The sequence below is a fragment of the Mycolicibacterium gilvum genome (genome assembly GCF_900454025.1).
GTDB lineage: Bacteria > Actinomycetota > Actinomycetes > Mycobacteriales > Mycobacteriaceae > Mycobacterium > Mycobacterium gilvum.
The window spans coordinates 6,070,121-6,127,791 of sequence record NZ_UGQM01000001.1; the positions used below are offsets into that span (position 1 = coordinate 6,070,121).

Here is a 57,671-nt window from a genome sequence, read left to right on the forward strand (position 1 = left end):
CCGAACAGGGCGCCAACATCGTCGGAGTCGACATCTGCGAGGACCTCGACGTCGTGCCCTACAAGCTTGGCACCTACGACGATCTCGAGGAGACCGCTCGCCTGGTCGAGAAGACCGGGCAGGAAATGCTGTTCGAGAAGGCCGACGTCCGCGACATGGCCGCACTGCAGAAGGTCTTCGACGCTGGAGTGGAGCGGTTTGGCCACATCGATACCGTCATCGCCAACGCCGGTGTGGTGCTCACCAATGCAGACGAGCGCGACGCCTCCGAAGCGCTGCGACTGGGCCTCGACATCATGCTGATCGGGGTGTGGAACACCTTCCAGGTCGCCATCCCACACATCAAGGAGCGCGGCCAGGGCGGCAACCTGATTGCGACCAGTTCCATGATCGCGTTGCTTGATCTCACCGACGGACGCGGTGGCACCGACGCCTATCTCACGTCGAAGCTCGCGATCACCGGCCTGGTGCGCGCCTACGCACTCATGCTCGCCGCCGACCGCATTCGCGTCAACGCCGTGGCACCGACCAATTGCTCGACACCGATGATCACCGAGAATCCGGCACTCTTCAAGGTGATCGAGGAGAACCCGCACCTGGTCAACGCGATGTCGACCGCGCTGCCGGACTTCCCGATGATCGAACCACGCGATGTCAGCAACGCGATCCTGTTCTTGATCAGCGACGCGGGTCGCTCGTTCACCGGGAGCTTGTTGAAGGTAGACGCCGGGATGGACGTCAAGCGCTAGGCGACTGCACCCGATGCAGTACGGAATAGCGGACCGCTCGGCGCTGGTCGTCGGCGGCAGTAAGGGAATCGGCTTCGAGGTCGCCAAGCAGCTCGCCGACGAGGGTGCGCGGGTGGCGGTCCTCGCGCGGACCAAAACCGACGTCGACGGCGCGGTCGAGGCCATCCGGGATGGTGGCGGCACGGCGATCGGCGTCACCGGCGACGTCAGTGATCCCGAGCAGCTCACCGCCGCCGTCCGCGAGACCTCAGCCGCACACGGTCCGCCGCTGATAGTGGTCGGTCAGGCCAAGTATCAGCGCCCGGGAGACTTCGCCGACATCACCGACGTGAATCTCTACCGCGAGTCCTTCGAGATGCACACCATGAGCCAGATTCTGCTCCTTCATGCAGTGCTGCCGGCGATGAAGGAGGCCGGCTGGGGGCGATTCGTCCACGTCGGCTCGGCCACCGCGAAGGAACCGGCGGGCAACATTCATCATGCGGTCGCCAACACCAGTCGACCGTCGACCGTCGGCATGCTCAAGACGGTCTCCGACGAGTACGCCAGATACGGCATTACGGTCAACACCGTCGCACCGGGTTGGATCGAGACGCAGAACGCGCTCGACTACCTGCAGAACCACCTCGGGACCAGTTCCGATGAAGAGCGCCGGGAGTTCATGCTGAACCAGGCCCGCGTCCCTGCGGCCCGCATGGGACGGCCGAGCGAAATCGCTTCTCTCATCACATATTTGTGCTCCGAGCCGGCCGGATACATCACCGGCAGCTGGATCGAAGTCGACGGTGGCTTGCACCGCTCGGCGTTCTGACGACGAGGAGAACGAATGGAAACCCTGGGTGCCCCAGAGCTGGCCTTCGCCGGACTGCCTATGGCCGCCGACCGCAACGCCGGGTGGGCGGCTCTGCGCGATGCGGGCCGGGTCGTCTTCGTCGACGGCTGGTTCTATCTGACCCACCGCGACGACGTGCTGTCCGCACTGCGGGACCCCGGCTTGTTCTCCTCGAAGAAGGCATTCGACGTCCTCGGCAGCCCGCTGCCCCTGGTCCCCATCGCGTTCGACCCGCCGGAGCACACCCGATTCCGCAAGATGTTGCAACCGTTTTTCAGCCCGCACACGCTGTCGCAGATGTTGCCCTCGCTACAGAAGCAGGCGATCGACATCATCGACGCGGTCGCCGCCAAGAGCGAATGCGAAGTGGTGGCCGACATCGCCATCCCCTATCCCTCGCAGGTCTTCCTCACCCTCTTCGGGCTGCCGCTGGAGGATCGCGACCGACTTGTCGCGTGGAAGGACTCCGTCATCGCGCTGGCTGATGCACCGTCGCTCGAGGGCGCCGATCTCACACCAGCACTCGAACTGTTCGCCTATCTGACCGAGGCGATCAACGAGCGACGCGCCAACCCGGGTCCAGACATCTTGTCGCAGTTGCTCACTGGTGACGACGCCCTCGACGATGCCGAGGCGATCGGCTTGAGCTACCTGTTCGTGCTGGCCGGACTGGATACCGTCACCGCGGCCATGACCGCCGCACTTCTCGAACTCGCTCGCAATCCGGAGTTGCGTGCCACGCTGCGCGACGACCCCAGCCAGATGAGCGTGTTCGTCGAGGAGATCGTCCGACTCGAGCCGCCCGCGCCGATGGTGCCGCGGGTCACCACCGCCGAGGTCACCATCGGCGACATCACCTTGCCCCCAAACACCCAGGTTCGGCTGTGCATCGGTGCGATCAACCGCGACGACAGCGATTCGATCTCAACGAACGACGTAGTGATGGATGGAAAGGTGCACCGGCACTGGGGATTCGGCGGCGGGCCGCACCGGTGCCTCGGTTCGCATCTTGCCCGCATGGAAATGAACCTGATCATCGGCGAGTGGCTACATCGCATCCCGGAATTCTCGCTCGAGCCCGGCTTCACCCCTGAGATCGTGTTCCCGGCGAACACCTTCGGGTTGGCGCGGCTCCCGCTACGGCTGGGGTGACGGGTTACACCGTCGAGGAGTACTTGACGACGAGCTGCTGCTTGTAGAGCTTGCCGGCATCGGTGCGTGGCAACTGCGCCTCGAACGAGATCGAGCGCGGACACTTGTAGTGCGCCAATCGCTTCCGAAGCCAGTCGAGCAGCTCTGTCGCGAATGCGTCGGTGGCGTCGGCAGGATCGACCAGCTGAACCACCCCCTTGACCGACTGCCCCATCTCGTCGTCCGGGATGCCGAACACCGCGGCGTCGAGCACCTTGGGATGAGTGATCAGCAGATCCTCGGCTTCCTGCGGGTAGATGTTCACGCCGCCCGAGATGATCATGTGGTGTCTGCGGTCGGTGAGATATAGGTAGCCGTGGTCATCGAGATACCCAATGTCGCCCACCGTCGCCCAGCCGTGTGCATTGCGCGCAGCCGACGTTTTCGCCTCATCCTTGAGGTAAGTGAAGGAATAGCCACCCTCGTAATAGATTTCGCCCGCCTGTCCGGGCGGCAACTCGCGGCCGTCCTCGTCGAGGATGTGCGGCACTCCGACCAGCGGACGGCCCACCGAACCCGGATGGTTCAGCCAGTCCTCCGCGCGGATGAAGGACGCACCCACGGCTTCCGACGAGGCGTAGTACTCGTCGATGATCGGCCCCCACCACTGGATCATCTGCTTCTTGATGTCGATCGGGCAGGGGGCTGCGGCGTGGACTACCCGCTTCAGGCTCGAGATGTCATACGAATGTCGGACTCCTTCAGGCAGTTTGAGCATCCGAACGAGCATTGCCGGAACGAACTGGCCGTGCGTGACGCCGTATCGCTGAATACACTCCAGCGCGGCCTCGGGGTCGAACTTCTCCATGACCACGGTGGTGCCGCCCAATGACTGCACCGCCATCGACCAAAACGACGGTGCGGTATGGTACAACGGCGCCGGACTCAAGTACACAGAGTCACCGGTGATTCCAACGGCATCAAGCAGTGGCATCAATATGTTGTGCGCCTTCGCCGGCGGCAGATGCGGAAGCTCTCGGCGGATCCCCTTGGGTCGTCCGGTGGTACCCGAGGAGTACTGCAGAAGGTCGCCCTCGGTCTCGTCGGGGATCGGCGTCGACGGTTGGTCGGCAACACATTCCGGATAGCGCGTCCAGCCGGCGAGGTCGTAGTCGGCCATCAGCAACACGTCAGGCAGTCCGGCAGGAAGATGGGTTCCGAGGCCTTCGCACACCGCGCGCATGGCACACGAACCGACCACCGCCTTGGCGCCACTGTTCTCGACGATGTACGCCGCCTCGGCCGAGGTCAGGTGGGTGTTGATCAGCGCGTAATACAGACCACTGCGTCGAGCCGCCCACATCACCGCGTGAATGTGTTCGTTGTTCTCCATGACCACCGCTACGGTATCGCCCTCACGCAGGCCGGCGGCCCGCCAGAAATGAGCGAGCCGATTGGCCCGTTCCTCGAGTTCAGCGAAGCCGATCTCGGTGCCCGCTCGGGCCAGAATCAGGGCAGGTTTGTCCACGTCGACATGGTCACGGATCTGCATGCCGCTCTCCTTGCTCGTAAGCTTCTCGGGTACCAATCCCGTTCACGGGTAAGGTTTTACCGCGTCCCCCCAAGTCGTCTAGTCTAGTAGCATGCCCCGTACCATTTGGAACCCCGAAACCACCGCCGTCGTCTGCGTCGAATGCCAGAACGGCGTGCTGGGGCCGGAATCGGTCTTGCCGGCGTTGGCCGCCGACAGCGCCGACCTTGTGAGCAACGTGCGCCGCCTGCTCGAATCCGCGCGCGAGTTCGGTGCCCGAGTGGTGCATGCCACCTATGAGGGCAACTTTGGCGGCCAGCCGACAGGTACCGCCTGGCTGTGGCGCGCGCTCGGCCCGGCGACAGCGCATTGGAAGCCTGGCACAGCTGAAACCTCCGTCGTTCGAGAGTTGTTGGGCGAGCATGATCTCGTACTCCCCCGTCATCACGGCCTGTTTCCCACGGTGGACTCGGAACTACTGCCGGTACTGAAGGGCCTTGGCATCACCACGATCGTTCTGGTGGGCGTGTCGTTGAATCTGGCCATCACCCACACCGCCGGGCACGCCACCCAAGCCGGCTTCGAGCTCGTCGTACCCCGCGACGCCGTCGGAGGAACCCCGGTCGAGTACGCGGAGCAGGTGCTGAACAACACGATTGCCGTACTCGGTCGGCTGACCACCGTCGACAAGTTGATCGAGGAATGGACTCCAGCTCCATCGCCGGTGTAACGCCCACCCGGCCCTCGACAGATCAGACCGGATCGAATCCAGAGATCAGCCAACGGTTGTTAGCCTTGTCGAGACTAGGACAGCAGTGCGATGGTGGAATCCTTGGCCGCCTAGAGAGATTCGGCGGCCGCGGTCTGCGGGTCATGCACAGAGGAGTACTGCCACTTGAAGTAGCCCCCCCCCCCGCCATCGCCAGTATCAGCGCCAGACCGGGCAGTACGCCGTACACCAGTATCCGACGCCAGGCGGTGCGACGTGTCTCGGTGGCCGGCAGCTTCTGTTCCCCCTCGTCGACATCGGCTGTGCGATCAATTGCGGGAACGTCATCGCCCAGCGGCGCGACGGCATCGACGTCGACGGAGCTCTCCTGCGCAGGTGAGCCATCCGGTGGCGCGTCGGCGACGCCAACGCTCCCACGCCTCTTCAATGTGATCACTGCACGAACTCCACGTTCGAGACCTTCACGTCGTGTCCAATCTTTCTGCATGGTCAAACGCATCCGCCATGTTTCGCGGCTGCTGTTGCGATATGCCGCAGCGGCATTCGGCGTGATCACTTTTACCGCAACGATCGCCTTCGCCTCATCTCCGGTGACCGACTCCAGCCCGGACTCCGCCACCGAGCCAACCGCCTTCGACTGCGTCTGTTTGACGACGTCGACGAACGGCGGTGACCGCTGGGCGAAGACGTCGTAGAAGGTGCCGGTAGCGGAGTCCAGTATGCGTTGGATGTCAACGTCGGCTTCGTGGTAGTCGATGGTGGTGAGATTCACCGCGCCCTGCCGGGCGGCCTGCAGGTACAGCCCGTTGGCCTGCTTCGACTGCCTGGCCTCGTGGGCGTGCACGCCCAACCACCCGGCCAACGCGCCAAGGGCCGGCACCGTGACCAAACCTGCGACGAGCCCCCGCCGCAGGTGCGGTACCCAGCGGCCGGCTTCTTTCTCGGTCCGGCCCTCGGTGAGGTCATCATCGTCGTCGTCGCGCCGACTGCGTCGGCGTAGTCAAGAACGTCGGCGGTGGAAGATGTTTCGTCGTCCGACGTTTCGTTAGTGTCAGCGCGGAGGCGTTCAGCTGCCCGGAAATGCCACCATGGACTGCTACGTCTACTTCTTCGAGGCGCCCATGGCCAAATTGGCCTGGGTGTAGACCTTGCCGTCCGGGCCCATGTAGGTGCCGGTGGCCCGGTCGTACTCGGTGGTCACGAGGCGAACGCCGCGACAGTGGTGAAGGTTATTGCCGAACGGCGACATCTGCCGACACCCAACGACGAGTGCCGACTGCTGGCGGCCATCGGTATGCTGCTGGTCGAGCGCGTCCTTGATCGATGGGTGTCGGCACCGGGGCGCGCTCTCGACGATCTAATCTGCCAGGAGTTCGCGGCGCTGCCCGCGGTACTGAAGTAGAGGCTTCGCTACCGCCGACGAATCGTCGAAGCGCCTACCGTTGAGGCCACATGCCGGTCATGCTGGCTAGGTCCTGTCGTTCTCGTGCCGGATGGTGAATTCGGGTATGCGGTAACCACTCTCGCCGAGGTCCGCAATGCAGGCCTGCACTGGTTGGCCGATGCGGACGTCGGCCGGGTCGGCGTCGACAACAGCGTTGATACGCAGGCCTGGCTGTTCGTCGAGTTCGATGAGGCCGACGACGTAGGGCGGTATGCGGCCCGGCACCAGCGCCTGGCGTATCACGATGTAGCTGAAGATGGTGCCCCGACCGCTGACTTCTTCGAAGTGCACCGGGCCGCCGGTATATCGGCTGCGTTCCAACGGAGGATGAATCCACTTGCCAGTGTCGTCGCAGCGACACAGCATCAACTTGCCCTGCTTGAGACCCTCCCAATACGGTGCCGAGTCCGGGTCCGGAACCGGGATCGGTGGCATCAGTTGCGGATTGGTGGCCGATGGCGATGCCGCGGCTGTTGATGTCATGGCTTCTCCCTGCTGTAGACGTTGGCACCGCCGAAAGGACCGCCGCCGGCAGTGACGAGAGCGAGCTGCGCGTCGTCGACCTGGCGTACGCCGGCGGCGTGGCGCAGCTGCAAGGCGGCTTCGTAGTGGTGGTTGAGGCCGTGGATGTAGCCCTCGGATAACAAGCCGCCGTGTGGGTTCACCACCACGGCGCCGCCGTACGTCGCGCGGCCGGTGGAGAAGAACTTGCCCACCTCGCCCTTCTCGCAGAAACCGAAGCCTTCCATGGTGGCCATCACCGTGTAGGTGAAGCAGTCGTACATGCAGGCCAGATCCATGTCGGCCGGCGTCAGACCCGTCTTCTCCCAGATTCTAGGACCCGCCGTGCGCGAATACATCTCGGTTGGGTCATCCCACTCCGTCCACCCCGCCCCGCCCTGGGAGTTCGACGATCCGACCAGCCACATTGGATCCTGCTTGGCGTTGCGCGCGATGTCCTCGCCGGTGATCAGGATAGCCACCGCCCCGTCGACCTCGGACGTGCAGTCCAGCACCCTGAACGGCTCGTTGATCCAACGCGCGGCCAAGTAGTCGTCCATCGACAGCGGCTCACGACGCAGCGCATGCTCATTGGGGCCAGCATGCTTGCGCTGAGTGATCGCGATGTGACCGAGATCCTCACAGGTGGAGCCGTACTCGTGCTGATGGCGGCGGGCCCACATGGCGAACCACTGCGGCGGCACCATAAAACCGGATGCGGTGTCGAACTGGTCGTGATGCGGCACCTGCATCGGACCCTCGACATGACCGAACCGGTAACCGGACCGGCCGTTGAGCGAGCGATACACCAGTACCGCCTTGCACATCCCGGCTTCGATCACCGCTGCGGCAGTGGCGATCTGGTCGGCGACCAGGTTCCCACCGCCGTACATCGAGTTGGCCCATGCCAACTCGTCGATTCCGAGCGCCCACCCCACAAAGATCGGCTGCTCGGAGTCTCCTGCAGAGAACGTACAGATTCCGTCGATGTCGGCAGGTGTCAGCCCGGCGTCTTCGATGGCATCCCGGCAGGCGGCGACGGCCATGCCGCGGGTGGTGCGGCCGGACTTCTTCGAGTAGGTGGTGCGGCCGATTCCGATGACGGCACAGGTCATTTCATCTCTCCAGTCATCTTGGTTACGTAGTGGTCGGCGCGGGGGCTGGGTCCCTGGGCAGGCCCAGGATTCGTTCGGCGATCAGATTTCTGACAACCTCGGAGGTGCCGCCAGCGATGGTCAGGCAGCGACTGAACAGATAGTCGTGCACCACCGTTCCGGCGGCCTGCCGGCCCAGTGGATCGCCGTCGGCGGCCGGGTTGCCGTCTGGTCCGGTCAACAAGGCAGGCCCGGCAATGCGCAGTGCCAGTTCGGCGACGCGCTGGGCGTGCTCGGCGCCGAACAGCTTGGCGATGTTGCCTTCGATACCGGGTCCGGATTCGAACACCGCGCGGGCGGCTTGGCGCAGGTTCACCGTCGCCAGGGCGTACGACTCGATGAGCAGCGCGCCGACCTCGCCGGCCAGACGATGATCATCGCGGCGGTGACGAGCCAGCAGATCGAGCAGGTCCTCAGCGACCATGGTCACCGAACCGCCACCGATCGACACCCGCTCGTTGCCAAGCGCTGCCATCGCCACCCGCCAGCCGTTGTTGACCTCGCCGACCACGCGATCATCAGCGACGAACACCTCGTTGAAGAACACCTCGTTGAACAAGGCTTCCCCGGTGATCTCCCGCAACGGCCGGATCTCGACACCCGGTGCCGACATATCGATGATCATCGCCGTAATGCCTTTGTGCTTGGGCACATTCGTGTCGGTACGCACCGTGGCCAACCCGAGCTGGCAGTTCACCGCGTCGCTGGTCCACACTTTCTGACCGGTGAGGATCCAGCCGCCTTCGGTGGGGACGGCTCTCGTCGACACCGCAGCCGCGTCGGAGCCGGCACCCGGTTCACTGAACAGCTGGCACCATCGCACCTCGCCCTCCAAGCTGGGCCACATGAACCGGTCGATCTGTTCGGGGCTGCCGTGCTGAAGCACCGTCGGCACCATCCACTCGCCGAGTCCCAGGCTGGGGCGCTCCACGCCGTCGAGCTCCTGCTCGATGATCAGCTGCTCGACGGATCCGGCAGCGCGGCCGTACGGTTTCGGCCAGTGCGGCACGAGATAGCCGGTGCGAGCCCACAGCTTCTGCTGCTCGGCGGGCTCGGTATTGGCCAGCTCCGCCCGGAAGTCCTGGACCGCCTGCCGGTACTGTTCGGCTTCCGGTGGTAGGCCCAGCGATGTGCCTTGGCGTGCACCACCGATCTGCAGTGCTGCGACATCATCGCGGAGCGCGTCCTCCCCGCCGGCGAACGCCAGCAGCACCGTAGCGCGCCGGACATAGAGGTGGGCGTCGTGTTCCCAGGTGTACCCGATACCGCCGTGGATCTGGATGTTCTTCAATGCGACACGTTGGTACGCAGGCAACACGTGGCCCGCCGCCATCGTCACCGCCAACTCGGCCTCCGACGCCGGAGCTCGGGCCGCATCCCAGGTGGCGGACACGGCGAGCTCGGTGTCCACCAACATGTTGGCGCAATGATGCTTGATCGCCTGGAAGGACCCGATCGGTCGCCCGAACTGTTCACGGGTGGCCGCATAGATGCTGGCCATCTCGGTGCACGCGGCCAGCCCTCCGGTGGCTTCGGCGGCGGCCAGCAGGCGCATCGTCTGGACGGCCCCGCGGGCCGCTCCCGGGAAACGTTCCGCCACCGGCGCTTCGGCCAATGTGACGACGGTAATCGGACGCATCACCTGATCGACGGAGTCGCTGCGCGTCGTGCTCACCGCGTCGCCGGCCTCAATGAGCACCAGATCCCCCCCGACCGGGATGAGGAAGATGTCGGCGCGCCGCTCCCCTAGGGTCGCCACGGCGTCGGCAACGACCGCCGCTCCGCTCATCGTGGCATTACTCGTCGTGCCGATCGCGGCCACCATGTCGCCCGACACCAGCTTCGGGAGCCAGCGTTGCCGTTGGTCCTCGGTGCCCACCTCGGCGATGACTGCAGAGGCGGCCACGGTCGGCAGGAACGGCCCCGCGATCGCGGCGCGGCCGAGTTGTTCGAGCACGATGGTCAGCTCGGGAAGTCCATAGCCCTGGCCGTCGTAGCGTTCGTCGATGTGCAAACCCAGCCAACCGGTGGAAACGATCTCCTTCCACAAGGCGTCGTTCTGCCACCAGCGGCCGTCGTCGTCCGGGTCGAGCAGGATGCGGCGGGCCGCTGCGGTTCCCCCGCGACCGGTCACCAGTGATTTGGCGACGTCGGCGAGCTCACTGTGGTCTTCGGTTAACGCCAAGGGCATGATGCGGCCTCACTCATCGGGTCGAACGGGAAAGGTCATGGGCGTGGGTCCGAGCGATGCCGCCATCAAGCGTGTCGCGTTGCACGGGTCCCGGCCGTCACGTCGCCACCCGGCGTTCGCCGCGGGGGGTCCAGCCGGTCAACGACACGGTGCTCAGGTCCAAAGTCTCACCCAGCGTCAACGTTCCCGCCATGACCCGCTTGAGGAACTCTCCCATCACGGCCTCGGGCTCACGATCGAGTTCGTAGATCACCAGGTAGCGGTGCGTCGGTGGCGGCAGCTGTGCGGGGAGGTCCCCGTCGTCGGGCACCGTGATCTCGGACAGGTCGTAGCGCTGCGCCGCTACGACACCGGGAACCTCGAGCACCTCAGGCACGTGCGTGGAGTCGTACCACGAATTGAAGGCGTCGTCTTGACCTTCGATGGGGTTGCTCAACACGAGGAACAGGTTCTCCGCCACGGACACGCCTTTCGGGGAAAGGATTCGAGTGATGCGAGACTATGACAGACGACTGTCACAGTCAATGTCCTGCCAAGCACTGGCCTTTCGATCGGGCCTGCTCGAGGTGCATCTGCCATGTTGACCGGGAATTCACGGGGGCATGCCAATCGCGAATGGACATCTCGGACGCGGCTGGCGAGGCCGTGCGCGCACGCACCCCCAGCAATTGCTGCGATGATTAATCATATTGTTGTGCAATTATATTCGGTACCCGGCGCCACCACAGCGCGACAGCTCGCACCGCAGCGTGTCGGCAACAGCATGCCGCGACTTCCGAGTCCGAAATCCCACCGCACGGCAGGAGAATTCCAGCGCCGATGTCGGAAAGGGTAGGGCGCGAGGATGGCTACCGCGGGTCGAATCGTGTGACACCAGACTGTCATAGTGTCCGGGGAATGCGCCGCGGGTGACGGTCGTAGGGGAACGGCTCTCATGATCACACCGTCGAGGGACTTCATACGGCAAGTTCTGGTCCTGTCGCCAGCCTTGCGCTACCCCGGCTCCCCACATGTATGACAGGCAACTGTCACCACGTCCTATTGACCACACGATGGATGCCTGCCGTGGTCGATGTACAACAGTAGGGAGTTGGTCGCCATGACTGCACTGAACTGCTAATCGTTTATTAGCCGACAGCACAACGACTCCTACGACTAGTCCCAATCGCCGTCGTATCGTTCAGTGCAGTGCCTGACTGGTTCGGGGCGAAATCATCGAGTCGCGCTCTTGACTGTTGACACTCGGCTGCCATAGTGTCGGCATCCCACCGCGTGGGGCCGACGGCAGATGTCCATGAGTTGGTGGAGGTCCCCGGTGGCACGTCGGTGCCCGCCGCGGGTCTCACTCCCGGCGGGCGAGAGCGCGCAATACAACAGCGAAAAGGGTTGAGGGACATGGGAGTTTTGGACGGTCGGGTTGCCTTCATCACCGGCGCCGCGCGGGGGCAAGGACGCGCGCATGCGGTGCGGTTGGCCGCCGACGGCGCCGACATCATCGCCCTGGACATCTGCGCTGACATCGCGTCGATGGACTACCCCAACGCCACCCCTTCCGATTTGGACGAGACGGTCAAGCTGGTCGAGCATACGGGCCGACGCATCGTGGCACGCCAGGCCGATGTCCGCGACGGCGACGCCGTGGAGGCGGCATTGTCCGACGGCCTCGCCGAATTCGGGCGCCTGGACATCGTGATCGCCAACGCCGGCATCATCCGGCTCGGCAGCGGGGGTGACGACCGGCAGGTGTTCCGCGACATCGTCGACGTCAACCTGATCGGGGTGTGGAACACCGTGCACGCCGCGATCCCCACCCTGATCGACGGTGGACGTGGCGGATCGATCGTCATCACCAGCTCCAGTGCCGGACTCAAGGCCACCGGCACCGACCGGACCGGCGGTCAGGCCTACTCGGCTGCCAAGCGAGGACTCGTCGGCCTGATGCAGGTGTGGGCCAACGATCTGGGCAAGCATTCCATTCGCGTGAACACCATCCATCCCACCGGAGTGGCGACCGGCATGGTCATGAACGAAGCGATGGGCAAACTGCTGGAGTCCGGGGACGTCGCGATGGAGGCCATGCAGAACGTCCTGCCGATTCCGGTGCTGGCGCCCGAAGACGTGGCGAACGCGGTGGCCTTCCTGGTCTCGGATGAAGCCAAGTTCATCACCGGAACGGCGTGGCCCCTTGATGCCGGCTTTGCGGTTCGTTGATTGCTGCTGCGCGAATCACGGCGGGCCGTCATCGGGAGCGCCGTGTCAGCAACATGCATGCCGGGCCAGGTTGACCTGCACTTCATCCCGCCCCGACACCCGTGGCGGAACAGCTACGTCGAATCATTGAACTCCCGCATCCGCGACGAGTGCCCGCTGGGATGGCATCGGCGAGTGAGGGCCTCTCGAGGGCACGGGTCAAAAACGTCAACTCCGGACCGACGTGGCGACCCGACCAGGCTGCGAAAAATGCCTCTATCTCTTCACCGAGCACTGGATCCGACCGGGCGAGGTAGGGCACCGATGGGCCTCCACGCGTTCGCAATCACCAATAACGGCCCGATCACCCCGACCGGCAACTAACCAATGCCAAGGTCGGGTCCGCGGTTAATCAGATAGCCTCGAGGGCAGTCGTTCACCGTCAGGCAGTACATCTCCGGTTTTCACAGTGATGTGCTTCGACAGACGCCAGCGGCCGTCCTCTCGGCGCAGGTGATCGTGATATCGCCCCACAAACGACATCTCTGCCGGCCCGTCCTCCGGTATCAGTGACACAATCACGTCGCTCCACGCTCTAGCCTCGTTCTCGTAGATGTCGATTACCGGCGCGTAGACGAAATGTTTGATCCTGTGGGGAGTCGGGGGTTGCGTTGCAGGCAACCCTTCCACGATCGCTTTTCGCCCGCGAAACGTCTGTCCCGCCCATGGCAGCACACCGTCGTCACAGAACAACGCCGCAAGGTCGGCCCATCGACGTTCGTCGAGCAGCTGAGCGTGCAAAGCAATTACGCGCCTGATCTCTTCGTAATCGTCCACTGCTACCTCTCGTTCCAGGCGTTTGCTTGTCGCCTCAAGACGGAGTCAAGCAAAACCGCACGCTGTGAACCTTACCGCGGTGTAGGTCGAGTCCCGGGCGGTGTCGGAATGCCAGGGTGATCTGATGTCCGCGACGGGTGAAGTGGATGCGTCTTGGAGGCTGGCAGGTGGCGAATTGACTTGCGGTGCAACGGTCTTGCAGAACCATGCCCGGGTGTCGCTTGCCAGGGTGATGGGACCACCTGATTGCCAGGGGGATGGGACCACCGTGGCGCGTTATCGAGGATGCTCGTCGGGTCCCTCTGGGTCAAGCTGACCGGGTCGGGTGCGTTGGCGGTAGGACGGTCCTTCGATGACCAGGGTGTGGGCCGCAGCGGTGAGTCGGTCGATGGCTGATTGGGCGAGCAGGGTGTCGGCGGTCATGGTCAGCCATTCGGCGGGTTCCCGGTTTGATGTCACGATGGTGGTCTTGGTTTGGTGGCGTTCGACGACGATTTCGTAGAAGTCGCTGGTTTCGGTGGCGTCGAGGGGTCGCAGCGCGAAGTCGTCGATGATGAGGACGTCGACGGCCGCCAGTCGGCGGATCTCGGCGTCGACGGTGTGGTCGAGTCGGGCGGCGCGTAGCCGGGTGAACAGTTTGTCGGATCGGGCGAACAGGACGGTGTGGCGGCGACGAATGGCCAAGTGCCCCAGTGCTGTTGCCAGATGTGTTTTGCCTACGCCCACGGGCCCGAGGATGATTGCGGACTGTCCGGCGTCGAGGAATCGTAGCGAGGTCAGGTCGCCGAGCAGGGTACGGTCGTAGCGCAGGTCCTGTTGTGCGGTCCAGGAGTCGAAGCGCATCGTCGGGTCGAGTCCGGCTTTGGCCGCCCGCAGGGCGGCTGATCGGGATTCGCGTCGGGATACTTCGTCGGCAAGAAGTGTTTCGAGGAATCCGATGTGGCTGAGTTTGTGCTGGCGGGCCAGTGCGGCCCGTTCGGGCAGGGTGTCGGCCAGGGCGCCGAGCTTGAGCGCTTTGAGCAGTCGGAGCAGGTCGGCGCCGACCGGGTCTGCGGCCACGCGGTTGGTAGTGGTCATATCAGCAGGTCCCCTCGGAGTCGGCATTGGCGATGACGGTCAATGATGTTGAGGTGGTGCCGAATTCGGATGGATCGCGCGAGAACCGGGTAGCGGTTTGGCCGACGGCCAGCGGCAGTGCCGGGATCGTGTTCTCGGTGGCGCGCTCGAGCATCGAGGCGATCTTGTTGACCGAGACGACGTCGAGATCCAGTGCCACCGAACATGCCTGCTCGACACGCTGCGCGCCGTAACGGCGCACCAGGCCCTGGAGTCGGTAGACGGTGCGCATCCGCGTCCACGGCAGCGGATCGTCGAGGATGCGTTCGGCGTAGATCCCGACGTTCGGGCCATAGGCGGCGCAGGTGGCGATCAGCGTCGTTAAGTCCCGCAGCGCGTAACCGACTTTGTGTTCGGGTAGATCAGCGCGGTCGGTACTGCGGCCTCCCGCAGGCTGACGAGGATGGACTTTGACCAGCACACCGCGGTGATAGAACTTCACCAGCTCACCGTCAGCACGCACGTCGAGGGTGTGCCCGATCCACTGCTCAGGAAGCGAGTAGAGGGCTTTGGCGACCTCGGCGTGGAAGTCGCGGTGCACCTTGACCGCTTTGAACACCGGCACGTCGTAGGCCCCCGGCACCGCCAGCAGCAGCGGTTGCTCCTCGGTGGTGAACACCTCCACCGGCCGTGCGCAGGTGGTGCCGTGGATGCGGGTCCCGGCAGTACGAAGACACCACACGGTGACAGCCTGCTGCGCCTGCTCAATACTGGCGAATGTTTCACCGTCCCAGAAGTTTCGGCGCACGTACTGCACCGCACGCTCCACTCGCGGTTTGTCCTTTGGGGAGCGCACCCGAGCCGGGTCGGTGAGGAACCCGACATGACCGGCGTAGTCGAGCCACCCCTGGGTGAATCGGGGATTGACCGCATCAGCGGCGGCGATCACCGGCTTGAGGTTGTCCGGGATCAGCACCGCGAACACCCCTCCGAAGAACTCCCACGCCGCCTGACATCCGGCGATCACCGCCACCAGGGTCTGCGAGTAGGTCAGCCACACGAACATGTGCCGGGAGTAGACGGCGGTGAAGATCAGCGCGTGCACCTTGCGGCGCCGCCCACCATCGGCGTCGGTGAGCATCCCGAGGTAGCCGAAATCGATCTGGCATTCCACCCCGGGATCCCCGTCGGCGACCCGCACCGTGGTGTCCTTGCGGCCGAAACCGCAACGCTCACCGGCGAATCGGTTCAACGTGCGATACGGCACCACGCACCCCTGACGGGCCAGCAGGGTCTCGATCTTGGTGATCGTCAACGGACGCTGCTCACCCTCGCCGGCCACCCACGCGGTGATCTGGTCCTCGAACCCCAGCAGCTGTTCCCACGCTGCGCCGTGGCCATCCGGGCGTACCGGGCGCACCGCGTCGGCGACAGCCCCGATCAACCCGTCATCGACGGCCTCAACGCCGTCGCTGCGGTGCAGACCAGCCGCTTGCGCAGCCTCGACGTAGCGGCGCACAGTTTTGCGGTCCACGCCGCAATGCGCGGCGATCGTGCGGTAGCCCGGTGCCGGTAGCCCGGCGACCCCCAGCCACACCCGCAGCACTTCCCTGATCTCGTTCACACTGACCTCCCGAAAAGCCATGCCCGCCGCCTCCGTGACTTCGACCGTCACGGCGATCAAACGAACAGATGAAGGGACCACCGACGCGACGCGCCGGTGGTCCCATAACTGGCAATCCAGGTGGTCCCATCACCCTGGCAAAATCAGCTCACACTGGTCCCATCCTCCTGGCAGACGACATGCAGCATCAACGCGGCGCTGGTGCTCAAGGAGTTTTGTATACGCCGACTGGCCGACCTGTTGACGCTCCGGTTCCGTCAGGACCACATCCCACAGATACGACCGTCGCGACTCGTGGAACCAGGCACCATCGGGATACTGGACAGAGAAGACGCGTTCGCGTTCCAGCGCGTTGCGCGTCGCACCCCAGGCGACCGCGTCGACGCCTAGGTGTCGTGACCTGAGACGTTGTTGTCAGCCGGCGAGCCGGCTGATGGGTGGGTGTCCGCGCAGAGCGGAGTGGCCTCGTTGAGTGTTGTATCGGTGCAGGAATCGGTCAAGTCCTCGTGTGCGCAGGCTGTTTGACGTCCATGGTCGGGCGTAGGCCCATTCGTTGAGCAGCGTCCGGTTGAAGCGTTCGACTTTGCCGTTGGTCCAAGGGCAGCCCGGTTTGATGAACCGGCGCCGCAGGCCCCAGGCGGTGCACACCCAGCCCCAGTTGGTGCCGTGCCGGTAGACCAACGCGTTGTCGGTCAACAGCCGCCGTACGCGGATGCCGTGGCTGGCGAACCATGTCATCGCGCGGTGCAGAAATTCTGCGCAGGTCGGGTCTTTCTCATCGGAGAGGACTTCGCTGTAGGCCAGCCGGGTGTGGTTATCGATGGCGGTGTGGACGTAGTCGTAGCCGATCCGGGTCGTCTTGTGGCGGTTGGCCACTGAGACCGCTGCGTCGCGTCCGTGCAGACGCCACCCGCCGCCTTTGGGGATGCGTCCGAGCTTTTTGACATCGACGTGGACCAGCGAGCCCGGGGTGCGGTGCTCGTAGCGGTTGGGGCTGCGCCGCGACGAGCGCACCGGCTCGCCGGTGATCGGGTCGATCGCGGCCAGATGGGGCACCTGGTGGCGGGCCAGGATCCGCCCGACCGTAGACGGGTTCAGGCCGAGTTCGGCGGCCAGGACGACTGCGCCGCGCTTGCGGCGGCATCGGGCGGCGAGCACTTTCTGCTCGATCTTTTTACTGGTGCGTGCCGGCATCCGGATCGGTCGCGAGGACCGATCGGCCAGAGCTGCATCGCCGCCCTCCTCGTAGCGGCGTAGCCACTTGTAGACCGTGGCAAGGGAAATACCCAGCTGCTCTGCGACGTGAGCGGGTGGCCAGCCGGCCGCGACACGCTCAACGATGAGGCGACGAGCGAACAGATTGGTACGGGCGTTAGCGTGAGACACGAGGACCTCCTACGGGTGAATGCCAGACACATCCACTCCGTCAGGAGGTCCTCCCTTTTTCAACCAGGCGCGCCGTCAACAACCTGTCAGGTCACGACACCTAGGTAGCCAGGAATCTCAGCTTCGGGCAGCGGGTAGGCGAATGCGGACAGTCGTCGTGCGGCATGGTGAGCCTCTGTAGGTAATCGCATCAACGCGTCAGCCAGTACATCGTTGAAAAGCGTTGGTGCCGAGTAGTGGTCGACTCGACCGCCACTTCTGAGATGCGCGACCAAGCCCTCAACCAGAAGCGGATAGCCTGCGGTTAAGGCGTAAACGTCGTCCACATACTTATCCAACCCAGCTGATGCGAGCCAGCGCTCAACGTCATCGCGACCCAGGCCTGCGACCTGCACCTCGGGCACGCCCAACTTCCGTAGTCGGGTCAAGCCAGACGTGGAGTCGATTTCCGCGGACGACCAGGCGACGACTATCCGGACGCGGTGCGCGGGTTTCACCACCAATGAGCTCAGCACTCGCTGGTCGTCATCGCTGAGGCGGTTCCCCTCATCCAGCGTTATGACGATGTCGCGACCCACGACCGCCGCCACCTCGTCTCCCATTCGCACTAGCAGCCGGACGACGTTGATATCCGATTGCGCACGGAGCGTCCGCCGTAACTCCGGACCGCTGTCCTTGTTCAGCGTCGCCCAGAACTTCAGCAACCCCTTCCCCGCGTTCTGACCGAGTTTGGTCTTGGCGAACTCGATCACTTCTTCTACAACGGCATCGGCCAGTGCCCTACCGACTTCGAGTGCCGCTTCCTTCGTCGCGTGCCGCAGCCGCTTAGCCAGGTCACGCCATTTCCCTTGACCAGGACCAGCGGTCGCCAGCACCGTCGCCAAAGAGTCAATCAACGCAGTCTGCAGCGACCCGCTGTCGAAAGGACACACCGCCACCGGCGCCGCCACTACGGAGCTCGGATACTCCGCAACAGTCGCTTGCAGCACCGAAGACTTTCCGGTTCCGGTGTCACCCGTGACGAGCACAACCGGACCGCCACTTGTAACGACTTGCCACACCTCTGGACGCATGCGCTCAGCCTCGCAAGTCGATCCGACACGCTCGTCGTGACACAACCGTCTCGGTGACGGCCCAGGCATAAACGCCATGCGCGCGTGGCGAGCGCTTCAATACAGCGGCAATTCTCACTCCCATGTCATATACGACATTGGGATGACATCCGAGATGAGAATGCGACATTTCAAATGAGAACCGACAGCCGCGGTGCCTATTTCGCCATGTTCGAGAACCGCGACAGGTGCAGCTGATGGGCGACGGTGACCGTCCGCGTCGGGCCGGCGCGGTGCTTGGCCACGATCAGGTCCGCTTCCCCGCCGCGGGGGTCGTCGCTCTCGAACGCGTCCGGCCGGTGCAGCAGGATTACCATATCCGCGTCCTGCTCGATCGATCCCGATTCACGGAGATCGGACAGCATCGGCTTCTTGTCGGTGCGCTGCTCCGGTCCACGGTTCAGCTGGCTCATCGCGACCACCGGAACTTCCAGCTCCTTGGCCAAAAGCTTGATCTGCCTTGAGAATTCGGAGACTTCCTGCTGACGCGACTCCACCTTCTTGCCTGAAGTCATCAGCTGCAGGTAGTCGATCACGATGAGGCGCAGATCTGCCTTCTGCTTCAACCGCCGCGCCTTCGCCCGGATCTCCATCATCGTGAGGTTCGGCGAATCGTCGATGTAGAGCGGCGCTTCGCTGATCTCACTCATGCGGCGCGCCAGCTTGGTCCAGTCGTCGTCGTTCATCCGGCCCGATCTCATGTCGGCCAGTTTGATCTTCGCCTCCGCCGACAGCAGACGCATGACGATCTCGGTCTTGCTCATCTCCAGAGAGAACACGATGCTCGGCAGCTGATGCTTGATCGAGCAGGACCGCATGAAATCCAGTCCGAGAGTGGAGTTGTGGGTCGGGATCATCGACCGGCCGGCCAGATACAGATGGTCGTCGTTGTCCACCTCGACGCACCGCACCGGCACGCTCGGCACAGGGCGCACATCCGTGATGAACCGCGAACCCGAGCGGACCGTGCTCGCGCTACGCCGACGCTCCTTGTGCAGCACCGCTTTCCGGTGCAGCCCGAAGACCACGTCGTCGGTGCTGAAATTGATCGTGTACGCCACGGACGAGTCGGCGCTGCGACCGTTCACGGCCTTCTTTGCGATCTGGCAGCGGTATCCGAGCGACACGACCAGCTCGGCGACATCGCCGATCAGGCGCGCATTCGTCCCGGTGTACTGCACAGAACCGCCGTTGGGGACTGTGCCGTCCGTATCGAGAAGCCCCGCCAGCAAGGCCCGGCGCTGCTCCTCCGACGCACGGAGGTAATCGATCGGAATGTGCTTGGCGCCAAGGACTCCGATCGTGCGCAGGCGCTCCCCCGACAGGCCGCGGTCCTCGCCCTCGATGCGCATCAGGATCTCGGGGTCGGCAGTCGTGATCTGAGCGGCCGTCGACGCTCCGTCACCGAGCCACGCACCCAGGGTGTACGGCGAGATGAGAAGATCCTGCGCGGTCCCCTGGATGGGCGCGGTGTTGACGACCGAATGATTGAAACCCAGCGTCTCGGCGATCTCACGCGTCGTACGGATCGCGGCCGACTTCCGCGACGCCCTCGTCTCGGTCAGCCACTGATGCTCGGCATCTGCGACGAGGACCGTGCCATCGGAGAATTCGACCTCGAAGCACGGCCGGTCGACCATCACGTTGGTCGCCGCGACCACCCGCGTCGGCTTGCCGTCAGCACCGATGAGGAAGTCGCCGACCTTGACCTCGGCCATCGTGGTCCAACCGGTCGGCGTCGGAAGCGGGGTGTCCAGCGCCAGAGCCTTGCCCATACCCGGCCTCGCCGCAACCACGATCATCTGACCCGGGTGCAGTCCGTTGGTCAGCTCGTCGAGGTCGGTGAACCCCGTCGGCACCCCCTTGGAGATGCCGCCCTGCGAGGCGATCGCGTCGATCTCGTCCATCGCGGGCTGCAGAATCTCTTCGAGGATCACGTAGTCCTCGGAGGACTTGCGTTCGGTGACGTCGTAGATCTCGGCCTGGGCCCGGTCCACGATCTCGTTTACGTCGGCCCCGTCGGCACCGGCGTAGCCGTACTGCACCACGCGCGTGCCCGCCTCGACCAGACGGCGCAGCAGCGACTTCTCCGCGACGATCTCCGCGTAGTACCCCGCGTTGGCCGCGGTCGGCACCGTCGAGATCAGCGTGTGCAGATACGGCGCACCACCCACCCGGCGCAACAGACCGCGCCGGTCGAGTTCGGCGGCGACGGTGACCGCGTCGGCCGGTTCACCCCGCCCGTACAGGTCCAGGATCGCGTCGTAGACGAGTTGGTTGGCCGGCTTGTAGAAGTCCCCGGGCCGCAGTTTCTCCAGCACGTCGGCGACGGCGTCCTTGCTCAGCAGCATGCCGCCCAGCACCGCCTGCTCGGCGGCGGCGTCCTGCGGGGGTTGGCGGCCGAAGTCCTCGCTGGGAGGCGGCTCGAGGTCGGACCGATCCCCTGAACGACCCCGATCATCTACGACAGCCACGCGACGTCTCTCCTCCTCGATCGAATGTGAACAGACGTTCGAAGGTTACCGCCGTGATGCTAGAACCAGCCTCCGACAAAGCCCCCCGCAAGGACGGCGAACCAGCCCTGCGACGGGTAACGCTAGACGTTGCTGGCGAGGACGCAACCGCCCCCTGTTGATGAGCCTGTGGATGGGGTGTGGATACGTCAGGTCGAGCATGTTGAGGCCTTGGGGAGAACTTGTTAATAGACATCGTCGTCAAGCGCGTTTTCCCAGCTAGACCTACGGTAGGCCGGTGGAGGACCTGTGGATGGGAAATTGCTCGGCGTGTCGTGCCGGGTTGACGGGTCGGGCGTGTTGTGTTTCCGCCCGGGGCCCCGCAGGTTAACGCCAGGTTAGGTTCGCTGGGATTGCCCCGCCCGAAAAAGTTCGCCACCGAAAACGGCAACGGCCGGGCGCAGACCTTGTAAGGTCTACGCCCGGCCGTGGAGCCGGTATCGCTAGCCCGCGACGACGTTCAGCGACAGCGCCGCGTTCACATCCGGGTGCAGGCGCACCGTGATCGGATGGGTGCCGGTCGACTTGATGTGCGCCTTGGGCAGATCGACGGTCCGCTTCTCCAGGTTCGGGCCGCCGGCCTTCTTGATGGCGGAGACGACGTCGGCCGCCGTCACCGAACCGAACAGCTTGCCCGAGTCGCCGGCGGTCTTGACCGACAGCTCGACGGACTCCAGCGCCTCGATGGCCGTCTTGAGCTCGCGGGCGTGCTCCAGGCCCTTGACGCCCTTGAGTTCCTGCGCGCGACGGATGTCGTCGGCCTGGCGCTGCGCACCACGGGTGGCGACGATCGCCAGCCCGCGCGGGAGCAGGTAGTTGCGGCCGTAGCCGTCCTTCACCTCGACGGTGTCGCCCGCGACACCGAGGTGCTCGACCTCAGCGGTAAGAATCAGTTTCATCTCTTCGCCCCTATCGCGTCGACGAGCTGAAGGGAAGCAGGGCGACCTCGCGCGCATTCTTCACAGCGATCGCGATGTCACGCTGGTGCTGAACGCAGTTACCGGTGACCCGGCGGGCACGGATCTTGCCGCGCTCGCTGATGTAGGTACGCAGCAGCTGCGTGTCCTTGTAATCGATCACCTGGTTCTTGCCCTTTTTCGAGCAGAACACGCACTTACGGGTCTTGACCGGCTTTTCCGGAGCCGGCCGCCTCTTCGTGGAGGAGGACTTCGCCATGTCTATCTCTTTCTAAAAATGAGTGTGTTGATCTAGAAGGGCGGTTCGTCGTCGGCGCCGCCGAACGAGCCCGATGCGGGCGCACTGCCCCACGGGTCCTCGGCCGGGCCGGTGTTGGAGGGCGCCGGGCGGGAGTTGCCTCCGCCGCCTCCGCCGAATCCACCGCCGCCGCCGCCACTGCGGCTGGCCTTGTTGACCTTCGCCGTCGCGTACCGCAACGACGGGCCGATCTCGTCGACCTCGAGCTCCATCACCGTGCGCTTCTCACCCTCACGGGTTTCGAACGAACGCTGCTTGAGCCGACCGCTGACGATGACCCGCGAGCCGCGAACCAAGCTCTCGGCGACGTTCTCCGCAGCCTCGCGCCAGATGTTGCAGCGGAGGAACAGCGCTTCGCCGTCCTTCCACTCGTTGGTCTGACGGTCGAACATGCGGGGCGTCGAAGCCACCGTGAAGTTCGCAACGGCCGCGCCCGAGGGCGTGAACCGGAGTTCGGGGTCAGCGGTCAGGTTTCCGATGACCGTGATGATCGTGTCACCAGCCACAAGGTCCTCCTGGATGTCGGCAGGGTGCGAGAGCAGTCGCAGGCGAGCCTACGGGCCTGCTCCGACGTGCACAGCCCGTCACGCGAGTTCGCGTGATCAGTGCTTCTCGGTCCGCATCACCTTGGTCCGCAGCACGGACTCGTTCAGGTTCAGCTGGCGGTCGAGCTCGGACACCGTCGCGGGCTCGGCCTTGACGTCGATGATCGCGTAGATGCCCTCGGCATGCTTGGCGATCTCGTAGGCCAGGCGCCGCCTGCCCCAGATGTCGACCTTGTCGACACTGCCGCCGTCCTTGCGGATGACGTTCAGGAACGTCTCCAGCGACGGAGCAACAGTGCGCTCGTCGAGTGTGGGGTCGAGGATGACCATGATTTCGTATGGACGCATAAGGAACCCATCACCTCCTTCGGTCTGATCGGCCACGGCGTGTCCGTGGCAGGAGGGTCGCCTGCGTCGGCAACCCGCCCAGGCTACAGGGACCGGCCCTGATCTGCGAAATCACCGCAGACGCCCTCCCGTCGCGCGCGGGTAGGCTGGGGCATCCGCACCGACCAGGGAGACCCGTGACCTCTGCGCACGGCCAGCAGCCGAGTTATCCGCCCGGCTTCGCCCCGTATCCCTTCCCGCCGGCACCGCGACCGCCGGTCAGTGGCGTCACCGCGTTCATCGCCGCCGTCCTGGCCGGACTCGGTGCGCTGTGGTGCCTCAGTGGAGGAGTCCTCGGAATCCTCGATGTGGCCGGACTCGATGCGCTGCAGGCGGACTCGCGGGTGGAGACGTCGGTCGGCATCGCCGGTGGTCTCGGCCCGGTGCTCGTCCTCGGGATCCTGCTCAACGTGGTGGCCGGGGTCCTGCTGGGCGCCGGGGCGGTGCTGTTGGCCCGGCGCAGGATCACCGGGCGCCGCCTGGTGGTCGGTGGGTCCGCGGTCACGCTCGGCGGAAGTCTGCTCAGCCTCGGGTACGTCACGGCCGCCCCGTACGGACCTCTCGGCGCCCACGGCTTCGCGCTTCTCGGCCTGATCCTCCCCATCGCGACGTTGGTGTCGGTGCTGCTGCCTCCGACGAACGCCTGGCTCAAGGCCCGGCGGGCGCCAGACTGGTCGGAGAACTAGGCCGCGGCCGTAGCCAGTCAGGAAGCCACCGCGGCGGCGCGTCGATCGCGCGGTCGAACACCCCGCCGGCGGGATCGTCGACGCCACCGTGGCGGACCAGATCGAGCTCGGGCCGGTAGATCTGCCGAATCACCAACGCACACAACGTGATCACCGCGATGTCGCGCAGCAGCACCGTCGCGGTGAAGGCCTGCTCCGGCAGACCCATCCTCTGCTCGCCGAACAGGTACAGCATCCGGGGCACCCACACCAGCATGTCGACGGTCATCCACGCCAGCAGGATGCGCCGGTGCGGCAGCGCCAGCACCGCCAGCGGCACCAGCCACAACGAGAACTGTGGACTCCACACCTTGTTGGTCAGCAGGAACGCCGCGACCACCAGGAACGCGATCTGGGCGACCCGCGGGCGCCGCGTCGCGGTCAGCACGATGTAGGTGATGGCGATCAGGCACGCCGCGAACAGCGCCGCGGTGACGGTGTTGAGCACCACCGGCGGCTCCCAGAACCCGAGGTCGGGATCGAACCCGCCCCATCCGGTGAAGGACTTCACCACGTTGTAGATCGAGTCCATGTCGTCGCCGCGGCGGGTGTTGAGCCGGAAGAACTCCGACCACCCCCGCGGGAACAGCACCATGATCGGCAGGTTCACCGCCAACCAGGCGACCACCGCGGCCACCACCGTCTTGCCGGCCTCCCGGACGCGCCCGGTACGGACCGCCAGCAGCACCAGCGGAATCAGCAGGAGCAGCGGATACAGCTTGGCCGCCACCCCGAGCCCGATCAGCACCCCGGCGAGCACCGGTCTTCGCCGCGCCCACGCCAGCATCCCGCAGGCCGCGAAAGCTGTTGCCAGAGCGTCGAAGTTGGTGAAGATCTGGAAGATCACGATCGGCGACGCGGCGATCAGCGCCGCATCCCAGATCCGCCGCGGGCCCGCGAGCATCGCCGTCGCCCACAACGTCGTCAGCCACGCCAGCGCCAGACCCAGGGCGGCGATGTTGAAGAACATCACCACCTCGGCGATGACCGGGATCGACACCACCTTGGTCAGCGCCGTGTACGTCTTCGCCACCGTCATCGACAGGTACTGGTAGAGCCCGGTCAGCACCGGATACTCCATGTACCGCACCGCGGGTTCGCCGTCGTACTGGACGCGGGGACGGCCTTCGGCGTCGGTCTCGACCCAGCTGGATTTGTACGGGAACTTGCCCAGGTTCAGCAGCTCCGCGGTGTACAGCGGGACCGTGTCCGAGTAGCACAGCTGGTAGTACGCGCGCTGGTTCTCCCAGTTGCCGACGCGCTGGTCCGCGGTGCCGGTGCCGGTGGTCTGCAGGCAGGCGGCCTTGGTCGAGTAGCCGAGCGCGAGGAACACCAGCGCGATGATCAGCATGACCCGCAGCGGCGTCATGAACCGCGTGCGTCCGATCAGCGCATGCCTGCCGACGGGTCCGCCGATGGTGCCCGACAGTGCCGCTCCGAGGGTGTCGGTGCGGCTGGGCATGTCGCGGCTGTCGAGGCTCCGCAGGTCCGTCCCCAGCGGCGACGGCGACGTCACGGGGGCGGAAGCGGACCGGGCGGAGCGCCGGGCGGCACCGGAGCCCCCGGTGGCGGCGGCGCACCCGGCGGGACCGGGGCGCCCGGCGGCGGCGGTGCGGGCGGTGCGGGCGGTGCGGTCTCAGGGATCGGCGGCGCCCCGGGCGGGCCGACGGGCACGGTCGTCGGCGGACCCCACGGAATCGTGATGCCCGGCGCGATCTCCAACGTCGGCTGGATCACCGTCTCCGACGGGGTCGGCGGTGCCGTCGAACTCGGCGGAGGCGGCGGGGCCTGCGGGACACCGGCATAGCCGCCGATCTCCTCGGGCTTGGGGAACGTCTCGTTGTCGGTGCCGTCGAGCGCGTTGTCCATCGTCGACTTCCAGATCTGACCCGGAAGACCCGACCCGTACACCGAGGCGCCGCCCGAGGTCACCAGCGGCTTGGTGCCGTCGACCGTGCCCACCCACACCGCCGTCGACAACGACGGGGTGAAGCCGACCATCCACGCGTCACGGTTCTCACCGGTGTCGCCGAGCTGGTTGGTGCCGGTCTTCGCGGCCGACGGACGCCCGCCCGCCAGCGCCCGCCCGGAGTAGCCGGCGATCGGCTGCATCGCCGCGATCACGTTCTCGGCGACGTCCTGGTCGATGCGCTGCTCGCCGCTGTTGTCCTCCTGGGTGGCGTCGAACAGCACCTGCCCGTCGGAGTTCACGACCTTCTGCACGAAGTGTGGCTTGTGGTAGACGCCGGACGCGGCGATCGTCGCGTACGCCGACGCCATGTCCAGCACGCGGGACTGGTACTGGCCCAGCACGATGCCGTTGTTGGGCGGGCCGCCCTGACCGTCCTCGGACAACGTGTGCTCGATGCCCGGGATGCTCTCGGCGATACCGGCCTGATGCGCAGCGTCGGCGACGTCCTGCGGACCGTTCTTCAGCTTCAGCATCAGCCGGTAGTAGCTCGTGTTCAGCGACCGCTTCAGCGCCTCGGCGATGTTGCAGGATCCGCAGCTGCTGCCCTCGACATTGCTGATCTTGATGCCGTTGACCTCCAGCGGAGAGCTGTCGACCTGGTAGCCCAGTCCCATCCCCTGCTCGAGCGCGGCGATCAGCGCGAAGACCTTGAACGACGACCCCGTCGGCAGACCCGCCTGCGCGAAGTCGAACCCGGCCGCGTCGGAGCCGCCGTAGTACGCCTTGATGCCGCCGGTCTTCGGATCGATCGACACCACCGCCGACCGCATGTCGGGGTCCTGGCCGTCGAGATAATCCTCGACCGCATCCTGCGCGGCGGACTGCGCCTTCGGGTCGATCGTCGTGGTGATCTGCAGACCCTCGGTGTTCAGCGTCTGCTCGTTGATGTCGAAGATCTCCATCAACTCACTCACCACCTGACGTTCGATCAGGCCGTTGGGTCCGGTGGTCTGGTTCTGCGTGCTGGCCTGATCCGGGGGGATCGTCGGCGGGAAGATCTGCGCGGCGCGGTCCTGCTCCGAGAGGGCGCCGATCTCCACCATGCCGTCGAGCACCCAGCTCCAGCGCACGGCCGACGCGTCGGGATCGACGGCCGGGTCGAGCACCGACGGGCGCTGGATCAGCGCCGCCAGCAGCGCGCCCTCCGACACCGTGACCTCTTCGATCGGCTTGCCGAAGTACGCCTTGGCCGCCGCGGCGACACCGTAGGCACCACGCCCGAAATAGATGATGTTCAGGTAGGACTGCAGCACCTGGTCCTTGGACCACTCGCTCGACATCTTGGTCGAGATGACGAGTTCCTTGGCCTTGCGGATGACGCCGCCGACACCGGAGCGGGCGTCACCGACCAACGCGTTCTTCACGTACTGCTGCGTGATCGTCGACCCGCCCTGCAGGTCGCCGCCGAAGATGTTGTTCTTGAACGCCCGCAGGAACCCGGTGAACGAAAAACCCGGATTGGAGTAGAAGTCGCGGTCCTCGGCCGCCATCACCGCGTCGCGCACGTGCACCGGGATTTGGTCGATGTTGACGTCGATCCGGTTGCCTTCCGGCGGAACGATCTTCGCGATCTCGCTGCCGTCGCTGGCCAGGATCGTCGAGACCTGCGCGGTCCGGATGTCCCCGGGTTTGGGGACGTCGACGATCATGTACGCCATCCCGAAGGTCAGCAGCGGCAACACGATGAGCACCACGGCCGCGATCAGCGATCCGCGACGGACCCACGTCCAGTTGATCTGCTCGCGCAGGCTGCGCGGCGGCCCCGACGGACCGTCACCACCGGTGGGTCCTCCGCCGCCGTGGCGCGGCGGACCGGGCGGAGGCGGGGGCGGACCGGATCCGCGTCGCTGGTCACCCTCGCGCCGACGATCACCGTCACGCCGGCGCCGGTCGCGGGAATCCAGCGCGCTCTTGACCGCGTCGATCGGGTCGCGGGTGGGCGGCGGGGGTCCGTCCCGGAACGGTGGGAGGACTGCTGTGTGCCGGTCGTCCGGCGGCACTCCCGGCCCACGACGCGGCGCGGCCGGGGGTGGCGGGCGATGCCTGCCGCCGCCGTCGCCCGGCGGGCGGTTGGGCGGCACGTTGGGCGGCGGGGGGACTGGTTTTCTGGCGCCGATGCTCTCGGCCGCGCGACGCCCGTCATGGGAGTCGCCGGCCGGTCGGTCGTGGCGCCCGTCGCTATTCACTGGCCGTGCGCGCCGTGCCGCGCGCGGTCTGGGTGCGACGCGGCCCGCGTGACCCCTTCGGGGGCGGGACCGCGCCGAGCACGTAGGACTTGACCAGATGATTCCAGCTGCAAGTGCGGCACACCTCCACCACGTGTACGGAGAACTCGTCGTATTTGGTGGCAAGCAGCACGAGTTCCTCCGCGGAACGCGCCGACCCGGACACCGCGCCGAGGTGATCCCCGAACACCCACGACACCAGGGTCAACTGCTCCTTGCGGCAGATCGGGCACATCACCGAACTCGGCTTGCCGTGAAACTTCGCCGCTCTGAGAAGGTACGGATTGGCGTCACAGACCTCGGTGACGCCGGTGCGCCCCGAGTACACCTCGGCCAGCAGGGATCGGCGCCGCAACGCGTAATCCACCACCTGTCGCTGCAATCGCACGAGGACCAGAGTACGTCCACCCCTACGGCACCGAGGCTCGACGTGCATCCGCGCCGGGTGTCCGCCGGTGTGGCCTGCGGTATCGCTGCGCGAACTCTTACGATCTTGTCCGTGGCTTCGGGAGGCTCGGGACGTCGGACATCCTCGGGACGTCGGACAGCGTGGACGCGCGCGAAGGACAGCGATCGCAACGAGACGTGTCAGATCCTCGACACCGCCCTCGCCGACGGTCAGCTGTCCATGACCGAGCACGGGGAGCGCGTCAAGTCGGCCACCACCGCCTCGACCCTGGGCCAGTTGCAGGACCTGGTGTCCGACCTGCAGACCGCCAAGACCATCGCCGAGCCGACAGTCATCACCAGGGTCATCAACCGCCAGGTCGCGCGTCCCGGCTGGGGGGTCAAAGCCGCGATCGCCGCGGTGCTGGTGGTCCTCGGCATCGCGATCGGCTGGGGGCTGTACGGCAACTCGTCGTCGCCGCTGAGCTTCCAGACCGACCCCGGAGCCAAGGACGACGGCATCCCGGCCCGGGTCCTGACCCCGCCGCGGCAACTCCAGTCCCTCGGCGGGTTCACCGGGCTCTTCGAACAGATGCGGCAGAAGTTCGGCAGCACCATGGGCTACGAACTCGACATCCATTCGGACATGGCCTACCTCGACCGGCCCGACCCGCAGGACAACCGGCGCAGCCTCACCTATTACTACCGCGGCGGGTGGGGTGAACCGTCCGGTTCGCCGACGGCTGTCAGCGCCGACCAACGCCTCGTCGACCTCGCGAAGTTCGACTTCGAGAAGATCCTCGGTGTGCTGCGGGGCGCGCCGGAGACCGTCGGGATCTCGCGTGCCGATCTGACCGACACCTGGCTGCGGATCAGCCCCTCGGAGGACCCGGCCACCCCCGACGCGGTGATCATCGAGATCGTCGTCAACAGCGACTTCGGCAACGGCCGCATCGAGCTGTACCCCGACGGCAGCACGCTCGCCATCTGGCCCGCCAACCGCTGACCTGGCCTTTTCGCGGCGCTGCGGCACTACTGTGGTGCTCAATATATCGGCGCGATACAATTCTGCGAGGTGTCGAACCGTCGTAGCGGCACATCCGATCACGGGGAAGGAGGGCTCGGGTGCTCGAACTCGCCATCCTGGGCCTGCTCCAGGAATCCCCGATGCACGGCTACGAGCTGCGCAAGAGATTGACGGGCCTACTCGGCGCGTTCCGGGCCTTCTCGTACGGCTCGCTGTACCCGGCGCTGCGCCGGATGCAGACCGACGGCCTGATCGTCGAGGACTCCGCACCCGAGGGCACCGTCAAGGTCCGCCGCGCGCGCCGCGTGTACCAGTTGACCGACGCCGGTAAGCAACGCTTCACCGAGCTGGTGGCCGACACCGGCCCGCAGAACTACTCCGACGACGGCTTCGGCGTGCACCTCGCATTCTTCAACCGCACGCCGGCCGAGGCCCGGATGCGGATCCTGGAGGGCCGTCGCCGCCAGGTGGAAGAACGTCGCGAAGGCCTGCGTGAAGCAGTGGCGCGGGCGAGCAGCTCATTCGATCGCTACACCCGCCAGCTCCATCAGTTGGGGCTGGAGTCCAGTGAGCGTGAGGTGACGTGGCTCAACGAACTGATCGCGGCGGAGAAATCGGCGCAGGGACGCGCTGAACAGACGTGAGCTCACGCTCGACACAGCAGCCAGTAATACGAATTCCAGGCAGTGAAGACAGGACAGAGGAGAAGCCGTCATGACCGCAAGCAATGACGTCAGGGTCGCGATCGTCGGGGTGGGCAACTGCGCGTCCTCGCTCGTGCAGGGCGTTCAGTACTACAAGGACGCCGACGAAAACGCCAGCGTTCCCGGCCTGATGCACGTCAAGCTCGGCGCCTACCACGTGCGCGACGTGAAGTTCGTCGCCGCGTTCGACGTGGACGCCAAGAAGGTCGGCTTCGACCTGTCCGAGGCCATCTTCGCCTCGGAGAACAACACCATCAAGATCGCCGACGTGCCGCCGACCGACGTGGTCGTGCAGCGCGGTCCGACCCTCGACGGCATCGGCAAGTACTACGCCGACACCATCGAGATCTCCGACGCCGACGCCGTCGACGTGGTCAAGGTGCTCAAGGACGCCCAGGTCGACGTCATGGTGTCCTACCTGCCCGTCGGATCCGAAGAGGCCGACAAGTTCTACGCCCAGTGCGCCATCGACGCCGGCGTCGCGTTCGTCAACGCACTGCCCGTGTTCATCGCCTCGGATCCGGTGTGGGCCAAGAAGTTCGAGGACGCCGGCGTGCCGATCGTCGGCGACGACATCAAGAGCCAGATCGGCGCCACCATCACCCACCGCGTGATGGCCAAGCTGTTCGAGGACCGCGGCGTCACGCTCGACCGCACCTACCAGCTCAACGTCGGCGGCAACATGGACTTCCTGAACATGCTCGAGCGCACCCGCCTCGAATCCAAGAAGGTGTCCAAGACCCAGGCCGTCACCTCCAACCTGTCCGGCTCGCTGGCCGGCAAGGTCGAGGACAAGAACGTCCACATCGGCCCGTCCGATCACGTCGCGTGGCTCGACGACCGCAAGTGGGCCTACGTGCGCCTGGAAGGCCGCGCCTTCGGCGACGTGCCGCTGAACCTGGAGTACAAGCTCGAGGTCTGGGACTCCCCCAACTCGGCCGGCGTCATCATCGACGCGGTGCGCGCCGCGAAGATCGCCAAGGACCGCGGCATCGGCGGCCCGATCGAGGCCGCGTCCGCCTACCTGATGAAGAGCCCGCCCAAGCAGCTCGCCGACGACATCGCCCGCGTGCAGCTGGAGAAGTTCATCGAGGGCTGACCCCTTCACACTTGTCGCCGAAATTGCATTCCAGCAGCCGAAGTTCGAGAAGAGGCCTGCTGGAATGCAATTTCGGCGCTTCTGTTCAGAAGCCGTAACCGAGCTCGGCGGGGATGTCCGTGGCGAAGGCGGCATCCAGCGCCCGCAGCTGCGTCGAGTCCTCGCAGCGCAGACGGTGCGCCGCGGCGAACGCCGACGCGCGGTGTGCGCCGAGATAGAGGCTGCCGAGCACCGACAGATCGGTGTGCACGTCGGCGGGCGCGTCGGTGGCCACACACGAGGCACGGCCGCCCCGGATCTCCACCGCGAACCGCCCCCCGCCGTCGAGCACCGGGTCTGAGACATCCAGCGCCACAGACAGATCCGCGTCATACGTGCGCGCCTGCAGAACGGCGGGGATGTCGAGCATCCGCAGCCACAGACCGTCCTGGACATCCACGGTGCGGACCAGCCGGGCATCGGTCAGCAGATACGGCAGCAGGGCGCCGGGGTGGGTCGTGATGTCCACCGTGGCCATCAGGTCCAACCCCAGCAGGGTGCGCCACAACGCGATGTAGGCCTGCGGGGTAGCCGCGGCCAGCTTCGTGACCTGCGCCCGATCCTTACGGCGCTCACTGTTGTGCACCCGGTACATCGCGAACCCGTCGCCGTGCAGCAGACAGTACAGCGCGCTGCCCCCGCCGCGGAGGCTCTCACGGTCCTCGAGGATCTCGTCCCACAGCCGTGCCGGGGTGCGCAGCCCGCCGGGGGTCTGCAGCCGCCAGCGCTCGTCGATGTCCTCGAGCTGCGCACGATGCTCCGCCGGACGCACGATGCGCACACCACCGGGGTCGGGAACTCCCGCCCGCAGTTGAGCCCGCTCCCGCTCGACCGACACGTTCTCCCACACGGTCGCGGGCCCGTAGCCGAACCGGCCGTAGATTCCGGCCTCGCTCGCCTCCAGGCCGGCGATCGGATAATCGCCCATCCTGCTGTGCAATTCGTTGAACATCGCCGTCAGTGCACCGCGCCGCCGATGCGTCGGGGCGACGGCCACGAACGACACCCCGGCCATCGGCAGCACCGCCCCGCCGGGCACCGTCAGTTGCAGGTCCAGGAACAACGCGACACCGACGACCTCGTCCCCGTCGCAGGCGACGACGACGCTGTCCGGCGGCATCATCGACCGCCACACCTGCACCGTCTCGTCGGGACGCCACACCCCGAAACCGGTCGCGGCGATCAACCCGATGGCCGGCCAGTCGGTCTCGGTGGCGGAACGGACGGTCAGAGAGGTGGTGTGTGCCGGCACAGACGAAACGGTGTCAGACCCGCACCGTCCGACGCATTCGAATATCCACTGCGTACTGTCAGACCATGGACGACACCGACGACGAGCTGGCCAGCCTGTCCGAGTTCATCTTTCTTCAGGAGAACGCACGCCAGGCGGGGGTATCGGGACCGCTGCCGACAGTGGCCCGCCTCGACGCCGGACCCGTCAGCGGCCTGAAATTCGGCGACGACGATCCGCAGGTGGTCTTCCTGCACGGCGGCGGGCAGAACGCCCACACCTGGGACACCGTGATCCTCGGGCTCGGTGCGCCTGCGCTGGCCCTCGACCTTCCCGGGCACGGCCGCTCGGCGTGGCGTGAGGACGGCGATTACGGGCCCGTGCTCAACGCCGTCGCGGTCGAACCGGTCATCCGCGAGCACGCCCCGAGCGCCCGGCTCGTCGTCGGGATGTCGCTGGGCGGGCTGACCGCGCTGCGGCTGGCCGTGACCGCCCCCGAGCTGGTCCCCCAACTCGTCATGGTCGACGTGACACCGTCCGCGCCGGAACGGCACACCCAGATGACCGACGCCCAGAAGGGCACCGTCGCCCTCGTGCAGGGTGAGCGGACGTTCCCCACCTTCGACGCGATGCTCGACGTGACTGTCGCCGCCGCACCGCACCGCGATCGGGAATCGTTGCGGCGCGGCGTCTTCCACAACGCCAAGCGGCTCGATGACGGAACCTGGACCTGGCGCTACGACAGCATCCGCAAGGGCGAGGGCTTCGAGGGGCTCTGGGAGGACGTCCCCCGACTCGCCACGCCGACCACGCTGATCCGGGGCGCGAACTCGTTCTTCGTCAACGATGACGACGCATCCGAATTCGCCCGGACCGCACCGGGATTCCAGGGTGTCCACGTCGTGGAGAACTCCGGGCACTCGGTGCAGAGCGATCAGCCGCGCGTACTCGTCGACCTGCTGCGGAAAGTGCTGGCGAACTAGTCGGCCTTCGCGTACACCAGATAGCCGATGTCGGTGAGAATGCCCAACTCGATGTCGCTGAGCGTTCGTACACTGGGGCCACGGCTGGTCGCCGCGTTCATCAGCTTCTCGTCCCCATCGTTGAAGGTCCAATCATCGAGGTGCGCGCCGGAACTCCCCTCGTCCCACGGGTCGGGCGTGAAGATGGGAACGTAACCGCCGTAAGCGTCCTCGGCGTGGGATCCGCCCCAGTACAGACCGCCGTCCTCACCCTCGAGATACCCGTCGAACTCCTCCAGCCACTCGAAGTCCGAACTGATCGGGCTGGTCCCGTTCCGGGTGACGATGAAACTGTCCAGGATGTACCAGTGGCGACGGTCGCGGTCGCCGGGCTCCTCGGTCCCCGAGGTGAACCCGAACGCGTGCAGCAGCTCATGGATCGCCACGGCCCGGAAGTCGAACTTGTCGGACGGGACCTCGTCACCGATCTCCCAGCCCTTACCCCAGTTCCAGTTGATCGAGCCGTCGGCCTCCTCGCCATTCGAATCCTCGCCACCTAGCAGCTTGTTCTGCACCACCGTTCGCCAGTAGCCCGGGTCCCGGCTGATCGTGCCGCTGCCCGCCGACGCCAACGTCGATGAGCTTGCGTTGTCGGACCCTTCGACCTCGAAGGTCAGTGTGACGGGCCTGGTCACTCGGAAGTACGCGACGAGATCGTCCGCGGCGTCCTGCAGGGCCTCCCGACGTGGCGTCGTCCAGTACTGCGAGCCGGTGGTGAAGTCGAAGTCGAAGGTGACGGCGCCCTGGTTGACCAGAGAGGTGGCTCTGCCGCTGCCCAGGGGCCGCAGCAGTTGCAGCAGGTTGACATGCAGGCCGAGATCGATGGCGCGCACATGGAACGCGTCGACACCGTCGAACTCGGCGCCGGGTGTGTAGGTGTAAGTGCCGTCGGCGTTGATCTTCACCGTGCCCGTTGCCGGCGCCCTGGTGATCACGTACCGCAGCCTGTCGCCGTCAGGATCGATCGCGCCGATGGTTCCGGTCACCGGTCCGGTGATGACGCCGGTGATCTGGACCGGAGCGATCGTCGGAGCCTGGTTGAAGAACGTGGTTCGCATCGCCACGAACGACTCCTGCATCCTCTCCTTGCGCTCATCGGTGACATCCAGCGAGTCCACCCACTCCTGGTTTCTCTGGGTCCATGCCGCGAGTGATTCGGCGACCCGCTTCTCATAGGCGCTCTGCTCCGACACGTACGGAGGCTGGGTGGCTGCCCGGCCAGGGAGCGCGGTTGACGAAACCTGTTCTGCTACCGCAGCTTCCACTGTGGAGACGTCATCCGTGTCCTCGTCGGAGTCCTCGACGACGTCGGTGTCGACCGCGACCCTCGCGCGCTGCGTCGAGGGTTTGACCGCGACGGGCTCGGCGTCCGACTCCTCCGCGTCAGGTTCGTCGTCGGTTTCGTCGTCGGCCGCCTCGTCGTCGGTTTCGTCGGCGTCGGTCGCAGCGTCCGCATCGGTCGCAGCGTCCGGCGCGGTGGAGCCGCCATCCTCACCGGCGGAGGGTCCCGCATTGGTCGCGCCGGCGGACGCGGACTCGCTTCCGGGGTCCGCCGCCGCTGTGGCCGTCTCCGCGAGCACACCGAACCCGAGCAGGGCAGCGCCCATGCCCGCCGTCACGGCGCCGGCGTGCAACCACCGGCGCACGGCGAAGGCTTCCGACCTACGAGCTCGACGATGTGTGTGAGTCGACACAGGACCATTCCCCTTTTGGTTGTTCGGGCCGCTCAGAGCCGGCGACGGTCGGCGACGGCATACGGCGGTGTCGCGGGCGTCACGACGTGATAGCCGAGATCCCGCAGGATGGCGAGCTCCATCTCGCTGAAGATCCGCACCCCTGGGCCCGTATCCGTCTTGGCGTTCATGATCTTCTGGTCGTCACCGTCGAAGGTGAAATCGTCGAGGTGTGAGAACGAGCTGCCACCCTCGAACTCCCCCGGTGTGAACAACGGGATCAGATATCCGTCGTAGGCCTCGATCGCGTTCGATCCCCCGAAGTAGAGGGCCCCGTCATCCCCGGTCAGCTTGGAGTCGTTGAGGGTCGCCCACTCAGCGAGGAAGAACACCCTGGTACCGCGCACGTTGACCATCAATCGGTCGAACCTGCTGCGATTCGCGCCGAGATTCTCGCCCGGCTCACCCAACGACGACAGGAACCCGAAGGAGTGCATGAGCTCATGGATCGCGGTCGTGACGAAGTCGTACTCATCGGCCGTCACTTCACCGTCGAGCGCCCACTCATGGTCAGCGAAGTTCCACGAGATCGTGCCATCTGCTCTGTCGCCGTTGGCATCCCGACCGGTCTGCAGCTTGTGTTGCACGACGGTGTCCCAGTAGCCGGGCAGCTTCGAGATGTACGGACTCGTGGCCGAGGCGAGTCCCCGCTCCGGATCTTCCGGATCCTCGAGATTGACGTCGTAGGTCAACGTGACGGGCCGGTTGACACGAAAGTACTCCTGCAGGTCCCGGGCTACCTGCTCCAGCGCGTCCTGGCGATCCTCGGTCCAGTCGTCACCGGTGTAGTTGAAGACGAACCTGATCGCGTTCTGGTTGATCAGGTTGAAGGCGCTGGTCCCGATACCGCGGAACGGGTTGAGCAGGTTCACGTGCAGACCGGAGTCTATGGCCATGACCCTGAACGAATCGACGCCGTCGAATGCCGCTCCCGGTGTGTAGGTCCACGTTCCGTCGACGTTCAGGACGACCGAGCCCTGGCGGGGTCCGCTGACGATGCGGTAGCGGATGGCGTCACCGTCGGCATCCTCCCCGTTGATCTGTCCGGTGATCACGCCGGCGACAAGGCCGGTGACCTGAACCGGATCGACCGTCGGGGCCCGATTGAGGAAGGTCGTACGGAACGTCGCGAAGGACTCCTCCAGTTCCGCTTTGCGCTCGTCACTGACATCGAGGGAGTCAATCCACTCCTGGTTGCGTGCGCTCAGACCGTCCACGATGTCGGCGACGACCTCGGCCCAGGTCCGGCGCGGGGACAAGGCGGTCGGTGCGGCCACCGGCGGCCGTGCCGGTTCTGCTTCGTCCTCGCCGCCGTCCTCTGCGCCGTCCTCTGCGCCGTTCTCCTCGGACTCCTCGGACTCCTCGTCCGTGGCATACGGGGGATTCTCCGGGTTCACCACGTAATAGCCGAGATCCTCCAGGACGCCCAGCTCGACCTCGCTGAAAACCCTTGGCGCAGGACCTTCGTCGGTTCCCGAGTTCATGATCTTCTGGTCGTCGCCCGCGAACGTCGCATCGCTGAGATGGCTGATCGAACTCGCGCCGCCCCAGATCGTCGAGGTGCGCAACGGCACGAGGTACCCGCCGTAAGCCTCGACGGCGTTCTTGCCGCCGAAGTAGAGCCCGCGGTCACCGCCCGTAAGCTTCGGATCGTTCACCGACGACCACTGTCCGTTGGTGAAGACCGATCGGCCGTCTGCGCTCACGATGAACCGGTCGTACTCCTCACGATTCGCGCCCTGGTTCTCACCGGGCCCCTGCAGCGTGGAACCCCAGCCGAACGCGTGCATCATCTCGTGAATCGCCACCGAGGTGAAGTCGAACTCCTCGCTGGAGACCTCGTCACCCAGCGCCCACTCGTTCCCGTCGCCCCAATTCCATGAGATCTCACCGTCGGCTTCTTCGCCGTTGGCGTCCTCACCGGTCTGCAGCTTGTTCTGCACGACCGTGCGCCAATAGCCCGCCGCAGTCGAAATACGTTCGCTGCCTGCCGATGCGAGCGTTCCGGGCTTGTCCTCCTCGTTCACGTCGAAGGTCAGTGTGACGGCCTCACGCACGCGGAAGTACGCAGTCAGGCTCGCTGCGACCTCCTCCAGTTTCTCCCGGCGTTCCTCGGTCCACTCGTCACCCTCATAGGTGAAGTCGAAGCGGATCGCGTTCTGGTTGATGAGGTTTTCGCCCGTCGTGCCCATCCTTCGGAACGGGTTGAGCAGGTTGACGTGCAGGCCGGCGTCGATCGCCATCACGCGGAAGGTGTCGACACCGAGAAAGCCCTCACCCGGGGTGTAGGTGTAGCCGCCGTCGTCGTCGAAGACGACAGTGCCGAATTTCGGCCGCGTCACCAATCGGTAGACGAGCTCGTCGCCGTCGGCGTCCTCGGCGTCGACCTTGCCGGAGATCGCGCCGCCCAGAAGGCCCTCGATCTGCACCGGATCGACGGTGGGCGCCTGGTTGAAGAAGGTTCGGCGCAGCGACCGCATCGCTGCTTCGAGATTGGCCTTCGCGTCGTCAGAGGCGTTGAGGTTGTTGATCCACGCGACGGTGTCGTCGTTCCATTTCTCAAGAACGTCGGCGACGACGTCGTCCCAGGTCTTGCGTTCCCGCAGCCACGGAGGTGCCGGCGCCGGTGGCTGTTTCACCTCGGCCGGCGGCTCCTCGTCCTCTTCCTGCACGGCCGCGTCGTCTTCCACAGTGACGGGGGCACTCGCCACCCGCACCAGATTCGGCTTCGCCGCGCGGTCCTGCACGCCCTCCGCGGCGGTGTCGATTTCGGCGGCGTCGCTTTCGGTTTCGGTGTCGGTGTCGGTGTCGGTGTCGGCCGTGTCGCGGCGGGAGTTGCTGCCCTTCGAGGAGGCCCTGTCGTCGGCATCGTCGTCGGCGTCTTCTCCGGCGTCGGTCGAATCGGAGGCTGCGTCGGTGGTCGACGAGGACTCGTCACTATCCGCCGACGAGGATGCCCGCGGCGACGCGCTCGTCGTGTCCGTCGGACTGTCTGCTGCCGCTGTCCCGGTCGAGGGCCCCATCAGCGAGAAGCCCAGCAACGCCGCTCCCATTCCCGCCGACGCCGCGCCGAGCTTCAGCCACTGCCTCACCGGGAAATCGGCGGACCTGCCCTGCGCTGAGTTCTGCTTGCGGCGTGCGTGATTCGTGCGCGACCTTGCCATGGACAACCTTTCGAGGTTCCGGAGTACTGGAGTTCGGAGGGGTTACTTGCGGCGCGTCCGAAACAGGAACACGAATCCGATCAGTGCCGCCGGTGCGTACGGGGGCTGCTGCGGCAACACCACGGTGTATCCGAGGTCCCTGAGGATGCCGATCTCCATGGCGCTGAACAACCTTGGTGACGGCCCTGTGGGGGTTTCGGCGGTCATGACCTTCATCCTGTCGCCGGTGAACGTCAGATCGTCGACGTGCAGAACGGAACTGCCGCCCTTGAACTCCCACGGAGTGAACAGAGGAATCAGGTATCCGTCGTAGCCCAGGACGGCGTTCGGACCACCGAAGTAGAGCCCCCCGTCCTCACCTTCCAGCTTCGGGTCGTTCGATCGTTGCCATCGGCCCAGCACGAACGGGTCCGTGCCGCGCGCCGTCACGATGAACCGGTCGAAGACACTCAGATCGAGATCCTGTGCGGAGCCGGGTTTGCCCAGCGACGACAGGAAGCCGAACGAGTGCATGAGCTCGTGTACGGCCACGGCCGTGAAGTCGTACTCCGCCGCCGACACCACGTCTCCGAGAGCCCATTTGTGGTCGGCGAAGTTCCACGTGATCCAGCCGTCGGTCTTGGCCCCGTTGACATCACGTCCGGTCTGCAGCTTGTGCTGGACCACCGTCGGCCAATAACCCGGCAGTTTCGAGATGTAGTCGCTTCCGGCTGCCGCGAGGCCACGCTCGGGATCCGTGGGGTCCTCGAGCCTCACGGCGTAGGTCAGGGTCACCGGACGATCGACGCGGAAGTATTCGAGCAGACCAGCGGCGACGTCCTCGAGCGCCTTCTGCCGAGGCTCCGTCCAATCCGCGCCGGTGTAGGTGAACTCGAACGTGATCGCGTTCTGATTGATCAGGCCGACCGCGCTCGTCCCGACACCTCGCAACGGGTCGAGCAGGTTCAGGTTGGACCCGGCGTCGAGGGCGACCACCCGGAAGGTGTCGACGCCATCGAAGTTCGCCCCCGGGGTGTAGGTGTAGGTGCCGTCGGCGTTGACGACCACCGATCCTTCTCGGGGATTGCCGGCCAGCCGGTAGACGATCCTGTCTCCGTCGGCGTCCGAGGCCTCGATCCTGCCGGTGATCGCGCCGCTGACCAGCCCCGTGACCTGGATCGGGTTCAGCGTGGGAGCCTGGTTCAGGAACGTGCGCTTGAACTGCGCGAACGACGCCGCCAGCTCGGCCTTGCGCGCCTCGGAGACGTTGAGCGAATTGATCCATGCCTGGTTGCGCTGAGTCCAGGTGTCGACGATCCGAGAGACGGTCTCGCCGCGGGCGCGCCGGGGCGCCAGCCAGTCCGGGGCTTTCACCGGCGGCGCCGGCTGCTGCTGTTCCTGCTCCTCTTCTGCCGGCTCCGCCGCCGCGCCCGACAGCCGTGCCGCCCTCGGCTTCGTCGCTCCTTGCGGGGCGGCCTCGGTGTCCTCCGCCTCGCCGGTGTCGATGTCGCCGGTGTCGATGTCGTCGTGCTCGGCGGCGTCCTCGTCGTCTGCCGGCCGGACGTCGCGCCTGGATCGGCTCGCCGTGCCGGCCTCGCTGTCGGAGTCGTCGGCCGACGCACTTCCGGAGGTGGTGGCGCCGGCTTCCCGGTCGGCCCCACCCGCCGGTTTGCCGGAGGGGCTGTCCCCGGCCGAGGAGGACGACTGCGCCGAGGAAGTGTCCCCCGTGCCGTCGGCCGCGGCGGTTCCGGTCGCCGGACCCAACAGAGAGAAGCCCAGCAATGCCGCACCCATCCCCGCAGAGGCCGCGCCGAGCTTCAGCCACTGCCGGACCGGAAAGCCTGCCGCCCGCCGAACACTTTGATCTTGTTTATTCAGTGGTCGTTTCGCGGGTGGCTGCGACATAATTGACCCCCTCGACAGTGCCTGCGCGGGACGCTACCGCACCGCCGTGCCGTCTGTCAGCAAATTCCGTAGAGAATCTCCGCCCGCAATCGCCGCCGCGTGAGACGCTGGGGCCCGGCGGTACGTCAACTGCTGTTCACCCCAAGTCTGCCCGCCGCTGGCCCGACTGCCGTAACTTCCCGCACGTTCGGCCGTCCAGCCCCGGCCGGGACCCCGTTGGAAGGAACCGCACCCATGGCGCTCGTACCGCTCAATCTCCTTGTCACCCATGACGGCAAGTCCAAGCGCCAGCACGTCACCTGCGTTCACAAGTGCGGCGACGCGTGCTCGAAACCGGTGCCCAACACCAGCGACAACGCGTACTTCGGCGACATCGCCAAAGCCGTCTCCCGTCGTTCCGTCCTGCAGGCCGGCGGAATGGCCGTGCTCGCCGTCGGAGCCGGTTCCGCGCTGGCCGCCTGCTCCAACACCTCCCAGCCCGCGCCGACGACCTCGTCGTCGACCGCTGCCGCGCAGCCGCCGGCGGGCATGAACTTCGCATCCGTCGCACCCAACAGCGAGGATGTCGTCGTCGCCGCCGACGGCTACGAGCAGGCCGTCGTCATCAGCTGGGGCGACCCGGTCCTGCCCGGCGCACCCCAGTTCGACGTCACCAAGCAGACCGGCGCCGCGCAGCGCGCACAGTTCGGCTTCAACAACGACTTCGCCGGCCTGCTGCCGGTCGAGGGACAGCCGGGTCGCTTCCTGCTCGTCACCAACTTCGAATACGCCACACCGCAATTCATGTTTCCCGGCTACAACCCCGACGCCCCCACCCGCGACCAGTTCGACGTGGAGATCGCCGCGATGGGAATGGGTGTCGTCGAGGTCGAGCGCACCCCTGAGGGCGGCCTGCGGCCGGTGATGGGCCGGTACAACCGTCGCATCACCGCAGACTCCCCGTTCACGCTGACCGGTCCGGCCGCCGGAACCCCCTTCGTGAAGACCGCGGCAGACCCCGACGGCCGCACGGTGTTGGGCACGATCGCGAACTGTGCCGGCGGTGTGACCCCCTGGGGCACAGTGCTTTCCGGCGAAGAGAACTTCCACGCCTACTTCGGCGCACCCGAAGGTTCACCCGCACCGGGTCCGGTCGACGCCGACCGCAACGACAGGTACGGCATCGCGCTGGAACCCTCGGAGCTCCAGTGGGAGACCTTCGATCCACGCTTCGACCTGGCCGCAAGCCCGAACGAGGTCAACCGGTTCGGCTACGTCGTGGAACTCAATCCGTGGGACCCGGCCTCGACGCCGGTGAAACACTCCGCGCTGGGCCGGTTCAAGCACGAGGGCGCCAACATCCACGTCACCAGCGACGGGACCGTCGTGGCCTACACCGGCGACGACGAACGCTTCGACTACATGTACAAGTTCGTCTCCACGCGCAAGATCCAGCCGGGGACCTCCGCCGCGGCCATGGCGAACAACATGGCCATCCTCGACGAGGGAACGCTGTACGTCGCCAAGCTGTCGAGCGACATCCCCGCCGCCGAGATCGACGGGTCGGGCGAGCTTCCCGCCACGGGATCGTTCTCGGGGACCGGGACATGGCTCCCGCTGCTGCGCTCCGGTCCAGACGGGCAGGCCGAGTCGCTGATCGACGGCATCACCGCCGCGGAGGCCGCCGTCTTCACCCGGATGGCCGCCGACAAGGCCGGCGCCACCAAGATGGACCGCCCCGAGGATTTCGAAGCCGACCCGAAGACCGGCAAGGTCTACGTCGCACTGACCAACAACACCAAACGCGGCACCGACGGCGAGCCCCCGGCGGACGCGTCGAATCCCCGCAACGACAACAAGAGTGGGCAGATCCTGGAGATCACCGACGACCACGCGGGCACCTCGTTCACCTGGGACCTGCTGCTGGTCTGCGGCGATCCGGCCGCTGCCGACACCTACTACGGCGGATTCGACAAGACGAAGGTCAGCCCGATCTCCTGCCCGGACAACCTCGCGTTCGACAGCCACGGCAACCTGTGGATCTCGACCGACGGCAACGCGCTCGACTCCAACGACGGCCTGTTCGCCGTCGCGCTGGACGGCCCCAACCGCGGTGAGACCAAACAGTTCCTGACCGTCCCCCTCGGCGCGGAAACCTGCGGACCCGTCATCACCGACGACCTCGTCACCGTGTGCGTGCAGCATCCCGGGGAGAACGACGAGAACAGCATCGACAGCCCGCAGTCGCGGTGGCCCGAGGGTGGCAACGGCACCGCACGGCCGTCGGTGGTCGCGGTGTGGAAGAGCGGCGGCAACATCGGCGTCTAGCGCCCCGGTCCCGATCTCTGGCGAGCAGACGCATACTCCGGCGCGTCGACGCGTGTCGCTGCGAGTTTGCGTCTTCTCGCCGGGGGATACGCTCGGGCATGACCTCCGAAACGAGCCGCCCCATCCGCATCGGCGTCCAGCTGCAACCCCAACATTCCCCGCGCTACGACCTGATGCGCGGCGCGGTGCGCCGCTGCGAGGACATCGGCGTCGACGTCGTCTTCAACTGGGACCACTTCTTCCCGCTCTACGGCGACCCCGACGGTGCGCACTTCGAATGCTGGACGATGCTCGGGGCGTGGGCGGAGCAGACCTCACGCGTCGAGATCGGCGCGCTGGTCACCTGTAACTCCTACCGCAACCCCGAGCTGCTCGCCGACATGGCCCGCACCGTCGACCACATCTCCGACGGCCGGCTGATCCTCGGGATCGGATCGGGCTGGAAACAGAAGGATTACGACGAGTACGGCTACGAATTCGGCACCGTCGGCAGCCGTCTCGACGACCTCGCGGCGGCCCTGCCGCGCATCGAGAGCAGGCTGTCGAAGCTGAACCCGCAGCCGGTGCGCGACATCCCGGTGCTCATCGGCGGTGGCGGCGAACGCAAGACGCTGCGCATGGTCGCCCAGCACGCCCACATCTGGCATTCGTTCTCCGACACCGAGACCTACCCGCGCAAGTCCGAGATCCTGGCCCGCCACTGCGCCGACGTCGGCCGCGATCCCGACGCGATCGAACGCTCGGCGGAGGCCAAGGGCCGCACCGAGGACGCGCTGCTCGAGAACGCCGCCGCCCTCACGTCCCTCGGTGTGTCGATGCTGACCGTCGGCGTCAACGGGCCCGACTACGACCTGTCCCAGGCCGAGACTCTGTGCCGCTGGCGCGACAGCCATACCGCCGCCGGCTGAACCTGCCGAACGCCTCCCGGCGCCGGTCCACCATGAGAGACTGGCGCCGCCATGCCCAAGAAGTACGGGGTGAAAGAGAAGGACCTCGTGGTCACTCACGTGGTCAACATGGTGCTGACCGGTCGGCTCCGGTCCGGAGATCGCTTGGACCGCAACGAAATTGCGAGTGAGCTCGGGTTGAGCCGGGTGCCTGTCCAGGAGGCCGTGGTCCAGCTCGAGCACGACGGGATCCTGTCGACCCGTTACCACCGCGGAGCCTTCGTCGAAAGGTTCGACGAGTCGACCGTCCGGGAACACCACGAGCTCTACGGACTGCTCTGCGGGCTCGCGTCCGGACGCGCCGCCACCGCGTCGGAGCCGACAGTCCTCGCCGACCTTGAGGCGGCGACCGCTCAGATGCGCAGCGGCCGCGACTCCCGGCAGTTCGACAGCCACGCCCGGCGATTCCGATCGACCATCAACGGCGAATACGCCGGACCGCGTCTGCAGGCCGCCATCGGCGCGTCGCAGACACTCATCCCGCACACCTTCTGGCAGTCCTACCTGCAGCACCGCGACCAGCTCCTGCCCTTCTACGAGTCCGAGCTGACCGCGATCCGCGACCGGGACCCCGACGCCGCCCGGGCCGCCTGCGCGCAGCGATCCGACGTGATGGCGTGCGCCCTGCTGACCGAACTGGTGCGTCGCGGCGTGCTGCGCAGGTAGCCCGCGCGCTACGTTGCTTCGAATGAGCTGCACGCGGGTACTGCGCCCCACCGTGAAGACCTTTGCACTTGCGCTGATCATCGGGATGGTCACGGCGATGGGCCTGGCCGCGCCGGCCGGCGCCCAGACCGACCAGTGCTCGCCGCCGGGCGAGCAGAGCGCCAGCGCCCTACCGACGAACCTGGCGGCCGCCGCCACCGGCCCCGCGGCCGACAAGTACACCACCGCGACGGTCACGCCACTGGACGCCGTCGACGTCGACGCGTTGGGTCTCAGCGAACCGGGAACACTGACCGTCGGCACCCTGTCAGACGCGCCGCCGAGCATCTGCATCGACTCCTCCGGACAGTTCACCGGATTCGACAACGAGCTGCTGCGCGCGGTCGCCGACCGGCTCGGCCTGCGCATCAACTTCGTCGGCACCGAGTTCTCCGGACTGCTGGCCCAGGTTGCGTCGCGCCGCTTCGACGTGGGCTCCTCGTCGATCACCACCACCGACGCCCGCCGTCAGACCGTCGGGTTCACCAACGGCTACGACTTCGGCTACTTCTCCCTCGTCGTCCCCAAGGGCTCACCGATCACCGGCTTCGACGAGCTCGTCGCCGGTCAGCGCATCGGCGTCGTCCAGGGCACGGTGCAGGAGGCCTATGTCATCGACACCTTGAAGCTGCAGCCGGTGAAGTTCCCCGACTACAACACCGTCTACGCGAGCCTGAAGACCGGGCAGATCGACGCATGGGTGTCGCCGTCGCAGCAGGCGCAGGGCACCGTCCAGCCGGCCGACCCGGTCGAGATCATCGAGAACACCTTCAGCCTCGACAACTTCATCGCCTGGGCGGTCGCCAGTGACAACCAGCCGCTGATCGACGCGCTCAACTCCGGGCTGGACGCCGTCATCGCCGACGGCACCTGGTCTCGCCTCTACTCCGACTGGGTGCCGCGCGCCCTGCCGCCGGGATGGAAGCCCGGGTCCAAGGCCGCGCCGACACCGGTGCTTCCCGACTTCACCGCGATCGCCGCGCAGAACCAGGACACCGGTGCTCCCGTCGCACCCACCCAGCCCAAATCGACGCTCTCCCAGCTCGCGGCGTCGTTTCTGGACTGGGATCTCTACAAGCAGGCGATCCCCGACCTGTTCAAGACCGGACTGCCCAACACCCTGATCCTGACGATCTGCGCCAGCATCATCGGACTGATCCTCGGCATGGCGCTGGCCATCGCCGGCATCTCGAAGTCACGGTGGCTGCGCTGGCCCGCCCGCGTCTACACCGACATCTTCCGCGGCCTGCCCGAAGTCGTGATCATCCTGCTGATCGGCCTCGGAGTCGGGCCCGTCGTCGGGCACCTCACCAACAACAATCCGTTCCCGCTGGGCATCGCCGCGCTCGGACTGATGGCGGCCGCCTACGTCGGCGAGATCTTCCGCTCCGGCATCCAGAGCGTCGACCCCGGACAGCTCGAAGCATCCCGCGCACTCGGCTTCAGCTATTCGACGTCGATGCGGCTGGTGGTCGTCCCGCAGGGCGTGAGACGGGTGCTGCCGGCGCTGATGAACCAGTTCATCTCGCTGCTGAAGGCCTCGTCGCTGGTGTACTTCCTCGGGCTGATCGCCAACCAACGCGAGCTGTTCCAGGTCGGCCGGGATCTCAACGCCCAGACCGGAAACCTGTCACCGCTGGTGGCGGCCGGCCTGTTCTACCTGGCCCTGACCATCCCGCTGACGCACCTGGTGAACTACATCGACGTGCGGCTGCGCCGGGGCCGCCGACCCGACGAGAAGGACCCGCTGGTGCTCGCGACCTCGCAGGAGATGAACTGATGACGAGCGCAGTCTCCTTGGCCGCCACCGACATTCACCTGTCCTTCGGCACCACTGCGGTGCTGCGCGGTGTCGACCTCGACGTGGCCGCCGGCTCCAGCACCGCGGTGATCGGACCGTCCGGCTCGGGCAAGTCGACCCTGCTGCGCACGCTGAATCGGCTCTACGAGCCCGACCGGGGCGACATCCTGCTCGACGGCCGATCGGTGCTGCGCGACGACCCGAACGCATTGCGCCAGCGCATCGGCATGGTCTTCCAGCAGTTCCAGCTCTTCCCGCACAAGTCCGTCCTCGACAACGTCACCCTCGGTCCGCGCAAGCTCAAGAAGATGTCCGCCGACGCGGCCCGCGAACTCGGGATGGCGCAGCTCGACCGCGTCGGCCTGCGGAACAAGGCCGACGTGCGCCCGTCCACGCTGTCGGGCGGTCAGCAGCAGCGCGTCGCGATCGCGCGGGCGCTGGCGATGTCACCGCAGGTGATGTTCTTCGACGAGGCCACCTCCGCGCTGGACCCCGAGCTCGTCAAGGGGGTGCTGGCGCTGATCGCGGAGCTGGCCTCCGACGGCATGACGATGGTCGTGGTCACCCACGAGATGGGGTTCGCGCGCTCCACCGCCGACCAGCTGGTCTTCATGGACCACGGACAGGTGGTCGAGACGGGACCGCCGGAGCAGTTGTTCGAGGCCGCCGAAACCGACCGTCTGCGCCGGTTCCTGTCCCAGGTGCTCTGACCGTGCACAAACCTCGGAGGTTTCGCGCAGACCACGCTGTCTTCGCAGGTGCGACAGGTTAGACTGCCTGAATTATGGTGACCACCGACGCCCAGGTCAGCGAGCTCGCAGGCGAGCTGCAGCGTGTGCTGTCCAAGCTGATGTCGGTCATGCGCCACACCGGGCGGACGCCGACATCCGGGGATCTGACCCTGGCCCAGCTGTCGATTCTGCTCACCCTGATCGACCAGGGCCCGATGCGGATGACCGAGTTGGCGGCGCATGAGAAGGTGCGCACGCCCACCACCACGGTCGCCATCCGCCGGTTGGAGAAGCTCGGACTCGTCAAACGTGACCGCGACCCGTCCGACCTGCGCGCGGTCCTCGTCGACATCACCCCCGAGGGTCTGGCTCAGCACCAGGAGGCCCTTGCGATCCGGCAGGCGCACCTGGCCTCGCTGCTGGGCAAGCTCAGCTGCGACGAACTCGACGCGTTGACCAAGGCGCTCGCGCCGCTGGAGCGCATCGCCGAATAGCGGACGGCTTCAGCCCAGCCAGTCCAAGACCGCGGCCGCGGTCCAGGACTGCTGCATGCTGCCCAGGGGTTCGCCGGTGAACGGCTCGTAGTACTCGGCGAACGAACCGTCGCTGGCCTGCCGGAGCCCCTCGCGGCGCAGTGTCGCCGAACGCTCCGCCCACCCGCGGCGGGCGAAACACCATGCGAACAGCCACGTCATCACCGGCCACACCGGGCCGCGCCAGTACTCGCGCGGACGGAAGTCCCGCGAGACCGGCGACGTCGACGGGATCAGCGCGTAGGCCAGGTCCGGGTGCCCGCAGAAGCGGGGTCCCTCGAGCAGGCGCAGCAGCGCCCGTTCCCGCTCGTGCGGCAGCCCTCCGCACAGCAGCGGCGCGAACTGCGCGACCGTCTCGGTGACAATCCACTTCTCCGCACGGACGTCGTAATCCTTTGCCGCACCGCTTCTCTCGTCGGTGGTGGCGATGACGCCGGTGCGGAACCGCTCCGCCCACGCGTAGAGATCCCTGACGTCGGCGCGCGGGCGCTTGTGGTCCTCCCCGATCTCGGCGAGCACCTGGCAGGCGACCGAGAAGATCGCCGAGACGAACACGTCCTCGACGGCGAAACTGACTGTCTTGGAGAGTAACCCGTCGTCGTAGCGGGCAGTCTTCATCTCCTCCAGCAGCCACAGGTAGCGGTCGTATTCCAGATCGGACGGACGCTGCGTCGCGTCGGTGTTGATCTTGTTGTCCTCGCGCTGGTACTCCGGCACCTCGCCGGGAATGACGTTGGCGTAGGCGCTGTCCCAGCGCGGCGAGTTGTCCATGCCGGACTCCCAGCCGTGGTACATCGTGATGCGGCCGTGCCCGTCGGGGTCGCGGCTCTCGGCGAGCCAGCGGTGCCATCGCACCATGTCGCTCCAGCGCCGGTCCAGGAACGCCTCCGCCACCGCCCGCGTCGAACGGCCGCGGGTGCGCGCGCGATCCAGGATGCGCTGCACCGCGATCGCATGCACGGGAGGCTGGGTGATCCCCGAGGTGTGCCTGCCGCGCGGCGCATCCGGGGACAGCGCCGAACACGCCCACCGGGCAGGACCCGGGAAGTACCCGTCCACCCCGTTGGCGAACACGATGTGCGGGATCATCCCGTTGCGCCACTGCGCGGACAGCAGCGTGTCGAGTTCGACGACGGCGCGCTCCACCGACAGCGGCGCGAGGCCGATCGCGACGAACGCCGCGTCCCAGCTCCACATATGCGGATAGAGCAGCGGCGCGGCCGTCGTCATCGTTCCGAGGTCGTTACCCCGCAGAAGGTAGGCAGCACGAGCCGCCAATTGGGTGGGGGCGAAGCTCGGATCGTGCGGCATTGTTCCCCCATGATGCGACGACTCGGGTCGATCTGCAGATCGGTAGGGTCTCAAGTGTGCCGACCGCGATGATCACCGGGGCCTCCGGCGGCCTCGGCAGCGCCCTTGCCGACGCGTTGGCGCCGACCCACACCCTGTTCCTGGCGGGGCGGCCGTCGCCGCGACTCGACGCGGTGGCCGAGCGTCTGGGCGCGACCACCTGGCCCGTCGACCTCGCCGATCCCGACGCGATGGCCGCCGTGGTCGAACCGATCGTCGAGCTCGATGTGCTGATCCACAACGCCGGCGTCGCCTATCCCGGCCGCGTCGCCGAATCCCACGTCGACGAATGGCGCTCGACGATGGCCGTCAACGTCGTCGGCGCCGTCGCGCTGACGCTCGAGCTGCTGCCGGCGTTGCGCGCCGCCCGCGGCCACGTCGTGTTCATCAACTCGGGCGCCGGTATCAACGCCTCCCCCGGGCTCGCGTCCTACACGGCGAGCAAGTTCGCGCTGCGCGGCTTCGCGGACTCGCTCCGGGCCGACGAGCCCACGCTGCGGGTCACCTCGGTGCACCCGGGACGCATCGCGACCGCGATGCAGGAGGACCTCGTCGCCTACGAGGGGCGTCCCTATGAGCCGGATCGGTTCCTGAGTCCGCAGACCGTGGCCCGGTTGACCGTCGACGCGATCAACGCGCCTGCCGACGCGCACGTCCACGAGGTGATCATCCGGCCGAACCCCGCGCCGCGGTGATTTCGCAGGGCCGGCAGGGTCAGACGACGACGTTGACCAGCCGGCCCGCGACGACGATCACCTTCTTCGGGGTCCGGCCGTCGAGGAACGCGACGACCTTCTCCTCGGCCAGCGCGGCAGCCTCGACCGCGTCGGCGGGCGCATCCGCCGGCACCGTGACGCGGCCGCGGACCTTGCCGTTGACCTGCACCGGATACTCGACGGTGTCCTCCACCAGATACCGCTCGTCGGCCACCGGGAACGGGCCGTGGGCGAGCGAACCCTCATGGCCGAGCCGCTTCCACAGCTCCTCGGCCAGGTGCGGCGCCAACGGCGCGACCATCAGGACCAACGGCTCCAACGCCGCCCGCGCGGTCACCGACTGCTTGGTCAGGTGATTGGTGTACTCGATCAACTTCGCGGCGGCGGTGTTGTTGCGCAGCGACGCGTAATCATCGGCCGTGCCCGCGATCGTGCGGTGCAGCAACCGCAGCGTGTCGTCGTCGAGCGCGTCGTCGGTCGCGAGGGTCTCCCCGGTGTTCTCGTCGACCACCAGGCGCCACACCCGCTGCAGGAATCGGTAGGCGCCGACGACGTCCTTGGTCGCCCACGGTCGCGACGCCTCCAGCGGACCCATCGACATCTCGTAGACCCGCAGGGTGTCCGCGCCGTAGTTGTCGCAGATCTCGTCGGGGGACACCGAGTTCTTCAGGCTCTTACCGATCTTGCCGAACTCCTGGTTGACCTCTGTCTCTCCGTCGGGGCCCGGCCAGAAGAACTTCCCGTCCCGCTCGATCACCTCGGCCGCGGGCACGTAGGACCCACGGGAGTCGGTGTACGCGAACGCCTGGATGTAGCCCTGGTTCACCAGCCGCCGGTAGGGCTCGCGGGAGCTGACATGGCCGAGGTCGTACAGCACCTTGTGCCAGAACCGCGAATACAGCAGGTGCAGCACCGCGTGCTCGACGCCGCCGACGTACAGGTCGACCCCGCCCGGATCGTCGGGCCCGTGCTCGGCGGGCCGCGGTCCCATCCAGTACGCCTCGTTCTCCTTGGCGCACAGGGCTTCCGAGTTGTACGGGTCGGTGTAGCGCAGCTCGTACCAGGAGCTGCCGGCCCACTGCGGCATCACGTTGGTGTCGCGGGTGTAGGGCTTCAGGCCGTCACCGAGGTCGAGGTCGACGTTCACCCAGTCGGTGACCTTGCCCAGCGGGGGCGAGGGTTCGCTGCCGGCGTCGTCGGGGTCGAACGACACCGGCGAATAGTCCGGCACATCAGGCAGTTCCACCGGCAGCATGCCCTCGGGCAGGCCGTGGGCGCGCCCCTCGCTGTCGTAGACGACGGGGAACGGCTCACCCCAGTAGCGCTGCCGGGCGAAGAGCCAGTCCCGCAGCTTGTACTCGACACGGGCCCGGCCGCGACCGTCAGCGACCAACCGCTCGGTCATCGCCTGCTTGGCCGTCGCGACGTCCATCCCGTCGAGGAAGCCGGAGTTCACCATCACGCCGTCGCCCGAATACGCCTCGACCGTGACGTCACCGCCGGCGACGACCTCGACGATCGGCAGCCCGAACTCGGTCGCGAAATCCCAGTCGCGCTGGTCTCCGCTGGGCACCGCCATGATCGCTCCGGTGCCGTAGCCGGCCAGCACGTAGTCGGCGATGAACACCGGAACCTGCTGCCCGTTGGCCGGATTCGTCGCATAGGCGCCGAGGAAGACGCCGGTCTTGGTCTTGTTCTCCTGGCGCTCCAGGTCGGATTTGGCCGCGATACCGGCGCGGTAGGCGGCCACCGCCTCGGCAGGGGTGGCCGCGCCGAACGTCCAGCGCGCGTCGGTGCCGTCGGGCCACGCCGGAGCGACCAGGCGGTCGACGAGGTCGTGCTCGGGTGCGAGCACCATGTACGTCGCGCCGAACAGCGTGTCGGGCCGGGTCGTGAAAACCTCGATATCTCCTGCGGCGGTGGAGAACTGGACCTCGGCACCGGTCGAACGGCCGATCCAGTTGCGCTGCATGGTCTTGACCTTGTCCGGCCAGTCCAGCACATCGAGGTCTTCGAGCAGCCGGTCGGAGTACGCGGTGATGCGCATCATCCACTGCCGCAGCCGTTTCCGGAACACGGGGAAGTTGCCGCGTTCGCTACGGCCGTCGGCGGTGACCTCCTCGTTGGCCAGCACGGTGCCCAGCCCGGGACACCAATTCACCACGGAATCCGCCAGATACACCAACCGGTGGGCGTCGACCAGGTCTGCGCGGGCGCCGGCGTCGAGGTCCGCCCAGGAACGGCCGTCCCCGACCTGTCGGGTGCCGGCCTCGAACTCGGCGATCAGCTCGCGGATCGGGCGCGCCCTGTTCTGGTCGGTGTCGAACCACGCGTTGAAGATCTGCAGGAAGATCCACTGTGTCCACTTGTAGTAGTCGACGTCGGTGGTCGCGAAGCTGCGGCGGGAGTCGTGTCCCAGACCGAGCCGGCCCAGCTGGCGGCGGAAGTTGACGATGTTGGCCTCGGTCCGCGTGCGCGGATGGGTGCCGGTCTGGATCGCATACTGCTCGGCGGGCAGGCCGAAAGCATCGAAACCCAACGCGTGCAACACATTACGGCCGGTCATCCGGTAGTAGCGGGCGTAGACGTCCGTCGCGATGTAACCGAGCGGATGACCGACGTGCAGGCCCTCCCCCGACGGGTACGGGAACATGTCCTGCACGAACATCTTGTCAGCGGGCACCGCGCTGCCGTCGGCCGGGGCGAGAGAGCCGACCGGGTTGTCGACGTGGAACGTGCCCGAATCCGCCCACTGCTGCTGCCACGCGCGCTCGATCTCGCCGGCGAGCACCGCGGTGTAGCGGAACCGGGGAGTGTCGTCCAGCGGTGCGATCGGCGTTTCAGTCACCCCACCAGGGTATAAGCACGCTGCTCGCCGATTTCCCGGCCACGGGTTGGTCTCGGTTCCGTTGCGGATGCATCAGGGGTTGATTCCAGGTCGGTCCCAGCCCTGGTGAGCCGTCGCCACGCGTGGATACATTCGTCGCCTACCGGCTCACGACGTGGGAAAGGACTGCACCGAAGATGAGCGAAAGCGCCCGTCACTGGCGGATTCTGGCAGGAGGTATCGGTGCGCTCGCCGGTATCGCCGGTGTGCTGGGCGTCACGTCGACGGCCTCCGCCCAGCCGGCAGTCCCGCAGCCCACCGTCCCCCAACCCGTCATCCCGCAGGCCTCCATCCCGCAGGTTTCCGTCCCGCAGGTTTCGGTGCCCGCACCGGCCGCCGTCGCATCGGCTGTCCCGGCCGCCGCCAACGCCCTGCCCGCCGCCGCGCCCGTCGCACCCGCGGTACCGCCGGCGCCCCGGCCGCCGACCATCGTGCCGGCCACCTCCGGCACCCTCGCCGAGTTCTTCGCCGCCAAGGGCGTCACCCTCGAACCGCAGAACAGCCGCGACTTCCGGGCGCTCAACATCGTGTTGCCTATGCCGCGCGGATGGGAACTGATCCCCGACCCGAACGTGCCCAACGCGTTCGCCGTCCTCGCCGACCGGGTCGGCGGCAACGGCCTGTACTCGTCGAACGCGCAGGTCATCGTGTACAAGCTGATCGGGCAGTTCGACCCGCGGGAGGCCATCAGCCACGGCTTCGTCGAAAGCCAGAAGCTGCCGGCGTGGCGCACCACCGACGCGTCGCTGGCCGAGTTCGGCGGCATGCCGTCGTCGGTCATCGAGGGCACCTACCGCGAGAACAACATGACGCTGAACACGTCGCGGCGCAACGTCATCGCGACGGTGGGCCCCGACAACTACCTGGTGTCGCTCGCGGTGACCACCAGCGTCGACCAGGTCGTGGCCGCCGCCGACGCGACCGAGGCCATCGTCAACGGATTCAAGGTCAGCGTGCCCGGACCCGCACCTGTGATGCCGCTTCCCGGCGCACCCGCGCTGCCGCTGCCCGCGGCCGCACCCCAAGCTCCCGGCGCCCCCGCAGTGGCTCCCCCGCCACAACTGCTGGGGTTGCAGGGATAACAACGTCGTCCCCCGGGCGAAGCCTGGCGCCCGGGGGACGGCGGCCCTGACGTCGCACCGTATTCTGTGCTGATGCTGGTCGCCGCCCTCGTGACGCTGTGCGCGGCCGCCGCGACCGCGGCGGTCGGCACCTGGTCGCTGCTGCGCCGGCCGTCCACCGACTTCGTCCAGCAGGTGCTGCGCGCGGTCGCACCCACCCAACTCGCCGCGGCCGTGATGCTCGCCGCAGGCGGACTGCTCGCGCTCGCCGTCGGCTCCCGGCAGGGTGCGCCGGCCGCCGTGATCCTGCTGGTGTGTGTCGTCGGTGCGGTCGCCACCGTCGCCGCGGGCTGCTGGCAGGCCGCCAAGATGGTGACGCGTGAGAACGCGCGCCAGACGGCGTCGAGCGGCGGCTGCGGATCCGAGAGCGCGTGCGGGTCGTGCACGCTGTCCTGCGGACGCTAGGACGAGCGCGGCTCAGTTCCTGCTGAGGTCGATCGGGTGCGTCGCCATCAGCGACAGCGGCATCGGTTGCCGACGCAGGATCCGCGCCCACAGATCCACCTTCGGCTCCACCAGCACATCGGTGGGCAACGCGGACAACACGATCCAGTCGTCGCGCTCGATCTCACCCTCGAGCTGCCCGATCGTCCACCCCGAATACCCGGCGAAGATCCGCACCCCCTCGAGGATCGGCGCCAGCTCATCGGGGTCGGCGTCCAGGTCGACCATCACGATCCGGCCCTGCACATGCCGTAGCCCCGGCACCCCGACCGGATCCGACCCCACCCGCAGCGTCCCCAGGCACAGCGCGGCGTCCCGCTTGACCGGCCCACCGATGAACATCGTCTTCGGCTTGACCGCCAGCTTGGCCCACTGCGGCAACACGTTGTAGACCGCGGTCTCGCTGGCCCGGTTCAGCACCACCCCGAGCGTGCCGCCGTCGTTGTGCTCCACCACGTAGATGACGCTGCGCCGGAACGTCGGCTCCAGCAGATCGGTGTTGGCCAGCAGCATCGTGCCTGCGCGGACCCGGTGTGCGGCAGGCGCGGCCCTGTCCTGGTAATCCTCCGGATCGTCGGGCGAAGCCATCCGACCATCATGTCACCACCGGTGCGCGATCGTGGCGAACGAGCGGAGCCCGGTCGCATATTTGTACTGTGGGTCCGGTTCCGCTCGCCCCCACCCGCCCCAGGACGTGACACCCGTGCCCGACGACCGTGCGCCCCGTACGTCCTGGCGTGCGGTGCAGGCGCTGCCGCAGTTCCGCAGGCTGCTGGAACTGCGGGCGGTCAGCCAGTTCGCCGAGGGCCTGTTCCAGGCCGGCATCGCCGGGGCGCTGCTGTTCAACCCGGAGCGCGAAGCCGACCCCTGGGCCATCGCCGGCGCGTTCGCGGCACTGTTCCTGCCGTACTCGCTGCTCGGTCCGTTCGCCGGCGCCCTGCTGGACCGCTGGGACCGGCGGCTCGTGCTGATCGGCGCCAACACGGGCCGCGTCGCCATCGTTCTGCTGGTCGGTGTGCTGCTCGCCGCCGGGGCCGGTGACATTCCAATCCTGTTGAGCGCGTTGGTCGCCAACGGGTTCACCCGATTCGTCTCGTCCGGGCTTTCGGCGGCACTGCCTCACGTCGTACCCCGCGAGCAGGTCATCCCGATGAACTCGGTGGCCAACCTGATCAGCTCCATCGGCGCGTTCGCCGGGGCGGTCTTCATGCTCGGGCCGCGGTGGCTCTTCGGGGCCGGTGACTCCGGGGCCTCGATCACGATCCTGATGGTGACCGTTCCGGTCGGGCTGGCGCTGTGGTTGTCGATGCGCTTCCCGCCACGGCTGCTCGGACCCGACGACAGCAAGCGCGCCGTGCACGGGTCGGTGATGTACGCCGTCGCGACGGGCTGGCTCTACGGCGCCCGAACCGTGCTCGCCGTCCCGACCGCGGCGTCCACCCTCGCCGGGCTCGCCGCGCACCGCATGGTCTTCGGCATCAACACGCTGCTGATGCTCGTCATCGTGCGGCACACCGAGACCGCGACGGTCGCCGGCTTCGGCACCACGGTGCTGTTCGTGATCGCCGGTGGTGCCGGGCAGTTCGTCGCCACGATCGCGACACCCGCGCTGGTCACCAGGTGGGGCCGCTACGCCGCACCCAACGGCGCGCTGGCGCTGGCCGCCGTGGTGCAGCTCTGCGCCGCCACGCTGCAGTTGCCGGTGATGATCGTCTGCGGGTTCGTGCTCGGCGCGGCCGGGCAGGTGGTGAAGTTGTGCGCCGACTCCGCGATGCAGATCGACGTCGACGACGCGCTGCGCGGGCACATGTTCGCGGTTCAGGATTCGCTGTTCTGGGTGGCGTTCATCGTGGCGATCACCGGCGCCGCCGCGGTCATCCCCGCCGACGGCCACTCCCCCGCGCTCGCGGTCGCGGGCACCGGCCTCTATCTCGCCGGGCTGGCCGCGCACGCAGTGATGGGACGGCGCGGCCGGCGGGGCTAGTGTGAGCCGCATGGCCGCAGCCGCCCCCCTGATCGCCGAACTGCGTGCCGAGAGCGACGAACTCGACGCCCTCGTCGCCGATCTCACCCCGCAGCAGTGGACGCTGTCGACCCCCGCGCCGGGCTGGACGATCGCCCACCAGATCGCCCACCTGCTGTGGACCGACCGGGTCGCGGTGCTCGCGGTCACCGACGAGGCCCGCTTCGCCGACGTGGTCGCCGCGTCGGCCCACGATTCCGCATTCGTCGACACCGCCGCCGCCGAGCTCGCGGTACTTCCCCCGGCCGAGCTGCTGGCCGATTGGCGCACCACCCGCGCCGCGCTGCACGACGCACTCCTCGCCGTCACCGACGGCCGCAAGCTGCCGTGGTTCGGGCCTCCGATGAGCGCCGCGTCGATGGCGACCGCCCGGCTCATGGAGACCTGGGCGCACGGACTCGATGTCGCCGACACCCTCGGCACCGTCCGGATCCCCACCTCGCGTCTGCGGTCGATCGCCCACATCGGCGTCCGCACAAGGGATTTCGCGTTCGCCGTGCACGGCTTGACCCCACCGCCGGAACCGTTCCACGTGAAACTCCGCGCACCCGACGGGTCGACGTGGAGCTGGGGAACCGAGGACGCCGACCAGCGCGTCGAGGGCTCGGCCGAACACTTCTGCATGCTCGTCACCCAGCGTCGGCCTCCCGCCGCCCTCGACGTCGTCGCGACCGGCCTCGACGCACAGCGGTGGCTGACCATCGCGCAGGCTTTCGCCGGCCCACCCGGCGCCGGCCGGGACTGACCCCGCTACGCCGCGCGCCAGTAGCCGAGACTTCCCGGCGGGACGAACGGCGAATAGTTGGCCGTGCGCGGGGCAGAGGCCCGCGGGCCGTAGTTGTTCTGGTCGTACAGCTTTCCGGTGTTCCAGATGCCGATGTGCCCGACCGACGTCCCGGCGCTGCTGCCCCACACCACGATGTCGCCGTTTTGGAGGTTCCCGTCGGTGCGCCAGACGAAGCCGCGGGCGGCCATCTGGCTGCCGCCGCGCCCGCCGTCGCGGTAGTCGACCGCATCGCCCCAGGCGCCTGCGGTGATGCCGTGCACGTCGAGCAGGAACCGCTTCACCAGCGACACACACTCCCCGGGGAGGCTGCCGTCGGGTGCGGCGATCGTCCGGCCGATGGTGGCGGCGACGAACATCTCGACGGTCGCATTCGGTGCCGGCGCGGCCGGCGGAGGCGATGATGCCGCCGGGCTGATCGGCAGGCCGATCCTGACGACGGTGACGGCCGCGCCGTCGGTGATCCTCGCGCTGAACTCGGCGATGTCCTCGCCGGGCGAACGGTGCGCGGCCTCGCGGGCGGCGACCGTCGGCAGGAAACTGACGTGCCCCGTCGGGTCGAGCGCGACCGCGCCGACGCCGGGGTCGAGGCCCTGGTTCATCTGATAGGTCAGGCCGAAGCCCTCCGGATCGGTGGCCTCGATTCGGCCGGTGACCTGACCGGTCTCCGCGTCGACGCGGGTGATGACGAACGCGGGACTGCCGAGTCGCGGCGACTGGTTGCTCCCCGGCTTCGGGATCCGCACCGCGACGCGCACCGTGGCGGTGCCGCCGTGGCCGTCGGTGACGGTCACCGTGAACCGGTCGGCGCGGGCGAACGGGTTGGCCGCACCGGCCAGCGCCGCGGCGGAGGGGGTGTAGACGAACGTCCCGTCGCCGTTGACGACGACATCGCCTCGCCGGGTGGCCGCGGACCCGGCGAATGCGAGGGTGTCTCCGTCCCTGTCGGCGCCGACGACCCTGCCGGTCGCCGTGCCGGTGG

Annotated in this window: 50 protein-coding genes and 1 pseudogene (2 of these 51 running past the window's edge); 24 read left to right on the forward strand and 27 right to left on the reverse strand. The window is 66.9% G+C overall.

Going from position 1 to position 57,671, the window contains the following annotated elements; all coding sequences use genetic code 11:
- The 3 genes in view from DYE23_RS28715 to DYE23_RS28725 are tightly spaced (at most 15 nt apart) and all read left to right on the forward strand, a layout consistent with a single transcriptional unit that may run on beyond the window.
- Positions 1-749 carry the 3' portion of a mycofactocin-coupled SDR family oxidoreductase gene (locus DYE23_RS28715; RefSeq protein WP_098002299.1) on the forward strand. It extends 79 nt beyond the left edge of the window, so only the last 749 of its 828 coding nucleotides appear in the window; its start codon lies beyond the left edge, outside the window; it ends in the stop codon at positions 747-749.
- 13 nt (positions 750-762) lie between these two features.
- Positions 763-1,560: an SDR family oxidoreductase gene (locus DYE23_RS28720; RefSeq protein WP_115328788.1), complete on the forward strand. Its 798-nt coding sequence runs from the start codon at positions 763-765 to the stop codon at positions 1,558-1,560.
- 15 nt (positions 1,561-1,575) lie between these two features.
- Positions 1,576-2,733 carry a cytochrome P450 gene (locus DYE23_RS28725; RefSeq protein ID WP_115328789.1) on the forward strand — a complete coding sequence of 386 codons (1,158 nt, stop codon included), beginning with the start codon at positions 1,576-1,578 and terminating at the stop codon, positions 2,731-2,733.
- A gap of 4 nt (positions 2,734-2,737) precedes the next feature.
- On the opposite strand, the gene fadD4 is transcribed toward DYE23_RS28725, so the two are convergent.
- Positions 2,738-4,264 carry a fatty-acid--CoA ligase FadD4 gene (fadD4, locus tag DYE23_RS28730; protein ID WP_115328790.1) on the reverse strand — a complete coding sequence of 509 codons (1,527 nt, stop codon included), beginning with the start codon at positions 4,262-4,264 and terminating at the stop codon, positions 2,738-2,740.
- Positions 4,265-4,355: 91 nt separating this feature from the next.
- Between fadD4 and DYE23_RS28735 the strand changes: the two genes are divergently transcribed.
- A complete protein-coding gene (locus DYE23_RS28735; protein WP_115328791.1) occupies positions 4,356-4,973 on the forward strand; it encodes a cysteine hydrolase family protein in 618 nt (205 codons plus the stop codon).
- Between the two features lie 22 nt (positions 4,974-4,995).
- On the opposite strand, the gene DYE23_RS28740 is transcribed toward DYE23_RS28735, so the two are convergent.
- A complete protein-coding gene (locus DYE23_RS28740; RefSeq protein ID WP_115328792.1) occupies positions 4,996-5,817 on the reverse strand; it encodes an Rv1363c family protein in 822 nt (273 codons plus the stop codon).
- Here DYE23_RS28740 and DYE23_RS31005 point away from each other — a divergent pair.
- Both DYE23_RS31005 and DYE23_RS28745 read left to right on the forward strand, forming a co-directional pair.
- Positions 5,812-5,973 (forward strand): hypothetical protein, encoded by a 162-nt coding sequence (locus DYE23_RS31005; RefSeq protein WP_172527864.1) that lies wholly within the window; start codon positions 5,812-5,814, stop codon positions 5,971-5,973. The genes DYE23_RS28740 and DYE23_RS31005 overlap by 6 nt on opposite strands.
- Before the next feature lie 222 nt (positions 5,974-6,195).
- On the forward strand, positions 6,196-6,375 hold the full coding sequence (locus DYE23_RS28745) for a hypothetical protein (RefSeq protein ID WP_235660527.1): 180 nt from the start codon (positions 6,196-6,198) through the stop codon (positions 6,373-6,375).
- Between the two features lie 66 nt (positions 6,376-6,441).
- Here DYE23_RS28745 and DYE23_RS28750 read toward each other — a convergent pair whose 3' ends face one another.
- The 4 genes from DYE23_RS28750 to DYE23_RS28765 all read right to left on the reverse strand — a co-directional run bounded on the left by DYE23_RS28750 (position 6,442) and on the right by DYE23_RS28765 (position 10,723).
- Positions 6,442-6,900 (reverse strand): Zn-ribbon domain-containing OB-fold protein, encoded by a 459-nt coding sequence (locus DYE23_RS28750; protein ID WP_172527865.1) that lies wholly within the window; start codon positions 6,898-6,900, stop codon positions 6,442-6,444.
- Entirely contained in the window at positions 6,897-8,033 is a 1,137-nt protein-coding gene (locus tag DYE23_RS28755; protein ID WP_115328794.1) for a thiolase C-terminal domain-containing protein, read from the reverse strand. Before DYE23_RS28755 ends, DYE23_RS28750 begins: the two co-directional genes overlap by 4 nt.
- A 22-nt stretch (positions 8,034-8,055) precedes the next feature.
- Positions 8,056-10,263: an acyl-CoA dehydrogenase family protein gene (locus DYE23_RS28760; protein ID WP_115328795.1), complete on the reverse strand. Its 2,208-nt coding sequence runs from the start codon at positions 10,261-10,263 to the stop codon at positions 8,056-8,058.
- Positions 10,264-10,360: 97 nt separating this feature from the next.
- Positions 10,361-10,723: an EthD domain-containing protein gene (locus DYE23_RS28765; protein ID WP_115329154.1), complete on the reverse strand. Its 363-nt coding sequence runs from the start codon at positions 10,721-10,723 to the stop codon at positions 10,361-10,363.
- A 935-nt stretch (positions 10,724-11,658) separates the two neighbouring features.
- On the opposite strand from DYE23_RS28765, the gene DYE23_RS28770 reads away from it, so the two are divergent.
- Positions 11,659-12,474 (forward strand): mycofactocin-coupled SDR family oxidoreductase, encoded by an 816-nt coding sequence (locus DYE23_RS28770; RefSeq protein ID WP_069412496.1) that lies wholly within the window; start codon positions 11,659-11,661, stop codon positions 12,472-12,474.
- 57 nt (positions 12,475-12,531) lie between these two features.
- Positions 12,532-12,627, forward strand: a pseudogene (locus DYE23_RS28775) (integrase core domain-containing protein); the annotation flags it as partial.
- Positions 12,628-12,861: 234 nt separating this feature from the next.
- Here DYE23_RS28775 and DYE23_RS28780 read toward each other — a convergent pair.
- From DYE23_RS28780 to rpsF, 10 genes are all read right to left on the reverse strand, one after another.
- On the reverse strand, positions 12,862-13,290 hold the full coding sequence (locus tag DYE23_RS28780) for a nuclear transport factor 2 family protein (protein ID WP_235660528.1): 429 nt from the start codon (positions 13,288-13,290) through the stop codon (positions 12,862-12,864).
- Positions 13,291-13,566: 276 nt separating this feature from the next.
- Complete coding sequence (gene istB, locus DYE23_RS28785) at positions 13,567-14,367, reverse strand: IS21-like element helper ATPase IstB (RefSeq protein ID WP_070351813.1); 801 nt, start codon at positions 14,365-14,367, stop codon at positions 13,567-13,569.
- Between the two features lies 1 nt (position 14,368).
- Positions 14,369-15,991 carry an IS21 family transposase gene (gene istA, locus DYE23_RS28790; RefSeq protein WP_115329155.1) on the reverse strand — a complete coding sequence of 541 codons (1,623 nt, stop codon included), beginning with the start codon at positions 15,989-15,991 and terminating at the stop codon, positions 14,369-14,371.
- Positions 15,992-16,384: 393 nt separating this feature from the next.
- Entirely contained in the window at positions 16,385-17,356 is a 972-nt protein-coding gene (locus tag DYE23_RS28800; RefSeq protein ID WP_115328798.1) for an IS481 family transposase, read from the reverse strand.
- Between the two features lie 86 nt (positions 17,357-17,442).
- Positions 17,443-18,507, reverse strand: a complete 1,065-nt coding sequence (locus DYE23_RS28805; RefSeq protein WP_115328799.1) for an AAA family ATPase — start codon at positions 18,505-18,507, stop codon at positions 17,443-17,445.
- Positions 18,508-18,626: 119 nt separating this feature from the next.
- Positions 18,627-20,942: a replicative DNA helicase gene (dnaB, locus tag DYE23_RS28810; RefSeq protein WP_099962209.1), complete on the reverse strand. Its 2,316-nt coding sequence runs from the start codon at positions 20,940-20,942 to the stop codon at positions 18,627-18,629.
- A 482-nt stretch (positions 20,943-21,424) separates the two neighbouring features.
- A complete protein-coding gene (gene rplI / locus DYE23_RS28815) occupies positions 21,425-21,880 on the reverse strand; it encodes a 50S ribosomal protein L9 (RefSeq protein ID WP_011891780.1) in 456 nt (151 codons plus the stop codon).
- A gap of 10 nt (positions 21,881-21,890) precedes the next feature.
- Positions 21,891-22,157 carry a 30S ribosomal protein S18 gene (gene rpsR, locus DYE23_RS28820; RefSeq protein ID WP_003931676.1) on the reverse strand — a complete coding sequence of 89 codons (267 nt, stop codon included), beginning with the start codon at positions 22,155-22,157 and terminating at the stop codon, positions 21,891-21,893.
- Positions 22,158-22,189: 32 nt separating this feature from the next.
- Positions 22,190-22,702, reverse strand: coding sequence for a single-stranded DNA-binding protein (locus tag DYE23_RS28825; protein ID WP_011891779.1), 513 nt, complete (start codon positions 22,700-22,702; stop codon positions 22,190-22,192).
- A 96-nt stretch (positions 22,703-22,798) separates the two neighbouring features.
- Positions 22,799-23,089, reverse strand: a complete 291-nt coding sequence (gene rpsF / locus DYE23_RS28830) for a 30S ribosomal protein S6 (protein WP_011891778.1) — start codon at positions 23,087-23,089, stop codon at positions 22,799-22,801.
- A 176-nt stretch (positions 23,090-23,265) separates the two neighbouring features.
- Here rpsF and DYE23_RS28835 point away from each other — a divergent pair, with 176 nt between their 5' ends.
- The gene (locus DYE23_RS28835) at positions 23,266-23,814 is read left to right on the forward strand and encodes a hypothetical protein (RefSeq protein WP_115328800.1); all 549 of its coding nucleotides are present in this window, start codon (positions 23,266-23,268) and stop codon (positions 23,812-23,814) included.
- Here the strand turns inward: DYE23_RS28835 and DYE23_RS28840 are convergent.
- The 3 genes from DYE23_RS28840 to DYE23_RS28850 all read right to left on the reverse strand — a co-directional run bounded on the left by DYE23_RS28840 (position 23,777) and on the right by DYE23_RS28850 (position 28,438).
- Positions 23,777-25,315, reverse strand: a complete 1,539-nt coding sequence (locus tag DYE23_RS28840; protein ID WP_235660646.1) for a glycosyltransferase family 87 protein — start codon at positions 25,313-25,315, stop codon at positions 23,777-23,779. The two genes, DYE23_RS28835 and DYE23_RS28840, sit on opposite strands and share 38 nt — an antisense overlap.
- 50 nt (positions 25,316-25,365) lie before the next feature.
- Positions 25,366-27,825 carry a transglycosylase domain-containing protein gene (locus DYE23_RS28845; RefSeq protein WP_115328802.1) on the reverse strand — a complete coding sequence of 820 codons (2,460 nt, stop codon included), beginning with the start codon at positions 27,823-27,825 and terminating at the stop codon, positions 25,366-25,368.
- 178 nt (positions 27,826-28,003) lie between these two features.
- Positions 28,004-28,438 carry a DUF5318 domain-containing protein gene (locus DYE23_RS28850; protein ID WP_013473281.1) on the reverse strand — a complete coding sequence of 145 codons (435 nt, stop codon included), beginning with the start codon at positions 28,436-28,438 and terminating at the stop codon, positions 28,004-28,006.
- Between the two features lie 111 nt (positions 28,439-28,549).
- On the opposite strand from DYE23_RS28850, the gene DYE23_RS28855 reads away from it, so the two are divergent.
- The 3 genes from DYE23_RS28855 (at position 28,550) to DYE23_RS28865 (ending at position 31,267) form a co-directional block, all read left to right on the forward strand.
- Complete coding sequence (locus DYE23_RS28855) at positions 28,550-29,443, forward strand: DUF1707 SHOCT-like domain-containing protein (RefSeq protein WP_115328803.1); 894 nt, start codon at positions 28,550-28,552, stop codon at positions 29,441-29,443.
- Between the two features lie 119 nt (positions 29,444-29,562).
- Complete coding sequence (locus tag DYE23_RS28860; protein WP_115328804.1) at positions 29,563-30,108, forward strand: PadR family transcriptional regulator; 546 nt, start codon at positions 29,563-29,565, stop codon at positions 30,106-30,108.
- A gap of 70 nt (positions 30,109-30,178) precedes the next feature.
- Positions 30,179-31,267 carry an inositol-3-phosphate synthase gene (locus DYE23_RS28865; RefSeq protein ID WP_115328805.1) on the forward strand — a complete coding sequence of 363 codons (1,089 nt, stop codon included), beginning with the start codon at positions 30,179-30,181 and terminating at the stop codon, positions 31,265-31,267.
- Positions 31,268-31,352: 85 nt separating this feature from the next.
- Here the strand turns inward: DYE23_RS28865 and DYE23_RS28870 are convergent, their stop codons facing one another.
- Positions 31,353-32,558: an enhanced intracellular survival protein Eis gene (locus tag DYE23_RS28870; RefSeq protein WP_011891770.1), complete on the reverse strand. Its 1,206-nt coding sequence runs from the start codon at positions 32,556-32,558 to the stop codon at positions 31,353-31,355.
- Positions 32,559-32,623: 65 nt separating this feature from the next.
- On the opposite strand from DYE23_RS28870, the gene DYE23_RS28875 reads away from it, so the two are divergent.
- The gene (locus DYE23_RS28875) at positions 32,624-33,520 is read left to right on the forward strand and encodes an Rv0045c family esterase (RefSeq protein WP_099962214.1); all 897 of its coding nucleotides are present in this window, start codon (positions 32,624-32,626) and stop codon (positions 33,518-33,520) included.
- Here DYE23_RS28875 and DYE23_RS28880 read toward each other — a convergent pair.
- The 3 genes from DYE23_RS28880 to DYE23_RS28890 all read right to left on the reverse strand — a co-directional run bounded on the left by DYE23_RS28880 (position 33,517) and on the right by DYE23_RS28890 (position 40,217).
- On the reverse strand, positions 33,517-35,205 hold the full coding sequence (locus DYE23_RS28880) for an Ig-like domain-containing protein (RefSeq protein ID WP_115328806.1): 1,689 nt from the start codon (positions 35,203-35,205) through the stop codon (positions 33,517-33,519). The two genes, DYE23_RS28875 and DYE23_RS28880, sit on opposite strands and share 4 nt — an antisense overlap.
- A gap of 80 nt (positions 35,206-35,285) precedes the next feature.
- A complete protein-coding gene (locus tag DYE23_RS28885) occupies positions 35,286-38,456 on the reverse strand; it encodes an Ig-like domain-containing protein (protein ID WP_115328807.1) in 3,171 nt (1,056 codons plus the stop codon).
- 42 nt (positions 38,457-38,498) lie between these two features.
- A complete protein-coding gene (locus DYE23_RS28890) occupies positions 38,499-40,217 on the reverse strand; it encodes an Ig-like domain-containing protein (RefSeq protein WP_235660529.1) in 1,719 nt (572 codons plus the stop codon).
- 357 nt (positions 40,218-40,574) lie between these two features.
- Here DYE23_RS28890 and DYE23_RS28895 point away from each other — a divergent pair, with 357 nt between their 5' ends.
- The 6 genes from DYE23_RS28895 (at position 40,575) to DYE23_RS28920 (ending at position 47,325) form a co-directional block, all read left to right on the forward strand.
- Positions 40,575-42,647, forward strand: coding sequence for a PhoX family protein (locus tag DYE23_RS28895; RefSeq protein WP_011891765.1), 2,073 nt, complete (start codon positions 40,575-40,577; stop codon positions 42,645-42,647).
- A 98-nt stretch (positions 42,648-42,745) separates the two neighbouring features.
- On the forward strand, positions 42,746-43,555 hold the full coding sequence (locus DYE23_RS28900) for an LLM class F420-dependent oxidoreductase (protein WP_115328809.1): 810 nt from the start codon (positions 42,746-42,748) through the stop codon (positions 43,553-43,555).
- 51 nt (positions 43,556-43,606) lie between these two features.
- Positions 43,607-44,260, forward strand: coding sequence for a GntR family transcriptional regulator (locus DYE23_RS28905; protein ID WP_115328810.1), 654 nt, complete (start codon positions 43,607-43,609; stop codon positions 44,258-44,260).
- Positions 44,261-44,282: 22 nt separating this feature from the next.
- Complete coding sequence (locus DYE23_RS28910) at positions 44,283-46,079, forward strand: ABC transporter substrate-binding protein/permease (protein ID WP_115328811.1); 1,797 nt, start codon at positions 44,283-44,285, stop codon at positions 46,077-46,079.
- On the forward strand, positions 46,079-46,810 hold the full coding sequence (locus DYE23_RS28915; RefSeq protein WP_011891761.1) for an amino acid ABC transporter ATP-binding protein: 732 nt from the start codon (positions 46,079-46,081) through the stop codon (positions 46,808-46,810). Before DYE23_RS28910 ends, DYE23_RS28915 begins: the two co-directional genes overlap by 1 nt.
- A gap of 74 nt (positions 46,811-46,884) precedes the next feature.
- Positions 46,885-47,325, forward strand: coding sequence for a MarR family winged helix-turn-helix transcriptional regulator (locus DYE23_RS28920; RefSeq protein ID WP_011891760.1), 441 nt, complete (start codon positions 46,885-46,887; stop codon positions 47,323-47,325).
- Positions 47,326-47,334: 9 nt separating this feature from the next.
- On the opposite strand, the gene ggh is transcribed toward DYE23_RS28920, so the two are convergent.
- Entirely contained in the window at positions 47,335-48,675 is a 1,341-nt protein-coding gene (gene ggh / locus DYE23_RS28925; RefSeq protein ID WP_011891759.1) for a glucosylglycerate hydrolase, read from the reverse strand.
- Positions 48,676-48,731: 56 nt separating this feature from the next.
- Between ggh and DYE23_RS28930 the strand changes: the two genes are divergently transcribed.
- On the forward strand, positions 48,732-49,409 hold the full coding sequence (locus DYE23_RS28930) for an SDR family oxidoreductase (RefSeq protein WP_115328812.1): 678 nt from the start codon (positions 48,732-48,734) through the stop codon (positions 49,407-49,409).
- A 19-nt stretch (positions 49,410-49,428) separates the two neighbouring features.
- Here DYE23_RS28930 and leuS read toward each other — a convergent pair whose 3' ends face one another.
- Positions 49,429-52,278, reverse strand: a complete 2,850-nt coding sequence (leuS, locus tag DYE23_RS28935) for a leucine--tRNA ligase (RefSeq protein WP_115328813.1) — start codon at positions 52,276-52,278, stop codon at positions 49,429-49,431.
- 176 nt (positions 52,279-52,454) lie between these two features.
- Between leuS and DYE23_RS28940 the strand changes: the two genes are divergently transcribed.
- On the forward strand, positions 52,455-53,399 hold the full coding sequence (locus DYE23_RS28940) for an LpqN/LpqT family lipoprotein (RefSeq protein ID WP_115329156.1): 945 nt from the start codon (positions 52,455-52,457) through the stop codon (positions 53,397-53,399).
- Positions 53,400-53,471: 72 nt separating this feature from the next.
- Complete coding sequence (locus tag DYE23_RS28945) at positions 53,472-53,843, forward strand: hypothetical protein (protein WP_041800500.1); 372 nt, start codon at positions 53,472-53,474, stop codon at positions 53,841-53,843.
- A gap of 12 nt (positions 53,844-53,855) precedes the next feature.
- On the opposite strand, the gene DYE23_RS28950 is transcribed toward DYE23_RS28945, so the two are convergent.
- A complete protein-coding gene (locus DYE23_RS28950; protein ID WP_115328814.1) occupies positions 53,856-54,470 on the reverse strand; it encodes a YqgE/AlgH family protein in 615 nt (204 codons plus the stop codon).
- Between the two features lie 115 nt (positions 54,471-54,585).
- Between DYE23_RS28950 and DYE23_RS28955 the strand changes: the two genes are divergently transcribed.
- Complete coding sequence (locus tag DYE23_RS28955; protein ID WP_099962806.1) at positions 54,586-55,866, forward strand: MFS transporter; 1,281 nt, start codon at positions 54,586-54,588, stop codon at positions 55,864-55,866.
- Between the two features lie 10 nt (positions 55,867-55,876).
- Positions 55,877-56,650 carry a TIGR03084 family metal-binding protein gene (locus DYE23_RS28960; protein WP_115329157.1) on the forward strand — a complete coding sequence of 258 codons (774 nt, stop codon included), beginning with the start codon at positions 55,877-55,879 and terminating at the stop codon, positions 56,648-56,650.
- Between the two features lie 5 nt (positions 56,651-56,655).
- Here DYE23_RS28960 and DYE23_RS28965 read toward each other — a convergent pair whose 3' ends face one another.
- Positions 56,656-57,671, reverse strand: partial view of a cadherin-like domain-containing protein gene (locus DYE23_RS28965; RefSeq protein ID WP_235660530.1) — the 3' portion only. The gene runs 670 nt beyond the window's last position; only the last 1,016 of its 1,686 coding nucleotides appear in the window; its start codon lies beyond the right edge, outside the window — the gene reads right to left on this strand; it ends in the stop codon at positions 56,656-56,658.

Coding starts and splice junctions, on each gene's coding strand:
- DYE23_RS28720 (WP_115328788.1), top strand. CDS start 763: ATGCAGTACGGAATAGCGGACCGCTCGGCGCTGGTCGTCGGCGGCAGT.
- DYE23_RS28725 (WP_115328789.1), top strand. CDS start 1,576: ATGGAAACCCTGGGTGCCCCAGAGCTGGCCTTCGCCGGACTGCCTATG.
- fadD4 (WP_115328790.1), bottom strand. CDS start 4,264: ATGCAGATCCGTGACCATGTCGACGTGGACAAACCTGCCCTGATTCTG.
- DYE23_RS28735 (WP_115328791.1), top strand. CDS start 4,356: ATGCCCCGTACCATTTGGAACCCCGAAACCACCGCCGTCGTCTGCGTC.
- DYE23_RS28750 (WP_172527865.1), bottom strand. CDS start 6,900: ATGACATCAACAGCCGCGGCATCGCCATCGGCCACCAATCCGCAACTG.
- DYE23_RS28755 (WP_115328794.1), bottom strand. CDS start 8,033: ATGACCTGTGCCGTCATCGGAATCGGCCGCACCACCTACTCGAAGAAG.
- DYE23_RS28760 (WP_115328795.1), bottom strand. CDS start 10,263: ATGCCCTTGGCGTTAACCGAAGACCACAGTGAGCTCGCCGACGTCGCC.
- DYE23_RS28770 (WP_069412496.1), top strand. CDS start 11,659: ATGGGAGTTTTGGACGGTCGGGTTGCCTTCATCACCGGCGCCGCGCGG.
- istB (WP_070351813.1), bottom strand. CDS start 14,367: ATGACCACTACCAACCGCGTGGCCGCAGACCCGGTCGGCGCCGACCTG.
- istA (WP_115329155.1), bottom strand. CDS start 15,991: ATGGCTTTTCGGGAGGTCAGTGTGAACGAGATCAGGGAAGTGCTGCGG.
- DYE23_RS28805 (WP_115328799.1), bottom strand. CDS start 18,507: ATGGCGTTTATGCCTGGGCCGTCACCGAGACGGTTGTGTCACGACGAG.
- rplI (WP_011891780.1), bottom strand. CDS start 21,880: ATGAAACTGATTCTTACCGCTGAGGTCGAGCACCTCGGTGTCGCGGGC.
- rpsR (WP_003931676.1), bottom strand. CDS start 22,157: ATGGCGAAGTCCTCCTCCACGAAGAGGCGGCCGGCTCCGGAAAAGCCG.
- rpsF (WP_011891778.1), bottom strand. CDS start 23,089: ATGCGTCCATACGAAATCATGGTCATCCTCGACCCCACACTCGACGAG.
- DYE23_RS28840 (WP_235660646.1), bottom strand. CDS start 25,315: ATGCCCAGCCGCACCGACACCCTCGGAGCGGCACTGTCGGGCACCATC.
- DYE23_RS28865 (WP_115328805.1), top strand. CDS start 30,179: ATGACCGCAAGCAATGACGTCAGGGTCGCGATCGTCGGGGTGGGCAAC.
- DYE23_RS28875 (WP_099962214.1), top strand. CDS start 32,624: ATGGACGACACCGACGACGAGCTGGCCAGCCTGTCCGAGTTCATCTTT.
- DYE23_RS28885 (WP_115328807.1), bottom strand. CDS start 38,456: ATGGCAAGGTCGCGCACGAATCACGCACGCCGCAAGCAGAACTCAGCG.
- DYE23_RS28895 (WP_011891765.1), top strand. CDS start 40,575: ATGGCGCTCGTACCGCTCAATCTCCTTGTCACCCATGACGGCAAGTCC.
- DYE23_RS28900 (WP_115328809.1), top strand. CDS start 42,746: ATGACCTCCGAAACGAGCCGCCCCATCCGCATCGGCGTCCAGCTGCAA.
- DYE23_RS28905 (WP_115328810.1), top strand. CDS start 43,607: ATGCCCAAGAAGTACGGGGTGAAAGAGAAGGACCTCGTGGTCACTCAC.
- DYE23_RS28910 (WP_115328811.1), top strand. CDS start 44,283: ATGAGCTGCACGCGGGTACTGCGCCCCACCGTGAAGACCTTTGCACTT.
- DYE23_RS28915 (WP_011891761.1), top strand. CDS start 46,079: ATGACGAGCGCAGTCTCCTTGGCCGCCACCGACATTCACCTGTCCTTC.
- DYE23_RS28920 (WP_011891760.1), top strand. CDS start 46,885: ATGGTGACCACCGACGCCCAGGTCAGCGAGCTCGCAGGCGAGCTGCAG.
- ggh (WP_011891759.1), bottom strand. CDS start 48,675: ATGCCGCACGATCCGAGCTTCGCCCCCACCCAATTGGCGGCTCGTGCT.
- DYE23_RS28940 (WP_115329156.1), top strand. CDS start 52,455: ATGAGCGAAAGCGCCCGTCACTGGCGGATTCTGGCAGGAGGTATCGGT.
- DYE23_RS28945 (WP_041800500.1), top strand. CDS start 53,472: ATGCTGGTCGCCGCCCTCGTGACGCTGTGCGCGGCCGCCGCGACCGCG.
- DYE23_RS28950 (WP_115328814.1), bottom strand. CDS start 54,470: ATGGCTTCGCCCGACGATCCGGAGGATTACCAGGACAGGGCCGCGCCT.
- DYE23_RS28960 (WP_115329157.1), top strand. CDS start 55,877: ATGGCCGCAGCCGCCCCCCTGATCGCCGAACTGCGTGCCGAGAGCGAC.